The sequence below is a fragment of the Arcobacter lacus genome (assembly GCF_003063295.1).
In the GTDB taxonomy this organism is placed as follows: domain Bacteria; phylum Campylobacterota; class Campylobacteria; order Campylobacterales; family Arcobacteraceae; genus Aliarcobacter; species Aliarcobacter lacus.
Map to the genome: position 1 here is coordinate 55,344 of NZ_MUXF01000001.1, position 57,671 is coordinate 113,014.

Annotated in this window: 57 protein-coding genes (2 of these 57 cut by a window edge); 21 read left to right on the forward strand and 36 right to left on the reverse strand. The window is 26.7% G+C overall.

The genetic code is table 11. From position 1 onward, the window contains the following. Positions 1 to 394, forward strand: the 3' portion of a protein-coding gene (locus B0175_RS00385) for an energy transducer TonB (protein WP_108526770.1). The gene continues 302 nt to the left of window position 1, outside the view; the window shows 394 of its 696 coding nt (coding positions 303–696); the start codon falls outside the window, past its left edge; the stop codon is at positions 392 to 394. A 24-nt stretch (positions 395 to 418) separates the two neighbouring features. Here the strand turns inward: B0175_RS00385 and B0175_RS00390 are convergent, their stop codons facing one another. Genes B0175_RS00390 through B0175_RS00405 form a run of 4 tightly spaced genes read right to left on the reverse strand, consistent with a single transcriptional unit; the run spans position 419 to position 4,322 of the window. Next, complete coding sequence (locus B0175_RS00390) at positions 419 to 1,831, reverse strand: leucyl aminopeptidase (RefSeq protein ID WP_108526771.1); 1,413 nt, start codon at positions 1,829 to 1,831, stop codon at positions 419 to 421. Then, positions 1,821 to 2,522 carry a DedA family protein gene (locus B0175_RS00395; RefSeq protein ID WP_108526772.1) on the reverse strand — a complete coding sequence of 234 codons (702 nt, stop codon included), beginning with the start codon at positions 2,520 to 2,522 and terminating at the stop codon, positions 1,821 to 1,823. Before B0175_RS00395 ends, B0175_RS00390 begins: the two co-directional genes overlap by 11 nt. Positions 2,523 to 2,539: 17 nt before the next feature. Further along, positions 2,540 to 3,748, reverse strand: a complete 1,209-nt coding sequence (gene trpB / locus B0175_RS00400; RefSeq protein WP_108526773.1) for a tryptophan synthase subunit beta — start codon at positions 3,746 to 3,748, stop codon at positions 2,540 to 2,542. A gap of 16 nt (positions 3,749 to 3,764) precedes the next feature. Then, the gene (locus B0175_RS00405) at positions 3,765 to 4,322 is read right to left on the reverse strand and encodes an adenine phosphoribosyltransferase (RefSeq protein WP_108526774.1); all 558 of its coding nucleotides are present in this window, start codon (positions 4,320 to 4,322) and stop codon (positions 3,765 to 3,767) included. 118 nt (positions 4,323 to 4,440) lie between these two features. Here B0175_RS00405 and B0175_RS00410 point away from each other — a divergent pair, with 118 nt between their 5' ends. Beyond that, positions 4,441 to 5,241 (forward strand): DNA ligase, encoded by an 801-nt coding sequence (locus B0175_RS00410; RefSeq protein ID WP_228156044.1) that lies wholly within the window; start codon positions 4,441 to 4,443, stop codon positions 5,239 to 5,241. Positions 5,242 to 5,244: 3 nt separating this feature from the next. On the opposite strand, the gene B0175_RS00415 is transcribed toward B0175_RS00410, so the two are convergent. The 26 genes from B0175_RS00415 to ispG form a co-directional block, all read right to left on the reverse strand. Continuing rightward, positions 5,245 to 5,643, reverse strand: coding sequence for a type II secretion system protein (locus B0175_RS00415; RefSeq protein WP_012012465.1), 399 nt, complete (start codon positions 5,641 to 5,643; stop codon positions 5,245 to 5,247). Between the two features lie 61 nt (positions 5,644 to 5,704). Next, the gene (gene pglF, locus B0175_RS00420; RefSeq protein WP_108526776.1) at positions 5,705 to 7,447 is read right to left on the reverse strand and encodes a UDP-N-acetylglucosamine 4,6-dehydratase (configuration-retaining); all 1,743 of its coding nucleotides are present in this window, start codon (positions 7,445 to 7,447) and stop codon (positions 5,705 to 5,707) included. Between the two features lie 3 nt (positions 7,448 to 7,450). After that, positions 7,451 to 8,557 carry a UDP-N-acetylbacillosamine transaminase gene (gene pglE / locus B0175_RS00425; RefSeq protein WP_108526777.1) on the reverse strand — a complete coding sequence of 369 codons (1,107 nt, stop codon included), beginning with the start codon at positions 8,555 to 8,557 and terminating at the stop codon, positions 7,451 to 7,453. Next, the gene (locus tag B0175_RS00430) at positions 8,550 to 9,152 is read right to left on the reverse strand and encodes an acetyltransferase (protein ID WP_108526778.1); all 603 of its coding nucleotides are present in this window, start codon (positions 9,150 to 9,152) and stop codon (positions 8,550 to 8,552) included. Before B0175_RS00430 ends, pglE begins: the two co-directional genes overlap by 8 nt. Further along, positions 9,149 to 9,763, reverse strand: coding sequence for an undecaprenyl phosphate N,N'-diacetylbacillosamine 1-phosphate transferase (gene pglC, locus B0175_RS00435; RefSeq protein ID WP_108526779.1), 615 nt, complete (start codon positions 9,761 to 9,763; stop codon positions 9,149 to 9,151). Before pglC ends, B0175_RS00430 begins: the two co-directional genes overlap by 4 nt. Continuing rightward, positions 9,738 to 10,949 carry a glycosyltransferase family 4 protein gene (locus B0175_RS00440; protein ID WP_108526780.1) on the reverse strand — a complete coding sequence of 404 codons (1,212 nt, stop codon included), beginning with the start codon at positions 10,947 to 10,949 and terminating at the stop codon, positions 9,738 to 9,740. The genes pglC and B0175_RS00440 overlap by 26 nt, the downstream gene beginning before the upstream one ends. 1 nt (position 10,950) lies before the next feature. Continuing rightward, positions 10,951 to 12,060 (reverse strand): glycosyltransferase family 4 protein, encoded by a 1,110-nt coding sequence (locus B0175_RS00445; protein ID WP_108526781.1) that lies wholly within the window; start codon positions 12,058 to 12,060, stop codon positions 10,951 to 10,953. After that, entirely contained in the window at positions 12,060 to 12,827 is a 768-nt protein-coding gene (locus B0175_RS00450) for an AglZ/HisF2 family acetamidino modification protein (RefSeq protein WP_108526782.1), read from the reverse strand. Before B0175_RS00450 ends, B0175_RS00445 begins: the two co-directional genes overlap by 1 nt. After that, entirely contained in the window at positions 12,827 to 13,432 is a 606-nt protein-coding gene (gene hisH / locus B0175_RS00455; RefSeq protein WP_108526783.1) for an imidazole glycerol phosphate synthase subunit HisH, read from the reverse strand. The genes B0175_RS00450 and hisH overlap by 1 nt, the downstream gene beginning before the upstream one ends. A gap of 8 nt (positions 13,433 to 13,440) precedes the next feature. Next, positions 13,441 to 14,589, reverse strand: a complete 1,149-nt coding sequence (locus tag B0175_RS00460) for an N-acetyl sugar amidotransferase (RefSeq protein WP_108526784.1) — start codon at positions 14,587 to 14,589, stop codon at positions 13,441 to 13,443. Then, positions 14,579 to 15,742, reverse strand: coding sequence for a glycosyltransferase (locus B0175_RS00465; protein WP_108526785.1), 1,164 nt, complete (start codon positions 15,740 to 15,742; stop codon positions 14,579 to 14,581). The genes B0175_RS00460 and B0175_RS00465 overlap by 11 nt, the downstream gene beginning before the upstream one ends. Continuing rightward, positions 15,730 to 16,986, reverse strand: a complete 1,257-nt coding sequence (locus B0175_RS00470) for an O-antigen ligase family protein (protein WP_108526786.1) — start codon at positions 16,984 to 16,986, stop codon at positions 15,730 to 15,732. Before B0175_RS00470 ends, B0175_RS00465 begins: the two co-directional genes overlap by 13 nt. Further along, a complete protein-coding gene (locus tag B0175_RS00475; protein WP_108526787.1) occupies positions 16,976 to 17,833 on the reverse strand; it encodes a hypothetical protein in 858 nt (285 codons plus the stop codon). The genes B0175_RS00470 and B0175_RS00475 overlap by 11 nt, the downstream gene beginning before the upstream one ends. After that, complete coding sequence (locus B0175_RS00480) at positions 17,830 to 19,143, reverse strand: hypothetical protein (protein WP_108526788.1); 1,314 nt, start codon at positions 19,141 to 19,143, stop codon at positions 17,830 to 17,832. Before B0175_RS00480 ends, B0175_RS00475 begins: the two co-directional genes overlap by 4 nt. Next, on the reverse strand, positions 19,137 to 20,378 hold the full coding sequence (locus B0175_RS00485; RefSeq protein WP_210004194.1) for a lipopolysaccharide biosynthesis protein: 1,242 nt from the start codon (positions 20,376 to 20,378) through the stop codon (positions 19,137 to 19,139). The genes B0175_RS00480 and B0175_RS00485 overlap by 7 nt, the downstream gene beginning before the upstream one ends. Position 20,379: 1 nt before the next feature. Beyond that, positions 20,380 to 22,380 carry an acyltransferase family protein gene (locus tag B0175_RS00490; protein WP_210004197.1) on the reverse strand — a complete coding sequence of 667 codons (2,001 nt, stop codon included), beginning with the start codon at positions 22,378 to 22,380 and terminating at the stop codon, positions 20,380 to 20,382. A gap of 2 nt (positions 22,381 to 22,382) precedes the next feature. Beyond that, positions 22,383 to 23,471, reverse strand: coding sequence for a DegT/DnrJ/EryC1/StrS family aminotransferase (locus tag B0175_RS00495; protein WP_108526791.1), 1,089 nt, complete (start codon positions 23,469 to 23,471; stop codon positions 22,383 to 22,385). Positions 23,472 to 23,473: 2 nt separating this feature from the next. Then, positions 23,474 to 24,052, reverse strand: a complete 579-nt coding sequence (locus B0175_RS00500) for an acyltransferase (RefSeq protein ID WP_108526792.1) — start codon at positions 24,050 to 24,052, stop codon at positions 23,474 to 23,476. Positions 24,053 to 24,056: 4 nt separating this feature from the next. After that, the gene (locus tag B0175_RS00505; RefSeq protein WP_108526793.1) at positions 24,057 to 25,025 is read right to left on the reverse strand and encodes a Gfo/Idh/MocA family protein; all 969 of its coding nucleotides are present in this window, start codon (positions 25,023 to 25,025) and stop codon (positions 24,057 to 24,059) included. Between the two features lie 2 nt (positions 25,026 to 25,027). Then, the gene (gene tviB / locus B0175_RS00510; protein WP_108526794.1) at positions 25,028 to 26,272 is read right to left on the reverse strand and encodes a Vi polysaccharide biosynthesis UDP-N-acetylglucosamine C-6 dehydrogenase TviB; all 1,245 of its coding nucleotides are present in this window, start codon (positions 26,270 to 26,272) and stop codon (positions 25,028 to 25,030) included. Further along, the gene (locus B0175_RS00515; RefSeq protein ID WP_108526795.1) at positions 26,269 to 27,360 is read right to left on the reverse strand and encodes an NAD-dependent epimerase; all 1,092 of its coding nucleotides are present in this window, start codon (positions 27,358 to 27,360) and stop codon (positions 26,269 to 26,271) included. The genes tviB and B0175_RS00515 overlap by 4 nt, the downstream gene beginning before the upstream one ends. 10 nt (positions 27,361 to 27,370) lie before the next feature. Then, positions 27,371 to 28,564 (reverse strand): nucleotide sugar dehydrogenase, encoded by a 1,194-nt coding sequence (locus B0175_RS00520; protein WP_108526796.1) that lies wholly within the window; start codon positions 28,562 to 28,564, stop codon positions 27,371 to 27,373. Continuing rightward, the gene (locus B0175_RS00525; protein WP_108526797.1) at positions 28,564 to 29,145 is read right to left on the reverse strand and encodes a Wzz/FepE/Etk N-terminal domain-containing protein; all 582 of its coding nucleotides are present in this window, start codon (positions 29,143 to 29,145) and stop codon (positions 28,564 to 28,566) included. Before B0175_RS00525 ends, B0175_RS00520 begins: the two co-directional genes overlap by 1 nt. A gap of 63 nt (positions 29,146 to 29,208) precedes the next feature. Continuing rightward, positions 29,209 to 30,651: a replicative DNA helicase gene (locus B0175_RS00530; RefSeq protein ID WP_108526798.1), complete on the reverse strand. Its 1,443-nt coding sequence runs from the start codon at positions 30,649 to 30,651 to the stop codon at positions 29,209 to 29,211. Positions 30,652 to 30,713: 62 nt separating this feature from the next. Beyond that, entirely contained in the window at positions 30,714 to 32,015 is a 1,302-nt protein-coding gene (locus B0175_RS00535) for a diguanylate cyclase (RefSeq protein WP_108526799.1), read from the reverse strand. Next, positions 32,015 to 33,076, reverse strand: coding sequence for a flavodoxin-dependent (E)-4-hydroxy-3-methylbut-2-enyl-diphosphate synthase (gene ispG, locus B0175_RS00540; RefSeq protein ID WP_108526800.1), 1,062 nt, complete (start codon positions 33,074 to 33,076; stop codon positions 32,015 to 32,017). The genes B0175_RS00535 and ispG overlap by 1 nt, the downstream gene beginning before the upstream one ends. A 139-nt stretch (positions 33,077 to 33,215) precedes the next feature. Between ispG and B0175_RS00545 the strand changes: the two genes are divergently transcribed. The 15 genes from B0175_RS00545 to B0175_RS00615 all read left to right on the forward strand — a co-directional run bounded on the left by B0175_RS00545 (position 33,216) and on the right by B0175_RS00615 (position 51,057). After that, a complete protein-coding gene (locus B0175_RS00545; RefSeq protein WP_210004200.1) occupies positions 33,216 to 35,267 on the forward strand; it encodes a sensor histidine kinase in 2,052 nt (683 codons plus the stop codon). Positions 35,268 to 35,328: 61 nt separating this feature from the next. Beyond that, positions 35,329 to 36,033 (forward strand): CvpA family protein, encoded by a 705-nt coding sequence (locus B0175_RS00550; protein WP_108526802.1) that lies wholly within the window; start codon positions 35,329 to 35,331, stop codon positions 36,031 to 36,033. Between the two features lie 12 nt (positions 36,034 to 36,045). Next, positions 36,046 to 37,563 (forward strand): lysine--tRNA ligase, encoded by a 1,518-nt coding sequence (gene lysS / locus B0175_RS00555; RefSeq protein WP_108526803.1) that lies wholly within the window; start codon positions 36,046 to 36,048, stop codon positions 37,561 to 37,563. Between the two features lie 15 nt (positions 37,564 to 37,578). Continuing rightward, entirely contained in the window at positions 37,579 to 38,841 is a 1,263-nt protein-coding gene (locus B0175_RS00560; RefSeq protein WP_108526804.1) for a serine hydroxymethyltransferase, read from the forward strand. A 25-nt stretch (positions 38,842 to 38,866) separates the two neighbouring features. Continuing rightward, a complete protein-coding gene (locus B0175_RS00565) occupies positions 38,867 to 39,898 on the forward strand; it encodes an SPOR domain-containing protein (RefSeq protein WP_108526805.1) in 1,032 nt (343 codons plus the stop codon). A gap of 10 nt (positions 39,899 to 39,908) precedes the next feature. Continuing rightward, complete coding sequence (locus B0175_RS00570; RefSeq protein ID WP_108526806.1) at positions 39,909 to 41,324, forward strand: anthranilate synthase component I family protein; 1,416 nt, start codon at positions 39,909 to 39,911, stop codon at positions 41,322 to 41,324. A 9-nt stretch (positions 41,325 to 41,333) separates the two neighbouring features. Continuing rightward, positions 41,334 to 42,119 (forward strand): pyridoxine 5'-phosphate synthase, encoded by a 786-nt coding sequence (locus B0175_RS00575; RefSeq protein WP_108526807.1) that lies wholly within the window; start codon positions 41,334 to 41,336, stop codon positions 42,117 to 42,119. Then, on the forward strand, positions 42,112 to 43,047 hold the full coding sequence (pdxA, locus tag B0175_RS00580; RefSeq protein WP_108526808.1) for a 4-hydroxythreonine-4-phosphate dehydrogenase: 936 nt from the start codon (positions 42,112 to 42,114) through the stop codon (positions 43,045 to 43,047). Before B0175_RS00575 ends, pdxA begins: the two co-directional genes overlap by 8 nt. Then, positions 43,044 to 44,111 (forward strand): ATP-binding protein, encoded by a 1,068-nt coding sequence (locus B0175_RS00585; protein WP_108526809.1) that lies wholly within the window; start codon positions 43,044 to 43,046, stop codon positions 44,109 to 44,111. Before pdxA ends, B0175_RS00585 begins: the two co-directional genes overlap by 4 nt. A gap of 56 nt (positions 44,112 to 44,167) precedes the next feature. Then, positions 44,168 to 44,875 carry a UMP kinase gene (gene pyrH / locus B0175_RS00590; RefSeq protein ID WP_108526810.1) on the forward strand — a complete coding sequence of 236 codons (708 nt, stop codon included), beginning with the start codon at positions 44,168 to 44,170 and terminating at the stop codon, positions 44,873 to 44,875. 22 nt (positions 44,876 to 44,897) lie between these two features. After that, positions 44,898 to 45,116 carry a DNA-directed RNA polymerase subunit omega gene (locus B0175_RS00595; protein ID WP_108526811.1) on the forward strand — a complete coding sequence of 73 codons (219 nt, stop codon included), beginning with the start codon at positions 44,898 to 44,900 and terminating at the stop codon, positions 45,114 to 45,116. Positions 45,117 to 45,149: 33 nt separating this feature from the next. Beyond that, positions 45,150 to 47,294, forward strand: coding sequence for a RelA/SpoT family protein (locus B0175_RS00600; RefSeq protein WP_108526812.1), 2,145 nt, complete (start codon positions 45,150 to 45,152; stop codon positions 47,292 to 47,294). A gap of 18 nt (positions 47,295 to 47,312) precedes the next feature. Beyond that, on the forward strand, positions 47,313 to 48,521 hold the full coding sequence (gene tyrS / locus B0175_RS00605; RefSeq protein ID WP_108526813.1) for a tyrosine--tRNA ligase: 1,209 nt from the start codon (positions 47,313 to 47,315) through the stop codon (positions 48,519 to 48,521). Between the two features lie 12 nt (positions 48,522 to 48,533). After that, positions 48,534 to 49,613 (forward strand): nitronate monooxygenase, encoded by a 1,080-nt coding sequence (locus B0175_RS00610; RefSeq protein WP_108526814.1) that lies wholly within the window; start codon positions 48,534 to 48,536, stop codon positions 49,611 to 49,613. Between the two features lie 4 nt (positions 49,614 to 49,617). After that, positions 49,618 to 51,057, forward strand: coding sequence for an N-acetylmuramoyl-L-alanine amidase family protein (locus tag B0175_RS00615; protein WP_108526815.1), 1,440 nt, complete (start codon positions 49,618 to 49,620; stop codon positions 51,055 to 51,057). Here B0175_RS00615 and B0175_RS00620 read toward each other — a convergent pair. Genes B0175_RS00620 through B0175_RS00635 form a run of 4 tightly spaced genes read right to left on the reverse strand, consistent with a single transcriptional unit; the run spans position 51,020 to position 53,647 of the window. Beyond that, the gene (locus tag B0175_RS00620) at positions 51,020 to 51,466 is read right to left on the reverse strand and encodes an NUDIX hydrolase (RefSeq protein ID WP_108526816.1); all 447 of its coding nucleotides are present in this window, start codon (positions 51,464 to 51,466) and stop codon (positions 51,020 to 51,022) included. The genes B0175_RS00615 and B0175_RS00620 overlap by 38 nt on opposite strands. Positions 51,467 to 51,480: 14 nt before the next feature. Beyond that, on the reverse strand, positions 51,481 to 52,548 hold the full coding sequence (locus B0175_RS00625) for an LptF/LptG family permease (protein ID WP_108526817.1): 1,068 nt from the start codon (positions 52,546 to 52,548) through the stop codon (positions 51,481 to 51,483). Between the two features lie 2 nt (positions 52,549 to 52,550). After that, positions 52,551 to 53,102 carry an aminoacyl-tRNA hydrolase gene (gene pth / locus B0175_RS00630; protein WP_108526818.1) on the reverse strand — a complete coding sequence of 184 codons (552 nt, stop codon included), beginning with the start codon at positions 53,100 to 53,102 and terminating at the stop codon, positions 52,551 to 52,553. A gap of 8 nt (positions 53,103 to 53,110) precedes the next feature. Further along, entirely contained in the window at positions 53,111 to 53,647 is a 537-nt protein-coding gene (locus B0175_RS00635) for a 50S ribosomal protein L25/general stress protein Ctc (RefSeq protein ID WP_108526819.1), read from the reverse strand. A 147-nt stretch (positions 53,648 to 53,794) separates the two neighbouring features. On the opposite strand from B0175_RS00635, the gene folD reads away from it, so the two are divergent. Genes folD through rpiB form a run of 3 tightly spaced genes read left to right on the forward strand, consistent with a single transcriptional unit; the run spans position 53,795 to position 55,889 of the window. After that, positions 53,795 to 54,658, forward strand: a complete 864-nt coding sequence (gene folD / locus B0175_RS00640) for a bifunctional methylenetetrahydrofolate dehydrogenase/methenyltetrahydrofolate cyclohydrolase FolD (RefSeq protein ID WP_108526820.1) — start codon at positions 53,795 to 53,797, stop codon at positions 54,656 to 54,658. Continuing rightward, positions 54,652 to 55,434, forward strand: coding sequence for a signal peptidase I (gene lepB, locus B0175_RS00645; RefSeq protein WP_046997179.1), 783 nt, complete (start codon positions 54,652 to 54,654; stop codon positions 55,432 to 55,434). Before folD ends, lepB begins: the two co-directional genes overlap by 7 nt. Further along, positions 55,434 to 55,889 (forward strand): ribose 5-phosphate isomerase B, encoded by a 456-nt coding sequence (gene rpiB / locus B0175_RS00650; RefSeq protein ID WP_012012410.1) that lies wholly within the window; start codon positions 55,434 to 55,436, stop codon positions 55,887 to 55,889. Before lepB ends, rpiB begins: the two co-directional genes overlap by 1 nt. A gap of 9 nt (positions 55,890 to 55,898) precedes the next feature. Here the strand turns inward: rpiB and B0175_RS00655 are convergent, their stop codons facing one another. Further along, positions 55,899 to 56,312: a GNAT family N-acetyltransferase gene (locus B0175_RS00655; RefSeq protein ID WP_108526821.1), complete on the reverse strand. Its 414-nt coding sequence runs from the start codon at positions 56,310 to 56,312 to the stop codon at positions 55,899 to 55,901. Then, the gene (locus B0175_RS00660) at positions 56,309 to 57,289 is read right to left on the reverse strand and encodes a DUF2156 domain-containing protein (RefSeq protein WP_108526822.1); all 981 of its coding nucleotides are present in this window, start codon (positions 57,287 to 57,289) and stop codon (positions 56,309 to 56,311) included. Before B0175_RS00660 ends, B0175_RS00655 begins: the two co-directional genes overlap by 4 nt. A 237-nt stretch (positions 57,290 to 57,526) precedes the next feature. On the opposite strand from B0175_RS00660, the gene B0175_RS00665 reads away from it, so the two are divergent. Then, on the forward strand, positions 57,527 to 57,671 hold the beginning of the coding sequence (locus tag B0175_RS00665; RefSeq protein WP_108526823.1) for an HD domain-containing protein. It continues 1,085 nt past the right edge of the window; 145 of the gene's 1,230 nt are visible here — the first part of the coding sequence; its start codon is at positions 57,527 to 57,529; its stop codon lies off the right edge, out of view.

Below are 57,671 nucleotides of genomic sequence, written 5' to 3' on the forward strand. Positions count from 1 at the left end.
TGAAAAAATTGTAGAAAAAAAACATGAAGATGTTAAAGAAGTTGCAAATATTCAACCAACAGAACAAGTATCAGCTCCAACTATCAACCAAAATCAAATTGATAGTATAGAAGCAAAATACTTAGCAAAAGTAAGAGCTACTGTTGAAAAGAATAAAGTCTATCCAAAGGCTGCAAAAAGATTAAATCAAACAGGAAAAGTTCATGTTAATTTTGATATTTTGAAAAATGGTGAAATTAAAAATGTTAAAGTTTTAGGTAAATCTTCGTTTGAAAAACTTGATGAAGCTTCTATTGAACTTCTAATTAAAATAAGCAATTTCGATGAAATTCCAGAAGAATTGAAAAAAAGTGTTTGGAATGTTACTATTCCAATAGACTATCAAATAAATTAAAAAGGAAGATTATAATCTTCCTTTTTATAATAGCTCTTGTAAAAGTTTTATAGTTGTTCTAACACCTGCACCACTTGCTCCATAAGGATTATATCCCCAAGCTTTTTCAACATATGCAGGACCTGCTATATCAAAATGTATCCATTTATTTTTATTTTCTTCATATATAAAGTTATCTAAAAACATTCCAGCTGTTATTGCTCCACCATATCTAGTATTTGCAACATTACAAATATCTGCAATTTCTGATTTTATACATTTTTTCAAATATCTATTAAAATCAAGTGCAGTTGCATATTCTCCTGCATCTAAAGCACTAGAAACAGCTTTTCTTTTTAAAGTTTCACAATTTCCCATAACTCCAGTTGTATATTCGCCAACTCCAACAACACAAGCTCCTGTTAAAGTTGCATAATCAAATATATAATCAATATTTTTGATTTCATCTTGAGCATAACATAAACAATCAGCAAGAACAAGTCTTCCTTCAGCATCAGTATTTCTTACTTCTATTGTTTTACCATTTTTAGCTTTAAGTATATCATCTGGTTTATAGGCATTTCCACCAATCATATTTTCAACAGCACCTAAAATAGCATGAACTTCAATAGGAAGTTCAAGTTTAGCAATAGCCCAAATGGTTGCTAATACTGCACAAGCTCCTGATTTATCTGCTTTCATTGTAACCATAAAATCACTTGGTTTTAAAGATAAACCACCTGAATCATAAGTTAAACCTTTACCAACAAGTACTACTTTATGTTTAGGTTTTTTGGGTTTATATGTTAAGTGAATAAGTTTTGATTCGTGAACTGAGGCTCTTCCTACACTATGCATTGCCATCATTTTATTTTTTTCTAAAAATTTTTCACCAAAAACTTCACAAGATATAGCTACATCTTGCGCTAATTTTTCTGCCATTTGTGCCATAATTTGTGGATAAAAATCTGCTGGAGCACTATTTACCATATCTCTTGCTTTATTTACTGCTTTTGAAATTATTGTTGATTCTTTTAAAATATCTTCTAATTTAGAATTTTTATTTTCAACAATAAAACTTAATTCAATTTTTTTTGTCTCTTTTTCACTTTTGTATTCATCAAATGTATATTGACCTAAAAGTGCTCCTTCAACTAAAGCTTTGAAATTATCTTCTAAACATCTATCTAAAATTACTTTTGCACTTTTAAATTTTGTTGATTTTAATTTTTTAACTGCTGTTGCTGTTGCAATTGCTAAACTATCATATGAAGATTCTTCATATCCAACATATATTTTTTTTGATTCAGCTAATAATACACAACTTTCATCTTTTGCTTTAAACTCTAAAATTTCTAAAAGTTCTTTATCTTCTTTTAAAGTTTCAATATCTTTTACAAAAATTATTTCTGTATCAAAACTCTTTTTTTTATTTATTTCAACAATATTAATTTTCATTTCTCATCCTTTTTTCAACTTTTTGTGTTGCTTTATGAAAATAGTAAACAATACTTCCTCCAACTACTGCTGCAATAGGAATTGCCATATACCAATGCTGTTTTGCCCAATGTAATACAATCATAATTTGTTCTCCAAAATACCAAACAGGTACTATCGTAAGAGCAGCCCAACACCAAGCTGAGATTAGATTTATAAAGGCAAACTTTCTAGCATCATATCTTGTTAATCCTATTGAAATTGGAATTATTGTTCTCATTCCATACATATATCTTTGAATAAAAATAATAGGCCAACCATGTCTTTTTAATAAAAGGTGAGCAAATGCAAATTTTCTTCTTTGCCCTCTAAATTTTCTATGAACAGACTCTTTATTAAATCTTCCTATGTAAAAATATACTTGATCACCTGCAAAGCCACCAAGACCTGCAACAAATATAGCCAAATACAAATTCATCATCTCTTTATGAGCTAATAATCCTGCCATAACAAGCCCAGCTTCACCCTCAAGCATTCCCCAAACAAAAAGTATTATATATCCATGCTTTTCAAGTAAATATTTGAATTTCTCATCAATCCCTTCAACTGGAGCTTGAGATAAGCTATATATTAGAAAAGATATAAATAATACTAAAAATATTGCAAATATTTTTCCTGAGTAGGGTTGGATTTTTTTAAAGAGCTCTTTCATACAAAATATTCCTTTTTTTAATTGAAATTCAGCAAACTTTTTGCTTGAACCATATCTTTATCTCCCCTACCCGATAAACACACAATAACTGTTTTCCCTTTTATTTTATCTTTTGCTTTTTTTAAATATGCAATTGCATGAGATGATTCAAATGCGGGAATAATTCCTTCACTTCTACTTAACCACACAAATGCATCTATTGCTTCTTTATCTGTTATTGAATCATATTTCACACTTTTATTATCCTTGTGAAAAGAATGTTCTGGACCAATTCCTGGATAATCTAAACCTGCACTTATACTATGAGCTTCCAAAATTTGTCCATCTTCATCTTGAAGTAAATATGAGCATTGTCCATGAAGAACTCCAGGACTTCCTTTTTCTAAAGAACATCCATGTTTATCTGTATCAAGACCAAGTCCTCCTGCTTCTATTCCAACACAAGTTACATCCTTATCTTCTAAAAAATGAGAAAACATACCAATAGCATTTGAACCTCCACCAATACATGCAACAACATAATCAGGAAGTTTGCCCTCTTTTTCTAAAATCTGTTTTCTTGATTCATAACCAATAACAGCTTGAAAATCTCTCACCATCATAGGATATGGATGAGGACCTGCAACTGTACCAATTATGTAAAAAGTATCTCGTGCATTTGTAACCCAATATCTTATTGCATCATTCATAGCATCTTTTAAAGTTTTACTTCCACTTTCAACTGCTATTACTTTTGCACCTAAAAGTTTCATTCTAAATACATTTAACTCTTGTCTTTCAACATCTTTTGCACCCATAAAAACAGTACATTCTAAACCCATAAGTGCAGCAATTGTTGCTGTTGCAACTCCATGTTGTCCAGCTCCTGTTTCTGCAATGACTTTTGTTTTTCCCATTCTTTTTGCTAACAAACCTTGAGCAATAACATTATTTACCTTATGAGCACCTGTATGGTTTAAATCTTCTCTTTTTAAATAAACTTTTGCATCAAGTTCTTTACTTATATTTGAAGCAAAATATAATGGATTTTCTCTACCTACATAATCTTTTAATAAAGCATTTACTTCTGCCCAAAACTCTTTATCAAACCTATATTTTTTATACTCATTTTCTAATTCTTTTAAAATTGGCATTAAAGTTTCAGGAACATATTGTCCACCAAAAATACCAAACTGCCCTTTTTCATCTGGGTCAAAAACACTAGGTTTTGGGATATAATTACTCATTTTTTTTCTTCTTTTTTCAAATTTCTAATACACAATAAACTGGTGATATTTCACTTAATTTTTTTGCACCATCTAAAATAGCAATATTCATTAAAAAACATGATTCAACTAAATTTACATTCAATTTTTTTATTAAATTAGCAGCGGCATAAGCTGTACCACCACTAACAATAATATCATCAATCAATAAAACATTTACATTCTTTTCATTATTAAAAGCATCAAGATGAAGTTCAACTTCACTAAAACCATACTCTAATTCATATTTCTCACATATTGTTGTACTTGGTAATTTTCCTTTTTTTCTAACTGGAACAAAACCAATTTTCAATCTACTAGCAAGTGCCGAAGCAAAGAAAAAACCTCTTGCTTCAACTCCTGCAATATAGTCTAAATTGTATGATTTGTATCTTTCTTCTAAATGGTCCATTAAAAGATTAAATGCATTTTTATTATTCAATAAAGTAGTGATATCTTTGAAAATAATTCCAGGTTTTGGATAATCATTTATAGTTCTTATGCTATCAAGTAATGTATTTTTGCTATTTTCATCTAACACAATTTTTTCACTCAAAGTAAGTCCTTATATAATATTTGTGAAAAGCGATTTATTTTAACCAAATATTTATTAGGGTTTTATGATGTTTTTTAAGAATATTAAAAATATAATAAATTTATTTGGTGGTTTAATTATGAAACTTTTATTATATTTTTTTCTTACAATTTATGGATTTTCTTTTGAACTACAAAAAGCAAATATTTATGATGAAAAAAAAGACAATATAAATAACTGGTATATGAGTGAAAAATTAGATGGAATAAGAGCTTACTGGAATGGTAAAGAACTCTTAAGCAAAAATGGTAATAAAATTTATGCGCCAAGTTGGTTTATACAAAATCTTCCACCGTTTGAACTAGATGGTGAACTTTATACAAAAATAAATGACTTTGAAAATATTCAAAGTATAGTTTTAAATACAAAACCTTCAAAAGCTTGGGAACAAATAACTTATAATATTTTTGAAGTTCCTAATACAAAAGGTGATTTTGACACCAGACTAAAAAAATTAGAAGATTGGCTAAAAATAAATCCAAATAATTTTATTAAAATTATTCCTCAAATAGTTTGTAAAGATAAAGAGCATTTAAACAAATTTTTAAATCAAATGCTAGAAAAAAAAGCTGAAGGAGTTATGGTAAAAAATCCGTTTTTAGAGTATCAAGAAGGACGAAACTCAAATATACTCAAAGTAAAAACTTTTTTTGATGAAGAAGGAGTTGTGATTTCTCACAACTATAAAAATGGAAAATTTAAAAGTTTAGTTATAAAACAAAAAGATGGAATAACTTTCAATTTAGGAAATGGTTTTACAAATAAAGATAGAGAAAATCCACCAAAAATTGGAGATATTGTAACTTTTAAATATTATGGTTTAACAAAAAATAACAAACCAAAATTCGCTTCATTTTTAAGAGTTAGAAAAGAAGAATAAAATCTAATATAACTCTACACTTTTAGAAACTAATCCTGCATCCCTTAATTTTTTGCATATTGTTGTCTCTTTTGTAGAATCAACAACTAATTCGATGTTTTTTGTTTCATTTGAAGATGTTTTTACTTCAATAGTTAAACAAGAGTTTTTATCAGTTAATTTTAAATCTTCTACTTTCCAGTTTGAATCACTTATTTCCATAGCATCTGTTAGTTTTTCTATTTTTTGATTTAGTAGATAGTAACTTTGTATAGAATTTATAGCTGTATTTACATCTCTTTTTATAGTCGATACTAAAGCACTATCTCTAGTATCTAAAAACTTTGGAACTGCTACAGATACTATAATTCCTAAAACAACTATGGCAAAAATCAATTCAAGTAAAGAAAAAGCAGGCTTCATAACTAATCCTCAATATATTATTAATGATATTGATTATAATTTATATTATATTAAATATTTATTAGTTATTTAGCCTATGCTCAAATTCTGGAACAATCTCTTTTAATTTTGCTACTTTATCTTCACAAATTAACAACTCTTCTATTTTTTTATTTAGTTCATTTATATCAAACTTCGTAGAATTTGCAACTGTGATTGACTCATATTTTGTTTTTTGATCACTATCATTTATTAATAATTCTTCATACAACTTTTCACCAAGTCTTAATCCACAAAACTCTATATTTATATCACTTCTACCACTTAGTTCAATCATTTTCTTAGCTAAATCCACGATCTTAATTGGTTCTCCCATATCAAGAATGAATATCTCTCCACCATTTCCAATACTTGCAGCTTGAAGCACAAGTTCACAAGCTTCAGGAATAAGCATAAAATATCTTGTAATTTCTGGATGAGTTACCGTGATATTTTTACCTTGTTCAATTTGAGATTTAAATTTTGGAATAACACTTCCACTACTTCCTAAAACATTTCCAAATCTAACTGCTACAATTTCTGTATTTTTTGACTCTACATTTTGAGCATAAAGTTCACAAATTCGTTTTGTTGTTCCCATAATATTTGTTGGACGAACTGCTTTATCTGTTGATATAAGAACAAATTTTTGAGCACCATATTTTATAGATAAATCTATACAATTTTTTGTTCCAATTATATTATTTGTAATACCTTCTAAGATATTGTATTCAACTAAAGGTACGTGTTTATAAGCTGCTGCATGAATAACTATTTGTGGTTTATACTTTTCAAAAGAACTTTCTAAAGCTTTTATATCTCTCACACTTTGCATAATAGGAACTACATTTTCACCTTTTAATTCTTCTAAAATCGAATAAAGATTAAATTCACTATGATCTAAAAGTATTAGTTGTTTTGCTCCATATGTTTTACACTGTCTTGATATTTCACTTCCTATACTTCCACCTGCACCTGTAATTAAAACTATTTTATCTTTTATAAAGTTTTCTATTTGTTTTTTATCCAAATCTTTTGGATAACGTGCTAGTAAATCTTCAACTCCAATATCTTTAAGTTGTTTTGTGAATTCTTCTTTTTTTAGAATATTATTCATCGAAGGCAAAATTTTTATTTTTTCAAATTTATCTTGCATAAATTCATAAATTATTTTTATTTGTTCTTGAGAAGCTGATGGCATAGCAATAATCATCAAATCAAATTTTTGATTTTCAAATAAACTACAATATTTTTCTTTTGAATATATAGAAATACCATCAATACTTCTGTGATGTAAAATTTCATCATCATCTATAAAACAAATAAGTTTGTATTCGCTACTTAAAAACTCTCTTTGAAGTTGAAGTCCAGCTTTTCCTGCTCCATATATTACTAAGTTTTTTGTTTTTTTGTTTTTTCCAATTGAGTGATAATATTTGTACACGTAAACTAAAATATTTATTATAAATGTATAAAAAATCAAATCGATAAATAAAAGGTTGAAAGAAATATGATAAAAATAATATAGGATAGGCATATAAATTATAAAACTTATCAATGCAAGTAAAATTTTCATCAAACCTGTTTTTGTAGATGCTTTTGACCAAGAAAGTTTATAATCATCAAAAAGTAAAAATGAAAAAACAGTTCTAGTGATAATTATAGTGCTTAAAGCTATCAAAGATATATTTTTGTTAATTAAAAAAGTAACTAAGTAAAGAGAAAATGTAGATATAACAATAGTTACTATAATTCCTAAAAATCGTTTATCCCATAAATAGTTCATAAATTAATCCAATTCTTTTATAATAACATCACAAATCATTTTTACATCATCTTTTGTCATAGTTGTACTACTTGCAAGACATATTCCTTTAGCAAATAATTCTTCACTCACCCCATTTAATATAGATTTTGAATTTTCAAATAATTTTTGCATATGCATAGGTTTCCATAATGGTCTTGATTCAACATTTACTGCATCTAAAGCTTTCATGACTTTATTATAATCACTTTTTTCAAATGTCAAAGTTGTAAGCCATCTATTACCCCTACTATTTTCAAGTTCTGGCATAAAATTTATCTCTTTTATATCACCTAAAAACTCTTTATACCATTCAAAAATCTCTCTTTTTTTAGTAACTCTATCTTCTATAACTTCCATTTGTCCAACACCAATAGCAGCTAAAACATTACTCATACGATAGTTATATCCATATTCCAAATGCTCATAATGGATAAATGGTTCTTTTGCCTGTGTAGAGTAAAATTTTGCTTTTTCAATCCAATCCTTATTTGAACTCACAAGCATTCCACCACCACTTGTAGTTAAGATTTTATTCCCATTAAATGAGTAAATACCAAAATCACCAAAAGTTCCAGTATGTTTACCATTTATAGTACAACCCAAACTTTCAGCTGCATCTTCTATCAGATAAACTCCATGGAGTTTACAAATATCAGCTATTTTTTCTATATCAGCACTTTGACCATATAAATGAGTTACTATCAAAGCTTTTGGTTTCTTTTCACACTCACAAAGATATTTATTTAAAAGTTTTGGACATAAATTCCAAGTTTCTTTATGGCTATCTATAAAAACTGGATTTGCTCCTTGATATAAAATTGCATTTATAGAACCAATAAATGTAAATGTAGAAGCTAAAACATCATCTCCTTCTTTTATTCCAAGAACTCTTAGAGTTAAATGAATAGCTGCTGTTCCACTTGTAACAGCTAAAGCATTTTCTGATTTTGTATAATTTCTGATACTATCTTCAAATTTATTTACATATTCACCAATAGGTGCTATATAATTACTTTCAAATACTTTTTCTATATATTTTAATTCTGCTCCACTCATATGTGGTGCACTCAAAAAAATTCTTTTATTCATATATATTTCCTATTTCTTTGCATGGATTTCCATAAGCTTTTTTAAAATCTGCTATATTTTTGACAACAACTGAACCAGCACCTATAACAGAGTTTTTACCAATTTCTAAGCATTGAATAATACTACTTCCTATTCCTATGTGAGTAAATTTTCCAACTTTTACATCTCCAGCAAGTGCTACTTTTGGAGAGATATGTACAAAATCTCTTATAATACATTCGTGTTCAATTACACAAGAAGTATTCAAAATAACACCTTTACCAATAATTGCTTTTGCATTTACTACAACATTTGGCATAATAACTGTGCCATCTTCTATTTTAACACTATTCGAAATTATACTACTTGGATGTATTAAAACTGGTAAAAAAAAGTTATAATTTTTTACTTTATCATATAATTTTGCTCTTATTTTATTATTCCCTATTCCAAAAGCTATTGGGATATGATTATTTTCTTTTATATTTTCAAAAGTTAAAAAACCTTTTGATTTATTATCATCTATGAAAATTATCTCTTCATACCCACAAGATATGGCAATATCAGCTACAACCAAGCCATGACCACTTGCTCCATAAATATAAATTGTTCTCAATTTTTACTTCCCGTAAATTTTTCCATAGTAGCACTTGTATTTGAGCTAATATCACTTCTTTTTATAACTTTTAAAAAAGTCATCCAAATTATTTTCATATCAAGCCAAAAAGATTGATTTTCAACATACCAAACATCATAATTAAATTTTTGTTCCCATGATATAGCATTTCTTCCATTTACTTGAGCCCAACCTGTAATTCCTGGTGAGACATTATGCCTTTTTTTTTGTGTTTCATCATATAAGTCAAGATATTCTATCAAAAGTGGTCTAGGTCCTACAAAGCTCATCTCTCCTTTTAAAACATTAAAAAGTTGAGGAAGTTCATCTAAACTAGTACTTCTTATAAACTTCCCTATTCCTATAAGTCTTTGATCATCTGGAAGTAGATTTCCGTCTTTATCTTTCTCATTTGTCATAGTTCTAAACTTATAGATTCCAAATATCTTTTCATCTTTTCCTGGTCGTTTTTGTCTAAAGAGTATTGGACTTCCCATCTTCAACAATATAAGTAAACTCACTACTATATAAACAGGTGAAAAGATTATTATCAAAAATAGTGCTAAGGTTTTGTCAAATAGTATTTTAAGCATTTTTCTTCCTAATTTCATCTTCTAATAACTTTTCAAATTTATCTACTAAAATTTCAATAGAATAATTGTCTTCAACATATTTTCTTATTTTTTGTCCTATTGCATCTCTTTTTTCTTGAGATAAGTTATAAATTTCCAAAATAGTTTTTTGTAAAACTTCAACATCATCAGGAGCTATACTATAACCTGCACTTGCATCTTTTATTGGATTGTTTTTTGAATTACCTGCAAAAATAATAACTCTTCCACTAGCCATATAATCAAACAGCTTATTTAAACTTATGCCAAACTTATATATAGGGCTATCTTTTAAACTCAAAAAAACTACATCACTATTTTGTAAAATATTTGTCACTTCATTTTTTGGCACTGAATTTTCTATACTTACATTTAAAAGATTATTTTCTTTCATGAAAGCTTTTAACTTTTCTTTTTCGGCACCTTCTCCAACTATCCTAAAATATATGTTTTCATTATCTTTTAACTTTTTTGCAACATCTAGAATAATTTGAAGATTATTTGCTACTCCTATTGCACCTGTGTAGCTTATTATAAACTTGTTACTTTTTTCTTTTGGAGTATATTTTATATTCGATAAATCAACACCATTTGATATCCAAATAAACTTTTCCTTCTCAACGAATTTACCTATATAATCATAAGCATAAGGAAGATTTGAGATAATCTTATCAGCTTTTTTATACAAATATCTTTCAAGCGATCCAAGTAACATAATAAAAGGATGCCATTTTGATATCCCCATGTCTATTAAAGTTTGAGGCCAAAGATCTCTTACTTCCATAATAAAAGGAGTTTTATATCTACATGATAATTTATAAGCACTCCAAACTGCAAAAAGATGAACAGAAGATCCTAAAATAATATCTGGTTTAACTAAATTTAATTTAGGTATATATTTTAAAACCTTGTAAGTGTAAGAAATCATATTTTTCACTCTACTTATTCCATTTCCAAAATAAGCTGGAGTTTTGATCCAAATAAAATCTATACCAACTATTTTCTCACATAAATAATCTTTGTTTTTATAATCTTTCATATCTTTATACTTTGAGTAATGAAAGCTAGAAGCTACAATAGTAACCGTATGACCTCTTTTAATGAGTTCTTTTGCAAAATCATAGTGTCTAGTCCCACCACTCATGTCGGGAGTTAAAGCATGATGGTTAAATATCCAAATATTCATATCAAATTAATCTTTCATATATTTTAAATAATTTTTTTTCTTCAACATCCCAATTATATTTTTCAAGAATAGCTTTTTTACCATTTTGTCCCATTTGTTCAGCTTCTTTGGGATGAGAAACAATATATTCTATAGCTTCTGCTATCTCTTTTGGTTCAAGTGGGTTTACACATATTCCACAATTATTTCCTTCAACTATTTCTTTCCAAAGAATAATATCTGAAGATATTACAGGTAATCCAGCTACCATATATTCAAACATTTTTACAGGTAAAGCATCTAAATAATTTATTATTGGATGAAGTGTTACAAGCCCTGCCTTAGATTTTTTATATAATTCTGCAATGTCCTCTCTTCCTAAAAATCCAAGTTCATTTACTTTTTGCCATCCATCGTAGTTTTTTACTTCTTTTTCTACAGTTTTTTCACTAAAAGAACCTGCTAAATTTAACCTAATATTATTTGTATGTTCCATAGCTTTTACTACTTCTTTTATACCTCGTATTTGTGCTATTCCGCCTACATAACAAACTTCATCTTTTTTTTCATTCCAAGGAGTATCATTTGAAAGTTCTCCTAAGATTGGAAAGTTATTTATATCTATACTATTTTTATTTATCTTTAAAAATTTATCTTTTATATATGGAGTTGCTGTAATAATATAGTCAAACTTTTTACAAGCATATTTTTCATATATTTCAAAACTTTTAGAAAGCAAATTTTTGGCAGTTTTATTTAAATATGGTTTCCCTAAAAGTTGTTTTGGTAAATCTTCATGAGCATCAAATATCACTTTTTTACCCATTTTCTTAAGCTTCAATCCTATAGGTATAAGTTCTGGATCATGAAGATGATATATATCACTATTTAATTGAACTGCTTTTTGAAAAACCTTTTTTACAGTTTTTGTCATACGAGATATTCTACCACCAGTTTTTGCACCAACATCAAAAATATTTACATTGTTTTTAATTTCATCACCTTTACCATCAGCTACTACTAAACTAACTTTATAAGCTTCATTTTTTGATAAAGAACTACACATTTTTAAAAATATTCTTGTATCATATCTAGCATGTGCTGATGTTAGATGAGTTATTTTAGTTTGCATTATTTATTTCCTAATAATTCTTGAATCTTTTGATATGGAGGATAGCTAATAAGTACACCTTTAAGTGGTCCTTGATACACAAACATACTTCCACAAGCTACAGCATCTACTTTTGAATTTTCAAAAACATCTTTTATATGATTTAGATTTCCAGCTCCTCCAAGAGCTATTATTGGTACTTTTGTATTTTCTTTTATTTCTTTTAAAAGTTCAATATCATACCCTTTCATAATTCCATCATTATCACAAGAGTTTATCACTATTTCGCCAGCACCTAAAGACTCTACTTGTTTTATAAAATCAATATGATTCAACTTAGTGTTTTTTTTACCATTATTTATAAAAACTTTCTTATTCCCCCAAAAATCTTTTTTTATATCTATTGTTACTATTACTGATTGATTTCCAAATATACTAGATGCTTCTTTTATAAGATTTGGATTGATTACAGCTTGACTGCTTAGAGATATTTTTTCAACTCCTAGAGCATATATTTTTTTCATTTGTTCTATATTTTTCACTCCACCACCATAACAAAGTGGCATAAAACATTCACTTGCAATGTCTTCTATCATTTTATAATTTGGTTCTTTATTTTCTACACTTGCATCGATGTCTATAAACATCAATTCATCTACTTCTTTTTCATTAAATATCTTAATAGCATTTATAGGATCACCTATATATGTAGGTTTTTTAAATTTTTCAGTTTTATAAAGTCCACCTTTATGTAAAAGTAGACAAGGGATTACTCTTTTTTGTAGCATTACATCTCTCCAAAGTTTTTGAGTAGTTGCATACCAAATTTATGACTTTTTTCTGGATGAAACTGTACACCATAAATATTATCTTTATAGATACTACAAGTAAAAGTTTGTCCATAATTTGCTGTTGCTAAAATATTTTTTTCATTATTACAAACCACATGATATGAATGTACGAAATAAAATCTATTATCTTCCAAATTTTTAAAAATATCATTTGTATTTGTAGGATTTATTTTATTCCAACCCATATGAGGAATAGATAAACTCTTATCCTCTAAATCAAACTTGATAGTTTGTGCATCTATCCATCCAAGACCTTTTTCTTTTCCTTCTTCACTTGAGTTTGTCAAAAGTTGCATCCCAAGACAAATACCTAAAATAGGTTTTTTATTTTCTAATACCTCTTTTTCTAAAGTTTCAAAAAATGGTGCATTTTTTAAACTATTTATACCATGGTCAAAAGAACCAACACCAGGTAAGAGATATTTATCAGCATTTTTTATAGTTTCAATATCTGATGTGATGATGGATTCAACTCCCACTTTTTTAAACATATTATAAATAGATTTTAGATTTCCTATTCCATAATCAAGTATTGCTATCATTTTTTACCTTACGAATAATTTGAGATTTTTCTACCAAGTAGTTTTGATACAAAATTTTGAACTTTTTTCATTCTATTATATTTTTCTGTCATATTAGGGAAATCACTATATTTATGTGATGGCATTTGAAGAATATTTTCAAACTCTTCATTGCTAACTCCAAGCTTTTTAGCTATATACTCTTTATCTTCTTTTAACTCTTTTTCATCATACAATGGTTTATCAAGTTCTTTTAACGCTTCTTCTCTACTCATTTGCCCTGCTACAATAAGACTAGCTAAATGAGGTTTTCTTTTATCATAACCAAACTTCATAGGTAGCCAATAATTTTGGAAAAATTTAGTAAATACTGATTCTCCATGTTTTCTAGCATACTCTTTATAACCTATTTTATCTTTTAATTCTTGTAATGCTTCACTTTTTATATATGGCATAAAGTTTAGAGGTCTTATAGTCTTCATTTTTTTGATAAATGGATAATATAAATATAGTTCATAGAAACCTATTGTTTTATAATTTTTTAGTTTTTTAGTGCCAAATTTATTATGAATAGCGTGTAAATTATCTGCATCCATAGCACTCCAATGCCAAGCTTTTGGGAATATGCTCTCAGTTGCTAAATTTCCACCACTTATTACATAATTTATTCCATACTTTGTAGCAAAATGATAAAGTGAAGCAAAAAAAGCATGGTCTTGTGGTACATCTTGATTTGCTATAGCTGATTTTAAATATGCTAACTGTAAATCTCTCATCTCTTCCCAATCTATTACTATTGTATGTAAATGCCATCCACAATAATTTACAATATTTTCTATATTTTGCACAGCTAATTCACTGTTCCATCCACCATCTACATGAACAACTAAAGGTCTAATACCAGCTTCATAAAGTTTTAATGCAAGATATGAACTATCAACTCCCCCACTAAGACCTAAAATACAATCATAATGTTTATGAACATTTTCTTTTTTCATTTTTTCATATATAGCCTGAAGTTTTTTAGCACCTTCATCATTTGGAAACCATCTTTTTGATGTAAATTCATCAAACTCTCTACAGTGATTACAAACCCCTTTTTCATCAAAGTTAATTTCTGGATCAGTTGTGTCCATTACACATTTTGTACATATTTGATATTGTTTTTTATTGTTCATTATTTATTCCTACTTCATAATATTTCATAGCATTTTTTATAAAAGCATTTTTTCCAAATTTCTCTTCTACATCACCTCTAAGTTTTTCTTTATCATATTTACTAGCATTTTTATACATAGTCATCATAGCATCTTCTAGTTGTAGTTGATTTTCTACATTTATCAAAATTCCATTTTGTTTATTTACTATATCTTCAGGTCCACCACATTTTGTAGCAATAAGTGGTAATCCACATGCTAAAGCTTCTATAAGGACTACTCCAAAAGTTTCAAAATTACTTGATAATACAAAACAATTTGACTTCATCATTTCATCTCTTACTTTTTCTTGTGATATTCGACCTAAAAAATTAACTTGTTTTTGAATATCTAACTTTTTAACTAAACTTTCTAAATATTTTTTCATATATCCACTTCCAGCAATATTTAGATATATATTATGATTTAATTTTGCTATTTTTTCAAAGCTTTTAATTAATAATTCTTGATTTTTATTTTTATCAAGACTAGCAATATGCAAAAAAATAAAATTTTTAGATATCTTATTTTGAAATTTTTTTTGAAAGAAAAAATCATCTACTATATTTGGTAATAAATCTATGTTAGTTTTAGTATATTCTTTTAAAATATTATTAAAACTAGAACTAACTGCTGTAACTTTTAATGCATTTTTTGCTACATTTCCAATTGATTTAATTTTTTCATTTGATATCTTATTTTGTACAAAAGCTGAGCTATGCTCTGTAACAATATATTTTATTCCATACTTATCTTTTAAAAATTCAGCAATTACTCCTGCATATAAAAAATTATGTGCGTGAATAATATCTGGCATTCCAAACTCTTCTATATATTTACTGTATAGTTTATCAGCCATTTGTACATAATTATTTTTTAAAATTTTGAATGGTATGTATCTGTGAGGAAAATATAATTGTTTATATTTTCTTTTAATATTTATATTTCCTTTTTTTTCTTCTTTTTTATAAATATATTTACTAACTAAATATCTAGGAGTAATATATCCAACAGAAAGTACACCTATTTGATGTTTATCATTACTTAATGCATTTGCTTGATGATATTGAAAAATACCTCCTAAAGGTTGTGTTTGAGTTATAAAATGTTCAGATGAAATTATTAATATATGCATTTTTTAGCCTTGTTATAATTAAATAATCTAATGCTTAAAACCATTAATAGTACAAATGGTAAAAAAGATTGATATCCTGTAATAAAATTATTAGTTAGCATAACTACAAAACCGGTAATACAAGAAGCTAAAAGTGTGAAATAATATATCTTTAAATTGATATCAGAACCTTTTTCCATTTGTTTTTTAAAAAAAAATGGATAAAAAAGTAAACTTATAGATGCAATCACTCCAAATAAACCAAATCTACTTATCAAAGATAACCACTCACTATCCATAGTCATATCTACAAAATAAGATTTAGCAATACCATATCCAAAAATTGGTGAATTTAAAAAAGATTGATAAGCTATCTGAGCATTTTCTAATCTAACTAAAATAGAATTATTTTCACCTTCAAAAAGTAATTGAATACCAATAAAAACATAACTAAAAAGGGGGAATAACACAACTATACCTAAGCTAATAACTATCAGTAAAAATATCTTTTTAGTCCAATACCCTTTAAGGGTAAAAAAGATAAAAATTAATGAGAATACTGTACCAATCAATATAGTTCTTGACTGAGTAAAAAATAAAACTGTAAATAAAAGTAAAAATAGTACTAAATATCTTTTCCTATTTGTAAATAAAAAACTAAAAAAGTTAAATAAAATAAAATAAGCAACAATTATTGCACCATCATTTGGACCACTTCCCGTGACTGTGATTCTTCTTATACTATGTTCTATAGCTACATATATTTGACTTTCTGAAGTATAAAATAAAGAAAAGTATTTACCTACTCCAAAAGGATCAAAATATTCTAAATAACCAACAAGTATGATATAAAAAGAGCCATAATAAAATATTTTAAAAGTCATATCTAAAAGCTTTACGACAGGAACATATCCTAATAAAATGGCAAATAAAAGAATTTTACAATACCTAATAAATTCATTTATATCACCACTATTAAATGGTACATTCATAACTAAATAACCATAAAGGATAGAAATCATCACTGAAAATAAAAATAATAAAATTGGAATAATATATTTTTCTACTACTATATATTTAGTATGTAATATCAAAATAGGAATACATAATAAAATCAAAATATCGTCTATTCTTATACCTAATCTACCAATATCTATAGGTATAAAGAAAAATATTGAAAGTAAAATTATCAATATAATAATATTTATATTATTTAAACTATTTTTTAAAAATAAATGTATATTTAAATATATCTTATTTGTCATTTAATAAACTCTTAAAGTTGTCATAATAATTCTTATCTAGCTGTATTTTGAAATTATGTTCTTGTGATACCCTATATTTAATATATAGAAATAATTTATTTTTATCAATTACAGAATTATCAATCATTTGCTTGATACATTCAAAAAAAGATACTTTCAATTTTCTAGATTTTTTGTCAACTTCAAAGTGCAGTAAATCAAATCCAGCAATTCCTTCCATTACAAACCTGTCAAGATCTATTAAAACTATTTTTTTGCTCTTAGTCTGCATAATATTATTTTCAGTTAAATCTCCATGCATGGGACAAGACTTAATTTCTGTATCTTCAAAAAAAACATTTTCTATCCCGCAAATTTTATTCACCTCATAAAGATTATAAAATAATTTATCTTTTATTGAAGATAATTTAATTTTTTTTGACTTTGCATTAAAATATTCTAATATTTTTTTTACTTCATTGTTTGATAGAGTTGTATTTTCTAAATTATCCATTTCATAGTATTTGTCAACTATATCTAATTTATAATCTACCAAAGTATTAAACTCTGAATTTTTTAATATTAAATAATTATCATAATTCTTTTTTAATGATTCTTTAGAAACATCTCCAAGAGGAATCTTAATCACTTTATTCGTATAAAAAAGAATCAAACTACCAGTTGAAGAAATGGAAAATTTATGAAATCCTTTTAACCTTTTTAATAAAATAAATAATTCTCTATTTAAGTATTTTTTATCTACATACAAATTTCTTTTTGATAATAAAAAAATCAATATATAAATTATAAATGGATTTTTTAACTGGAATAATAATTTCATAATTATTTTTTTTATAGTTAGTTTCATCTTTTTAAATCCAACATAAGACTTATTATTTCATCATATATTATATTTTGGCTTTGATCAGCATTAATTACTTTCACTTTATCTACTTTATACATGTATTCTTTATAAACTTTATTCACTTCAAGCATTTTTTCAAATGAATAATCTTGTTTTCTATTGTATGCGATTTCAGGACTTACATCAAGAAAAATTGTTAATTCAGGTTTTTTCCACATTTTAACACCAAAGATTTTTTGATATATTCTTTTAATTAATGGTTTTTTATTATTCTTTTCTTTATTTTGAATTCTACCTATTTCATCATCATAAATATATCTATCTGCAAGCACTATATTTCCAAATTGAATATAGTATAAAGCAATGAGAATTCTTAATTGTCTATCAACTAAAGACAATGTTCCTAATAAAAATTTAAAAAACTTCTTTTTAACTTCTTTTTTTAGTAATCTTTGTAATCCTGGTATCCAATATTCATTATTTCCAAAATATACTTTTTTAATTCCAGTATTTTTAAAAAATTCTAAATTTTCTATATACCCAACTGTAGTACTTTTACCAGCTCCATCTACTCCAACAAAAGCAACTAAAAATCCTTTATTTCTTATTTTGTAAGATGGATATTTCAGTTTTTTTTGAATCCCTTTTATTTTGCCCAAAAGGAGTTTATATTTTTGCTTAGATGATAATTCACTATTATTTTTAACATTTTTAAGAACTTGCATCAAATATTTTTCTTTTAACTCTTGCCAACTTCGAAATTTTAAAATATCTTGAGAAATAACATTCCAATCTAAAGAAATTTCTTCTTTTAATATTCTTAAAATATAACCATTTTCAATTTTATGTATTTTTATTAACTCTTGTAATTCTATAAGATCTTCTTCTCTCTCGCTCAAAGATGCAACTCTCATAATAAACATTAAAGGAATATAATCTGCTAAATCTAGAATTTTTACCCTGTCATATTTCATTCTATAAGAAAGCTTATCTACTTCAATAGAAAAATTATACGGTTTATAAGGTTTAGGTCCAAACTGTACTTGTACATTTACATCCAGCATTACAAATTTATGTGTAACTTTATCTATTCCCATATAATAATAAGGCTTCTCTTTTTTTTGTACTTTAAAAAAATTATTATTTAGTACAATAGAATCAAAACTGTCTATATCATTTTCATCTAATAATATATCTATGTCACCTCTTCCACCATTTAAATCTTCATCTAAATGATTTAAACTTTTATAAACAATATAAGCTATTCCACTATCATTTAATTGATCAAATAAATTTTTATATATTTCTAACATTTAATACCTTTTTTAACGAATTCATATGAACGATATAGTTTAAAGACTATCACCAAGCTATTTGAGATACTCATTATAATTAGTCCAAATACTATATTATCTATAAGCAAACCCAAAAAAAGAGAGGCTATTGCTGTTAGTGTAATTAAAACACTTAAAATAAAATTCTCTATCTGCTTTTCATAGTATAAATAAGTAGTTGTAGTAAAAAGATTGCTTAAAAATTTCATATATAACAATGGTAAAAGAATTTGAGAATAAACACCAGCAACAAGCCACTCTTCTCCAAATACAAATCCAAAAAGAGGTTCTAAAAAGAACCATAATAAAATAAATGGAGGTAAAAGCATTGCATTTATTTTAATAAATTTCATCTTATAAAATTTTTGTTTATTTTTTTCTATTGAAAAAGACTGATAAAAAACTTGGAAGAATGAAGAACTTATTATTGATATTGGTGATGCAACAACCCTATTTGCAAGAGAATAAAAACCAGCAATGTTTAGCGTAAAAAAAGAACTAATAATAACTACGGGAAGTTGTGCTGTTGCTGTGCTAAAAAATGATTGTATCATAGTAATTTTAGGAAATTTTATATATCTTTTTGATAATGCCAAAACTTTTACTTTTTCAAAATTTTGAAATAAAACTCCTATCTTTACTTTTTTAATTAAAAAAGCTACAACAATCGCTTGTGCTATAAATTGACTAATTATTAAACCATCTTTACCAAAATCCTGTATACCAAAAACAATACTTGAAGTTCCATTTGTTAAACTTTGTGTAACTTTATTCATTGATAAAGTTTTATATTGTTTTTTTCTATTTAGCCAATAATTAAAAGTTTGATAACAACCAATTAAAAAAACTGAAAAAGGAATTAAGTATAGAAAATGTCCAAGAGAATTTTTGCCTAATAAACCTTGAAAAAAATCAAAAAATATAAAAATTATACAAAAAATAATAGAACTAAATATTGTATTTATTAATAAAGATAATCCAACAATATTTATAGCATTTTTTTCATATTTTGGAAGCATTATGGCTAAATCATACTGTCCATTTGTAAAAACTGCCAATAATGAAATTATAGCAATATAGAATGCAAATATTCCAAAATCTTCTGGTGTATATATACGAGTAAGTATCGGACTTATTGCAATAGGAATAATTTGTGCAATCGTAGTGCCTGTCATAAGTGTCAAAACATTTTTTACAAAATCATTATTATTCATTCTAATTTCCATCAAAAATAATATTCTGAATATATCTAGATAATAATTTTGAACCTTCTTGACTTAAATGATCATCATCAAGATACAATAATTTATTATTTATAATACCATAGCACCATTTTTCATCACAAAATAATTTTTCAGTATCAATTACATTTACATTTTGATACTTTTTGTACAACTCAAAAATTAATTTTCTATATTCTTCATTTCTATCAAAATAGTCAATATAATTAATTTTACAACTTTTTGTAAATATATTAAAAGGTCTTTTTAAGCAATGTATTGGATTAAATCCTAATTCAGGATGTTCTAAAAGATAATAGAAACTATATTTTTGTGAATTAAAATATCTCATTAATAAATTATGTGAATTTATCCATTTCGATTTGTGTTCTTCTAAGGTAGATGTTCCTTCATATTTTTTTAATATTAAATCATTGCTATTATCAATATCTCCAAATCCTTTTAAATACATATTTTTAGGACCTCTTTCTACAAAAATTACTTTATCAATATAAAATTTCTTATTTTCTAATAACTTATAAGTATTAGCAATATCTTTTTTACATTTTTCTTTAGCTTTTTCTGTTTTTCCTGAGTAAGTATCTATTAAAGGAGAACAACCATCTTGAGCTAATAGCAATACCCCCCCCCCATCTTTTTGACTCATATAATAATTAGATAACCCATCATATATGGCTAATGCATGGCTATCACCAATAATTACCATATATTTTTTAGTTATATCATCTGAAGTTGCTTTTATATAATTATTTGTTGGCTTATATCCTAAAATTTTTGTTACTAAAGATATCCCTAAATCATTTTGGGCAGGAGTTCTTATAAACTGTTTTTCAAAACTTTCATTTGATTCAAGATGACTTCTATTTGATAGTCCATTCTTTTTTGATATATAATCTCCTACAAATCCTAAAATTAAAACTACAATACATAATTTAAAAACAAAAATATAACTACTTTTTACTCTAGCATAAATTTCTATATATCTATATGTAAAATATGATAAAAGCACAGATAAAAAAATAAGTAATAGTCCAATTGAAATATCTAGTTTTACTCCAAATATATGAGTAAAACTTATCAAAACATAATGCCATAAATATAATGGAAAACTAATTAGACCTATAAATACTAAAGTATTATTTGAAAACATCGTTCTTGATTTATCATAAGATATACTAAGTATTAATAAACCACTAAAAAATACAATTAAAAAAGTTTTATATGTATTAAAAGAACTATTATTATATGAAAGAACAATAGAAATAAAAAAAAACAAGTATATTAAATATTTATATTTATTTAATATATAAAATATATTTTTATATTTATAAGAAACTATAAATACTAAACCACCAAAAGCTAATTCCCATGCACGAGATAAAGTATGATAAAATTTATCAAATTCAGTTATTAAAGGTAAAGAAAAAAGTATTAAAAATAGTATGGATAATGAAATAACTATATTTACTCTTGTTTTATATAAAAATATTAGAAGTAGTGGCCAAAATATGTAAAACTGTTCTTCAATTGCCAATGACCAAAAATGTAAAAGTGGTTTTAAAGATGCAGATTCATCCCAATATCCAACTTCTTTTATGAGTCTAAAATTTTCATAAAAAAGTGCAGATGATTTTATATGCTGTCCAAGTTGTTCAAACTCACTTGGAAACATAAATAAATACCCAATAAGTAATGTAGTAGTTAAAACTACTATTAATGCAGGAAATATTCTTCGTATACGATTTCTATAAAACTCTTTTAAAGAAAAACTGTTTGATTCTAGTTTTGTATATATTATTTGTGTTATCAAATATCCAGATAATACAAAAAATATATCAACTCCTACATATCCAAATGAAAAATATTTTGGCCATATATGAAATAGAAGAACAAGAGATATTGCTATACCTCTTAATCCATCTATTGAAGAGTTATACTTTAGACTATGGTTAACTATTGGAATAAAAGTTTTCAATTTTATAAATTCTTTACGATATATGCAATTTCTTCATCTGTTACATAAGGATTCATAGGTAAACTCATAATTTCCTCTGATACTATCTCAGAAATAGGAAAATCACCTTTTTTATATCCAAGATATTTAAAACACTCTTGAAGATGAAGTGGCATTGGATAGTGAACTGCTGTTGGAATTCCAGCTTCTTTTAATCTATTTTGAACTTCATCTCTATTTTTTACTCTTATTGAGTATTGAGCCCAAGCTGATATTGCTTTTTTATCCACAAAAGGAAGTACTAATCCTGATTTATTTTCTAAAGCTTTTGTATATTTAGAAGCTACTTCAGCTCTTTTTGCCAAGTCTTTTGGATAATATTTTAGTTTTACATTAAGCACAGCTGCTTGTATAGTATCGAGTCTTCCACCCATACCAATATATTTATGATGATATCTTTTTGATTGACCATGAAGTCGTAAACTTTTCATTTTATTTGCTATTTCTTCATCATTTGTGAAAACAGCTCCTCCATCACCATAACAACCTAATGGTTTTGCAGGGAAAAATGAAGTTGTTGAAATATCAGCAAGTGCAGAATCTGTAATGCCATCATAAGTAGAACCAAAACTTTGTGCACCATCTATAATTACTTTTAAGTTATACTTTTGGGCTATTTGGTTTACTTTATCCATATCAGCAGGTTGTCCATAAAGTGATACAGGAATGATAGCTTTTGTTTTTGAAGTGATTTTTTCTTCTATTAAATCAGGATTAATATTATAAGTTTTTTCATCAATATCTACAAATACAGGAATTGCACCTAAAAATGCTATCATTTCAGCCGTTGCTATAAAAGTAAAAGGCGTAGTTATCACTTCATCACCTGGTTTTATATCAAGTGCCATCATAGCAATAAGTAATGCATCTGTTCCATTACTACAAGATACAGCGTATTTTGCACCAGTAAATTCTTCAAGACTTTTTTCAAGTTCTTGTACTTCATTTCCCATGATAAAGTTGCAATTTCTTGCCACTTTTAAAATAGCATTTTCTATTTCATCTTTGTATAATTCATGTTGATATTGTAAGTTTGCAAAATCTATCTTCATTTTTACTCTTCTATTAAAATTAAATTATTATTTTGGATTTTATATTTACTATTATCAAAAGTATCAACTGCTTCATCATATTCATCAAATTTCAGTGTATTTCCAGCTTTTGATACCCATCCAATTTGCTTTGCAGGAACTCCAACCATAAGTGCATACGGTTTTACATCCTTATTTACAACAGCTCCTGAACCAATTAATGCAAATTCTCCAATAGTTACACCACAAACAACAGTAGCATTTGCTCCAATGCTACAGCCTTTTTTAAGAACTGTTTTTTTGAATTCTTCACGTCGAACTATAAAAGCTCTTGGATTTATAACATTTGTAAATACCATAGAAGGGCCAAGAAAAACATCATCTTCTACTTCAACACCTTCATAAATAGAAATATTATTTTGAACCTTTACACCATTTCCTATATTTACTTTTGGTCCAACTACACAATTCTGCCCAAATGAACAATTATTCCCAATATTTGAACCACTTAAAATATGCGAAAAATGCCAGATTTTCGTATTTTCACCTATAGTTACATTTTCATCAACATAGCAAGATTCATGTGCAAAAAAAGAAGCCATAACTTTAACCTAATATTTTTTTACAAAAAGGATGATAGTCTCCTACTAGTCCAATAGGATTAAGTTTTCTTATTTCAGAAACTATATTGATTGAATTTCTAGCTTCTTTTAATCCAAAACCTTCACCATTTAATATATGTTGGTAACTTTTTGTATGTAAATCAGTAAAACCATCACTAAATTCAAACTCCTCACCATCAACTGTTATACTTCTAAATGTTCTTTTTCCTGTAGCTTTTATTTCATCTGGAATATAATCATAATTCACTGATAAAAACCATCTAACATTAGCATTTTTTAGTTTCATATAACCAGCATTTGCATCTGCTTGTTTTAAATGAACAAGATTTTCTTCTATTGGACCAAATATCCAAGATAACATATCAAAAAAATGAACTCCAATATTTGAAGCTATTCCACCAGATTTTGATTCATCACCTTTCCACGATACAAAATACCATTTTCCACGGCTTGTTAAATATGTCAAATCAATATCATATATTTTATTTGGATTTTTTTCTAACTCTTTAGAAATTTTTTCTTTTAATGCAATTATAGAGTCATGAAGTCTTAACTGCAATATATTATAAACTTTTTTGCCAGTCTCTTTTTCAATTATTTCAAGCTGATCTATATTATGAGGATTTAAAACTAAAGGTTTTTCGCAAATTGCATGAGCTCCACTTTTTAATGCAAATCTTATATGACTATCATGCAAGTAATTTGGAGTAGTAATAGCCATATATTCTATTTTTTTATTTCCATCTCTATGCCATTTATCAACAAATCTGTCAAATCTTTCAAATTCTGTAAAAAAAGAAGCTTCTGGAAAATTACTATCCATAATACCAATACCATCATAAGGATCAAGTGCTGCTACAAGTTCATTACCTGTATCTTTAATAGCTTTCATATGTCTTGGTGCAATATAACCACTTGCCCCAATAAGTGCAAAATTTTTTTTATTTGGCATCTTTATAATCTCCCATCTGTTTCATCTAAAATAGATTTAATATCAAATACTACATTATTATCTGTTTTAAGTTTTAATTCTTTAAATTCATTGTGAGCTACAGCTAAAACTATCGCTTCATATTTAGCTATATTTAACTCTTTTATTAGTTTTAAATTATATTCATGTTCCACTTCTTTTGCATCTGCCCATGGATCATAAATATCTATATTACATCCAAACTCTTGTAGTTCTTCTATTACATCTATTACTCTACTATTTCTTATATCTGGACAATTTTCTTTAAAAGTAATTCCAAGTACTAGAACATTTGAACCTTCTATTTTATGACCTTTTTTTATCATTAATTTTATTACTTGATTAGCTACATAGATTCCCATATTATCATTTAGTCTTCTTCCTGCTAGTATGATTTCAGGGTTATAACCTATACTTTGAGCTTTATGAGTAAGATAGTATGGATCTACACCGATACAATGTCCTCCAACTAATCCCGGTCTAAATGGCAAAAAATTCCATTTAGTTCCAGCTGCTGCTAAAACATCATTTGTATTGATACCAAGTTTATTAAAAATAATTGCTAGTTCATTTACAAAAGCTATATTTATATCTCTTTGAGAGTTTTCTATAACTTTTGCAGCTTCTGCAACTTTTATTGTAGGTGCTAGATGAGTACCAGCTGTTATGATACTTGCATATAATTCATTTACTTTTTTACCAATTTCAGGAGTACTTCCTGAAGTTACTTTAAGTATTTTAGTAACAGTATGCTCTTTATCCCCTGGATTGATTCTTTCTGGGCTATATCCACAGAAGAAATCAACATTAAATTTTAAATTTGAGAATTTCTCAAGCACAGGAACACAGTCTTCTTCTGTTGCACCTGGATAAACTGTTGATTCATAAATAACTATATCATCTTTTTTAAGAACTTTTCCTACTGTTTCGCTAGCTTTTATTAAAGGAGTTAAGTCAGGTCTTTTGTTTTTGTCTATTGGCGTTGGAACGGTTACAATATAAATATTACACTCTTTTATATCATTTATATCTAATGAAAATTTCATACCATTTTTTATTGCTTCTTTTACTTGATTTTCTGTTAGTTCTAATGTTCTATCATATCCACTTGAAAGTTCATCTATTCTCCATTTTGATATATCAAAACCTACTACTTCATATTTACTACTAAAAGCATGAGCTAAAGGAAGCCCAACATATCCAAGACCAATTACACAAATTTTACTCATTTTATTTTATTTCCTTTCTTATCATATCCAAAAAATTCCAAATACCAATCTACAAACTTATTTATACCATCTTGTATAGCTGTAGCTGGTTTATAACCCAAATTTTGAACTAAATCACTGACATCAGCATAAGTTGCTGGAACATCTCCTGCTTGTATTGGCATCATATTTTTTTCTATAATTTTACCTAATTTATTTTCAATAGCATTTATAAAATCCATAAGTTTAACAGGATTATTATTTCCTATATTATAGATTTTGTATGGAGCCGATGAAGTCGAAGTCTCTCCTGTTTTTCCATTCCAATTTTTGTCAGATTTTGCAGGATTATCTATAACTCTTATTACACCTTCAACAATATCATCTATATAAGTAAAATCTCTTAGCATTTCACCATTATTAAACACATCTATTTTATTTCCTTCTAATGCCGCTTTTGTAAATAAAAATAGTGCCATATCAGGTCTTCCCCATGGTCCATAAACAGTAAAAAATCTCAAACCCGTTGTAGATATCCCAAAAAGATGGCTATAAGTGTGAGCCATAAGTTCATTTGATTTTTTACTAGCTGCGTAAAGACTAATAGGATGATCTACATTGTGATTTGTTGAAAAAGGAAGTTCTTCATTTAGTCCATAAACAGATGAACTACTTGCATAAGATAAATTTTTTACATTATTATGTCGACAGGCTTCTAAAATATTCATAAATCCTATAATATTACTATCCATATATGCATCAGGATTTGTTAAACTATATCTTACTCCTGCTTGAGCTGCTAAGTTACAAACCGCATCGAACTTTTCTGTTTCAAAAAGTTTCATCATAGAATTTTTATCTTCAAGATTTATTTTGATAAATTTATAATTAGGATTTGTTATAGAAGTTATTAGTTTTCCATAAGGTATATTTTTACCATCTTCTATGTTATTTATTATCCCACCTCTTTGAAGTCTTCCATACTTTACATTTTGGTCGTAGTAATCGTTTATATTATCAAGTCCTACTACTTCATCTCCTCTTTCAAGTAATTTTATAGCCAAATGACTTCCTATAAATCCCGCTGTTCCTGTAACTAATATCTTCAATTATTTCCCCTTAATCATTTCCAAAAATATCTCTAGTATAAACTTTGTCTTCTACATCTTTTAAAATATCACTTAGTCTATTTGCTACTATGACATCTGATATCTTTTTAAACTCACTTAAATCTTTTATCACTTTTGAGTTAAAGAAAGTATCTTCATCTAATACAGGCTCATATACTACTACTTCTATACCTTTTGCTTTTATTCTTTTCATTATTCCTTGTATTGCAGAACTTCTAAAATTATCACTTCCAGTTTTCATCACAAGTCTATAAATACCTACAATTTTTGGATTTTTTCTAATAATACTATCTGCTATAAAATCTTTTCTTGTAGAGTTCGATTTTACAATAGCTTCTATTAGATTACTTGGTACCTCACTATAATTTGCTAAAAGTTGTTTAGTATCTTTTGGAAGACAATATCCTCCATACCCAAAACTAGGATTGTTATAATGCGTTCCTATTCTTGGATCAAGTCCTACACCATCAATTATCTGTTTTGTATCAAGATCGTGTGTTTGTGCATAAGAGTCAAGTTCATTAAAATATGCAACTCTCATAGCAAGATAAGTATTTGAAAATAGTTTTATAGCTTCAGCTTCAGTTGAATCTGTAAATAATACTGGAATATCTTTTTTTATAGCACCTTGTTCTAATAATTTTGCAAAAGTTTCAGCTCTTTTTGATTGTTCGCCTACAATTATTCTACTTGGATACAAGTTATCATATAAAGCTTTTCCTTCTCGTAAAAATTCTGGTGAAAAGATAATATTAGAAGTTTCAAATTTTTCTCTTACTTCTTTTGTATATCCAACTGGTACAGTTGATTTGATAACCATTGTAGCATTTGGATTTATTTCAAGTACATCTTTTATAACTGCTTCAACAGATTTTGTATTAAAATAATTAGTCTTTTCATCATAGTCTGTTGGTGTTGCGATAATTATAAAATCAGCGTCATTATAAGCTTCATTTTTATCCAAAGTTGCTTTAAAATTTATATTTTCTTTTTTTAAATACTCTTCTATTTCTTTATCTTCTATTGGTGATATTTTATTATTTAGCATTTCAACTTTTTGTGGAACTATATCAAGTGCTATTACTTCATTGTGTTGAGATAGAAGTAAGCCATTTGATAAACCTACATATCCTGTTCCTGCTATTGCTATTTTATATTTTATATTTTGTTCATTTTTAGTCATTATTTTATTTCTTCTTTCTTCAAAGTTCTTATAAATTGCATAAAAAATACTAAAAATATTGATAGTATAAATCCTGTCACAAAAGCAGCAGTTATAATAAGAGATTTTTTAGGTTTATTTATAGGCTCATTTGAGATTATTATATCACCAATCTGTTTTGTCATAATAGCACTTTCATAAAAACTTATCAGTTTTTTATGTTTTTCAAGAACAAAACCTTTAACTCTTGTTAAAGTTTCACTTATAACATTTTTATCTATATTATCAAAAGTAATTTCTATAAGATTAAAAGTATTTTTAGGAATATTCGAGTTTACTTTAAATTCAAGGTTTAGAATATATGCTAAGTCAGTAACTTTTTCAATACTCATAGGAGCAAAATTTTTATCTTGTATTTGTCCTATTTCCAAATACATTTTACCCTGATAAATAGGAATAGGATTTTTTAATAAGACATAAATTAAAGCAATAAAAGTTACCATAGAGGTAAATACTAAAATAAATATTTTATGTTTCCAGAGAGTTTTAAATAACTCTCTTAAATCTATTTCATCTTCTTGTAAATATTTTTCGTTCTGCATATTTTTCCCATTGAAATTATCTTTTTATTTTACTACAAATCAACTTATAATTATTAGAAATAATTATAAGATATTCGGTATATCAATATTTGTTTCTTTTTCTATATCTGCTACATTTTCAAAAATAACTTCTATTGGAGCAGCACCATGTTCATTCTCTTTATCCAAAAATTTAGTTAAATTTTTGTGGAAATCAAGTTTTACAGTACCTATAGGTCCATTTCTTTGTTTTCCTATTATTATTTCAGCTTCTTCTATTGGTTTATTTATAAATTTTGATTTATAATCTTCACCTTTATCTTTTGCTTCTTTCTCTTTTCTTGCTTCATCTCTTTCTTTATAAACATCATCTCTATAAACAAACATGATAATATCAGCATCTTGTTCTATTGCTCCAGATTCTCTTAAGTCACTTAACATTGGTCTTTTATCGGGTCTGCTTTCAAGTCCACGATTTAGTTGAGATAAAGCAATAATAGGGATTTTAAGTTCCCTTGCTAGCATCTTAAGACCTCTTGAGATATCAGAAACTTCTTGATGTCTATCTTTTGTACCAATTCCTTGCATAAGTTGAAGATAATCGATAATTACAAGTTTTATATTATTATCTTCATTTTGAGCAAGTTTTCTCACTCTTGCTCGAAGTTGATTAATATTTACACTTCCACCATCATCAACAAAAAGTTTTTTTGTATTTAAGTTATCAAAAGCTGAACTCAAATTTGACCATTGAGCATCATCCATATCACCTTTTCTTAAGTTTTGTAATGGAATAGAAGTTTTAACAGATAACATCCTAAGCATTAGTTGCTCTGCTGGCATCTCAAGAGAGAAAAATATTACACCTTTTCCTCTTTCTACATTTTTTAGTGCCATATTTAAAACAAGTGCCGTTTTTCCCATCGCAGGACGCGCTGCAATTATTACTAAATCTCCTTCATTAAAACCTGTTGTTCTTCTATCAAGTGCATCAAAACCTGTTGTTTCACCAATTAAGTGTTTATTACCAAGTTTTTTCATCTTTTCAATATAAGATAGAGTTGAATGAGTAATTGATTGCATATCTTTTAATTCAGAAGTTGCACTATCAGTTGAGATTTTATATAACTCACCTTGAATAGTATCTAGTGCTTCATTTGCACTTACTTCATCTTCAATAGCAACTTTTTTTATAGTTGTTGCCAATGAAGCTAGTTCTCTTTTAACTGAACTATCTTTTATTTCTCTTACATAAGCTAAAGTGTTTGTAATTGGATTTGCAGATAGTATTTCAAGAAGTATAGAATCATCTACATCTTTTGAATTTACTTTATTTCTAATAAAATCTTCGTCAATTGGCATACCTTCGTCATGAAGTTTAACCATTACTTCAAAGATTTTTTTATGTGCAGGTAGATAAAAATCTTTTGGTTTTAAAATTCCTAAAATATCTTCTAACTCTTCAGGATTAAAAAAAATCGAACTTAAAACAGCTCTTTCTATATTTATACTATAAACACTATCCATTTTTACTCCCAATAATAAAAGATGGATATTTTAGCCAAAACTAAGTTAGGGATAAATAAATATCAACAAATAGTATTTCTTCCGCTATTTTTTGCTTCATATAGCTTTTTATCAACCAATGAAATAGTATTTTCAAAGTTTTTAAAATAACTATTATTTCCATTTTCTGGATAAATTTCTATCATTCCTATACTAATAGTTGTTGAGATTTTATTTTCGTCCAAGTTTAAAACAAAATCAGCAATATCTTCTCTAATTTTATTTAAAATATCTTTTGCCTTTTTTGTATTTATTGCAGGAAGAATTATCATAAATTCTTCACCACCATATCTTATGATTATATCTGAAGTTCTTAGATGTTTTTTTGCAATATGGACAAAATTTTTTAACATCTTATCACCAGCTAAATGTCCAAAAGTATCATTTATATTTTTAAAGTGGTCAAAATCACACATAGCAATAACAAAAGGTTCAAAAGTTGCAAATGAGATTTCTAATTGATTTTGATACAACTGACTTAATTTTTGTCTATTTAAAGCTCCAGTTAATGGATCTTTTGAAGCTTCTAAGTTTATCAAAGTGTTATCAATCAAGGCAAGTTCTGTACCTAAAGATAAAGATAACATTTCACACTTTTCTAAATAAATCAAAATAATATGATTATTGCCCTGCGTTTCAATAAGACAATTTTTAATCTGTTTTGCAAAAAAATGTAAATTTTCATGAAGTTTAGAAATATTTTTATATTTTGAACTATTTTTTATGATTTCTAAACCTTCTTTATTTAGCCATTTTCCAAAAGTACATAAAGAGTGATCTATCTCAGGAAAAATATTTATATCTGATGAAACAATAGATTTACATAGATTTTCCAACCACTCTAAATGCATTTTATAATAATAAACTATATTGTTTTTTGCTATTCCACTTAGATTAGATAAACTAAAACTATTTTTTTTATTTAAGTCTGTTATATACTTGTTTAAATATGTCTTAGCTATCATATCTTCAAAAATCATATGCAACTTATATAGTTGCATAAGTTCATCTCGTACATCTTTATATAGTAGTTTTTGTAAGATAATTTTTTTAAGATTTATAAGTTCATATGTTAACATGATATAAGGTATATCCAACTTTATATTGTAATCGATTAGATCCTTATAAACTAAAGTTGCATTTTTTATATCACCATTGCAAATATATCTGATAACCAAAGTAAAAAAAGATTCTATTTTTTGTGATTCTTCATCTTCTATTTTTCTAAAATTTATAATATATTTTCTCAAAAATTCATCAATTATTATCTCTTCTTCATCTTTTAAAAATTTTTGAAAATTTGATATATCTAAGATAGAATCCATTAACTTCTCTTTTTGGCCTCAAATTCAACTTCTTCAATAAATTTATTTATTAAAGCTTCGCCAGAAAGTTTTTCTATAATTTCACCTTTTTTCATCACTAATCCACTACCTTTTCCAAAAGCTATTGCAACATCTGCACTTTTAGCTTCTCCAATAGCATTTACAACACATCCCATAACTGAAACATCAAGTGGAGTTTTTATATGTGCTGTTCTTTTTTCTATTTCAGATACTGCACTTACTAAATCAGCTTCTATTCTTCCACATGTTGGACAAGAAATAATATTTAAACCCTCTTTTGCAATTCCAACATCTTTAAGTATTGCTCGCCCCACTTTTATCTCTTCTTCTAACTCACCTGTCATAGAAACTCTTAAAGTATCACCTATTCCATCAAGTAACAAAGCACCTAATGCAATAGAAGATTTTATAGTTGAATGAAATTGTGTTCCAGCTTCAGTAACTCCTAAATGGAAAGGATAATTATTCATAGGTCTTAATTTTCTATAAGCTTCAACAGTTCTTTGAACATCACTTGCTTTTAGTGAAACTTTAATATCTGTAAATCCTAAATCTTCAAGATATTTGATATTATAATCTGCACTTGCAACCATACCTTCTGGTGTTTGTCCATATTTATCTTCAAACTCTTTTTCAAGTGACCCTGAATTTACTCCAATTCTAATAGGTATATTTCGCTGTTGACAAGCACGAACAACTTCTTGAACTCTTTTTTTATCACCAATATTTCCTGGATTTATTCTTATACAATCCACAACTTCAGCAGCAATTAAAGCTAGTTTATAATGAAAATGTATATCTGCTACAAGTGGTAATTGAACTTGGGATTTTATCTCTTTTAATGCATCGGCAGCTTCCTTATTTGGAACTGCAACTCTTACTATATCAGCACCAGCAAAATGTAATCTTGTGATTTGATCAACTGTTGCTTTCACATCTGATGTTTTTGAATATGTCATTGATTGTACTGGAATTGGTGCATCACCACCAATAGGAATATTTCCTACATATATTTGTTTTGTTGGATATCTTTTTATCATAAGTGAAATTTTATCGACATAAATATTAATTTAATATGAAAACTTTTTAATAAAAAAAAAAGATGTTATTTTATATAATCGTTTAATTTCAAATATAAAAATAAGTTACTGTTTTATGCAATCAAAGAAAAATATTTATATGATAATTTTGTTATTTTTATTTGTTACATTTATGATTATAGTTGGAACGTACTATTATATAACTACCAAACAAAAAAATCTTTTAACCTCAATTTATAATACAACTAATAAGAACATCATTAAAACTACTGAAAGTTTAATTGAAGATAAACAGAATACAACTTTGGCTATTGCTTTAGCCTTAACTAAAAATGATAACTTATACAAATTTATGAAAGATGAAAAATATGAAAAATTAAATTATCAAAAAATAGTTGATGAGATTGCTCAAAACTCTAAATATAAAAATGTTTGGATACAAATAGTAGATAAAAGTGGAAATAGCATCTATCGTTCTTGGACAGATAAAAAAGGTGATAATTTACTTTTTAGAAAAGATTTAAAAAATACTTTAACAATTCAATCCATTTCAACTTCAATTAGTGTCGGTATATTTAACCTTACATTAAAAGCACGAGCACCAATCTATGACAATGAAAATAATTTTCAAGGAGCATTAGAAGTAATAACTCATTTTAATTCAATAACAAAAGATTTGAAAGATAATAATATCGAATCACTTGTAATTACTGAAAAAAAATATAAAGATACTATAAAATTCCCTTATACAAATATATTTATTGATGATTATTATGTAGCAAATAAAAATGCAAATATAGCATTTGTCAATTATGTAAGGAAAAATGGTGTTGAAAAATATATAAATATTTCAGATTTTACTATTGAAAATGGATATTTGATTTCAAATTATCCTCTTTTTGACAAAAATGGTGAAAAATTAGCTTCTATAATAAATTTTTTAGATTTTAAAAATATTGATACCCAAATAATTAAATCTTTTAAAGTTCAAATTATTATGACTTCTGTTATTACTTTGATTATTTTGTTTTTTTCATTTTTAATTTATTTTTATACAATTTATTTAAAAAAGATTAAACATCAAGAGAATAAAAAACAATCTATTTTAGATTCTCAATTAAGCATAATTGTAATTACAAATGGCAAAGAGATTATAGATGCGAATAAAAAACTTTTTGAATTTTTTAAAGATGTATCCAATTTAAAAGAGTTTAAAGAAAAATATATCTGTATTTGTAAAGCCTTTATTGATATGAAAGACGAAAATTATATTTTTGAAAAAGATTACAACGGTAAAAACTGGGCAGAATATGTTTTAGAAAATGATAAAAAGAATTTTAGAGTTGCAATGAAAAATGAAAATAGTGAAATAAGACATTTTTCTTTAAAAACATCGAAAATAGCAAGTGAAAATTTTATAATTGCAACTTTAAGTGATATAACTCAAGATTTAGTAAAAATAGAAGAAGATAAAGAAAAAGATAGATTTCTTTATCAACAATCAAAAATTGCAGCAATTGCAGATACATTAAAAAATGTAGCTCATCAGTGGAGACAGCCTTTAAGTGTAATCAGTACAATTGCAAGTGGTTTAAAACTACAAAAAGAGTTAAATAATTTAGATGATTTTATGTTTAACAACTCTTGTGATGCAATAATAAACAATACTCAAAAATTATCAAATACTATTGAAAATTTTACAAATTTCTTTCCAAAAGAAGATTTAATTACTAACTTTTCATTTGTTGAAGCTTTAAAAGATACTATAAATTTCTTTGATTCAATTTTTGAAAAAAACTCTATAAAATGTCAATTTACATATGATACAGATATGGTTGTAAATTGTAATAGAAATGATTTTTCGCAAGCTATTTTAAATATTTTAGATAATTCAGTTTATGCTTTAATTCAAAATAAAAAAGAGGAAGAAAGATTTATTTTTATTGATTTTTCAAATAAAGTTTTACAAATAAAAGATAATGCAGAAGGTATAAATGAAGAAGATCTTCAAAAAGTATTAGAACCATATTTTACAACGAAACATCAATCATTTGGAGTAGGACTTGGTCTTTATATTGTTCAAGAATTTTTTGTAAATAATCTTAAATCTAAAATTGATATAAAAAATGTAGAATTTGAATATAAAAATATAAATTATAAGGGTACAAACTTTATAATTGATTTCAATTAAACTTCTATTTTGAAAAAATTCGCTAAAATTCACGGATTATTGAAAAAAAAGGATTATTTTTATGCAAAATATTGCAATTTTTGATTTAGTTATAATTACTATCACTCTTTTATTAGGATTAAAGGGACTTTTTAGAGGAATTATTAAAGAAATCTTTGGAATTGTAGGTATAATTGGAGCAATTTTTGTTGCTTCTAGAATCTCTACTCAAACAGGAGAATTGATAGCTCCAATTTTAGTTTTAGAAAATCAAGCTACTATTAAACTTATTGGATTTGTAATTGCGTTAGTTATTGTTTGGCTTATTGCTTATAGTGCTGGTGTTGTTGTAAGTAAAATATTTTCAGCTAGCGGATTAGGAATAATTGATAGATTTTTTGGGTTTTTATTTGGAATGGCTAAGATATTTTTAATATTTTCTGTTATTGCTTATGCACTTTACCAAGTTAATTCGTTTAGAAAAGTTATCGATGAACAGTTTAAAACTTCTATTTTAATGCCTTACTTGCTTGATGTTGGTTCATACATTATAAAACTTGATACAACTGCTTTGACAAATAATATTGATAAAGCGATTGAAACAGTTACAGATACTCCTTCTACTATTCAAAATACAACTCAAGAGATAAAAGAAGAAGTTGATTCAACTTTAAACAATGTTCAAGAAGTTGTTGAAGATGGTGTAAAAGATGCAGTTGAAGAAGAAGTTAAAACAACTAAAGAAAAACTAAAAGATATTGCAAATAAAACTGAAGATAATCAATAAAGGATTTTAAAATTGTTTGAAAATATATATATACAACAAAGAATAGAAAAAGCAAATAAATTAAGAGAAGATGGAATTAATCCATATTCAAATGAGAGTTCAAGAAATTGTACAATTACTAAATTTTTAAATGTTAATAGCGATATTTTTCAATTAGAAGAAAAAAGAGATGAAAATAGAAATTATACAGTTGCTGGTAGAATCAAATTTTTTAGACTAATGGGAAAAGCAAGTTTTCTTAAAATTGAAGATGAAAGTGGAATTCTTCAAATTTATGTAGCAAGAGATAATTTACCAGAAAACTTTTACAATGAAACTTTTAAAAAAAATATTGAAGTTGGTGATATTATAGAAGTTTCTGGTTATCCATTTGTAACAGGACAAGGAGAACTTTCACTTCATGCTGATAGTTTAAAAATCCTTACAAAAGCTATCTCTCCACTTCCTGAAAAATTCCATGGAATTCAAGATAAAGAACTAAGATATAGACAAAGATATTTAGACTTAATTATGAATAGTGAAGTGAGAAAAACTTTTCATATTAGAAGTAAAGTTATAAGTTTAACTAGAAGATTTTTTGAAAACAAAGGTTTCTTAGAAGTTGAAACTCCAATGATGCATCCAATTGCAGGTGGAGCAAATGCTAAACCATTTGTTACTCATTTCAATGCTTTAGGTGTTGATAGATTTTTAAGAATTGCACCTGAACTTTATCTAAAAAGATTAATAGTTGGTGGATTTGAAGCAGTTTTTGAAATCAATAGAAACTTTAGAAATGAAGGAATGGATGCTACACATAATCCTGAATTTACTTCTATTGAATTTTATTGGGCATATAAAACTTATAAAGATTTAATTATTTTAACAAAAGAGTATTTTGATTATTTATTTGAACATTTAAACTTACCAACAGTATTACCTTATGGTGAGTTAAAAATTGATTTTAATAAATTTACAGAAATTCCACTAATTCAATCTTTATATGAAATCGGTGGTGTTCCACAAGATATAGTTGAAGACAAAGAAAAAATTCTTGCATTTTTAAAAGCAAATAATCTTGAAGCAAATGGAAATTTAAATCTTGGTCAACTTCAAGGTGAACTATTCGATGAATTTGTTGAAGCAAAACTTATAAATCCAACATTTATTACAGAATATCCAGTTGAAATTTCTCCACTTGCAAGAAGAAATGATGAAAAACCTCATTTAACTGATAGATTTGAGTTATTTATTGCTGGTAAAGAAATAGCAAATGCTTTCAGTGAGTTAAATGATCCAATAGATCAACTTCAAAGATTTGAAGGACAAATTGCTGCTAAAGAAGCTGGTGATGATGAAGCACATGAAATGGATGAAGATTTTGTAAATGCTTTATCTTATGGTATGGCTCCAACAGCTGGGCAAGGTATTGGTATTGATAGATTGGTAATGATGCTAACAAATGAACATTCGATTAGAGATGTTTTATTGTTCCCAGCAATGAAACCAATAAAACAAGAAATTGATTTATATTCAGAAGAAAAAAACTAATAAGAGGAATACAAAATGAGTTATATAACAGAAGCGAATTTAAAAGAGGCAGATGTAGAAGTATATGATATCATAGAAGAGGAGTTAAAAAGACAAACAACTCACTTAGAGATGATAGCAAGTGAGAATTTCACATCTCCAGCAGTAATGCAAGCAATGGGAAGTGTATTTACAAATAAATATGCAGAAGGTTATCCATATAAAAGATATTATGGAGGATGTGAACAAGCAGATAAAGTAGAACAATTAGCAATTGATAGAGCTTGTAAAATCTTTGGTTGTAAATTTGCAAATGTTCAACCTCATTCTGGAAGCCAAGCTAATGGTGCAGTTTATGCAGCATTAATTAAAGCTGGTGATAAAATCTTAGGTATGGATTTATCTCATGGTGGACATTTAACTCATGGTTCTAAACCATCATTCTCTGGACAAAACTATCAAGCATTCTATTATGGAGTAGAACTTGATGGAAGAATTAATTATGATAAAGTTCAAGAGATTGCAAAAATTACTCAACCAAAAATCATTGTTTGTGGTGCTAGCGCATATGCAAGAGAGATTGATTTTAAAAGATTTAGAGAAATAGCAGATTCAGTTGGAGCTATTTTATTTGCTGATATTGCACACATTGCAGGTCTTGTAGCAGCTGGTGAACATCCATCTCCATTTCCTCATGCTCATGTAGTTACAACTACAACTCATAAGACTTTAAGAGGTCCAAGAGGTGGTATGATAATGACTGATGATGAAGAGATTGCTAAAAAAATAAACTCAGCTATTTTCCCAGGACTTCAAGGTGGACCACTTGTTCATGTAATAGCTGCAAAAGCAGTAGCATTTAAAGAGATACTTGATCCAAAATGGAAAGATTATGCAAAACAAGTAAAAGCAAATGCAAGAGTGTTAGGAGAAGTTCTAACAAAAAGAGGATATGATATAGTAAGTGGTGGAACAGATAATCACTTAGTATTAGTAAGTTTTTTAAATAAACCATTTTCAGGGAAAGATGCAGATGCAGCTTTAGGAAATGCAGGGATAACTGTAAATAAAAACACAGTACCAGGAGAAACAAGAAGTCCATTTGTAACATCAGGTATTAGAATAGGATCTCCAGCATTAACTGCTAGAGGGATGAAAGAAAAAGAGTTTGAATTAATAGCAAACAAAATTTGTGATGTATTAGATGATATAAACAACACTAGTTTACAAGCTAAAATTAGCAAAGAGTTAGAAGAATTAGCTAACAATTTTGTTATTTACAACAACGCTACGTATTAAAGGCTTTAACAAATAAGGATAAATTATGCAAATAAAAGGTGAAGATTTTTTAAAGAAAGTTCAACTGCAACAAGAAAAAGAAGAGTTAGAACGAAAATTAACAGAACTTGATGAATCAAGAATATCAATTAATAGCATTAACTTAGGAAATAATCTTAATAATGCATATAGAAATGTTGAAGAAGAAACTTCTTCAATTAATTTAAACAGAAATTCTATGAATAATCAACTTGAAGATGAACCTCATGATTTTGATAATATTATGTTAGAAAATCCAACTTTTGGAAATAATGGTGAAGATAATAAGAAAAAATACCTAATTTTAGGTATTTTACTTGTTGTGTTATTTTTATTAACTATTATAATAATTCGTCTTTTAACAAGTGATTCAAAAAAAGAAGATCAATTTACATCAAATAATAACTCTTCAGAGATGAGAACACTATCTGAAAACAGTAATGCAATTGATGCAAATTATCAAAAAATAGTTGATACAGATAGAGCAAGAAAAGAGTCAAATGAAACTATGGTTCCATTACCAAATGCTACTTCAACTGATACAAAATTAAATACAATTCAAGAAGCAAACCAAGCTAATAATACTCCTTCTGTAAATGAAACGTACCAAGCTGAAGCAAAAAATTCTATTTCAAATCAAGAAATGGATGATACTATCAAAAAAATTGAAGAGAAAAAAGCAACTAAAAAAGATGAAGTTGTAGAAAAAGCTACAACAGCAAAAACTGAAACAAAAAAATCTATAAAAGATTTAGTTGAAGGAAATTCAACTTCATCATCAACTGCTCAAAACTTTTCATCAGGAGCAAATGGCTATTTTGTACAAATTGGTGCTTTTTCTAAAAGACCAAGTGAAAGTTATTTAAATAGCATTACAAAAGAAGGTTTTAAATATAAAGTTATTCAAGAAGAGGTAAAGGGAACAATGTATAATAAACTTTTAATTGGTCCTTATTCATCAAGTTCAACAGCATCATCAAGTGTTTCTACAATAAAAGAAAAACTAAATGTAACAAGTGCTTTTGTAGTTAAATATTAAAAGAGAAATTATGAATTTTTATAGCAAAGAGCTTTTTTTAGACCAATTCACTCCCGTTTCAATTTATGAAAAAGTAAAATCACTTTACAAAGATGAAATTACTTTTTTATTCGAAAGTACTATAAATTCAAGTGCAACAGAAGGAAATTATTCTTATATAATAATTGGTGATAGAGAAAGAATTTGGTATGAAAATGAAACTTGTTATTTCAAAAATGAAGAAGGTAAAATCGAGACTGTCGAGTCAAATCCTTTAAGATTTTTACAAAAATATTATAAGAATTTTGATAAACAAATCTATAAAGAACAAGCATCAAAATTAGGTATTGGATTAATTGATGGATTTATTGGTAATGTCGGTTATGATATGGCAAAAGAGTTTGAACCAAAATTAAATGCTTATATGAAAAACTTAAAAGATCAAATCAATATTCCAGATTTAGATTTAATTCGTCCAAATATTCTTTTAGCATTTTCACATAAAACATCAAAACTTGTAATTCTCACATCTGTTGAATCAAAAAAAGATGAATTAAAAACAATTGAAGATTTATTAATTGGCTCTTACAACTATTTACCAATTAAAAAAGCTACTATTTTGGATGAAGGAAAATTTAACTTTACAAAAGAAGAATTTTTTGAAAAAGTTGCTAAATCAAAAGAGATGATAAAAGCTGGTGATATCTTCCAAATTCTGATTTCAAATAGATTTATTCAAAAAGCAATTGTTGATAATCTTAGTTTTTATAGAGTTTTAAGAAGTAAAAATCCAAGTCCATATTTATACTTATTGGAATATGAAGATTTCTGTATTGCAGGAAGTTCACCAGAAGTTATGGTAAGACTTATCGATGGTCATCTTCTTTTAAGACCAATAGCTGGTACAAGAAAAAGAGGAAAAACTCTAGAAAAAGATTTACAAATGGAAAATGAGTTATCAAGTGATGTAAAAGAAAAAGCTGAACATTTAATGCTTGTTGACTTAGGAAGAAATGATGTAGGAAGAGTTGCTCGTCCTGGAACTGTAAAAGTAACTGATTTAATGAGAGTTGAAAGATATTCACATGTAATGCACATGGTTTCTGATGTTGAAGCAATAATTGATGATAAATACGATATGTTTGATTTATTTATGGCAACATTTACTGCTGGAACTATGACAGGAGCGCCAAAAATCAGAGCTATGGAATTAATTGCTTATTATGAAGGGGTAAAACGAAGTTTTTATTCTGGAAGTATCGCTTATTTTGGATTTGATGGAAATATGGATAGTGCAATTACGATTAGAACAACTATGATTACAAAAGATAGTGTGATTTTCCAAGCAGGAGCTGGAGTTGTTGCTGATTCAATACCAGAACTTGAATATTTAGAAGTTCAAAATAAATTGGCTGCAAATATTGCGACATTAAAAGATTTATCATAAAGGATTACTTTGTTACTTGGTGTAAATATTGATCATATCGCTGTTTTAAGAGAAGCTAGAAAAATAAATGATCCAAATCCATTAGACGCTTTAAGTATTTGTAAACTAAGTGGTGCAGAACAAATAACAATTCATTTAAGAGAAGATAGACGTCATATTCATGATAATGATGCAAAAGCAATTATAGAACAATCATCCCTTCCAGTAAATTTAGAATGTTCAATAAATAGTGATATTATTGATATTGTTTGTAAATTAAAACCTTCAAGAGCAACTTTAGTTCCTGAAAATAGAAATGAAGTAACAACAGAAGGTGGTCTTGATATAAAAGGAAACTTTGAAAAACTTCAAAAAGTAATAGATAAACTTCATGCAAATGAAATTGAAGTTTCACTTTTCATTGACCCAAAAGATGAAATAATTGAACTTTCAAAAGAACTTGAAGTTGAATGGATAGAGCTTCATACAGGAACATTTGCTAATATTTATGCGATGCTTTATTCAAATTTAGCTTCAACTCACCACTGCATAAAAGAGTTAGAATTAAATAAAAGTGAACTAAAAACAAAACTTTCTAAATCAATAAAACAGATAGAAACTTCTTCAAAATTTGCAAAAAAGTTAGGACTTAAAGTCGCTGCTGGTCATGGGCTAAATTATCAAAATGTTACACTTATTTCAAAAATTCCTGAGATTGAAGAGTTAAATATTGGTCAAAGTATTATCGCTCGTTCAGTATTTACAGGTTTAAAACAAGCTATTATTGATATGAAAGAGTTAATAAAAAATGATTAAAGAATTACCAAAAATAGCTATAAGTATTGGTGATTTAAATGGTATTGGAATAGAAATTGCTCTAAAATGTCATAATGAAATTTCTAAAATTTGTCAACCCATTTATTGTATAAATAATAAAATGCTAACTCAAGCTTCAAACTTATTAAAAATAAAAATTCCAGAAAATTTTGAATTATTTAAAACAAAAGGTGATTTTGAAATCAAACCTGGAATAGTTTCAAAAAAATCAGGGAAATACTCATTTAATTCTTTTATGGATGCAATAAATTTAGCTAATAAAAAAGAAGTAGATGCTATTTGTACACTTCCTATAAATAAAGAGTCTTGGAATAAAGCAGATATAAGATACAAAGGTCATACTGAAGTTTTAAGAGATTATTTTGGAAAACATGCAATTATGATGTTAGGATGTGAAAAAATGTTTGTGGCACTTTTTACTGAACACATCGCATTAAAAAAAGTTCCAAAAAAAATAAATGAAGAAGACTTAACAAAATTTTTAATTGATTTTTATAAAAATGTAAAATCTGAAAATATTGCTGTACTTGGATTAAATCCGCATGCAAGTGATAATGGTGTTTTAGGGGATGAAGAAGTTGAAATATTTAAAGCGATAAAAAAAGCAAATAAATATTTTCAAAAAGATATTTTCAAAGGTCCAATGGTTCCAGATACTGTTTTTTCACCACTTTCAAGAAAAAACTTTAAATATTTTGTTGCTATGTATCACGATCAAGGACTTGCTCCTTTAAAAGCTTTATATTTTGAAGAAAGCATTAATGTAAGTTTAAATTTACCTATTATTAGAACTTCTGTTGACCATGGAACAGCATTTAATATAGCTTATAAAAATGAAAATGTAAACACTCAAAGTTATATAAATGCAATAAAAGAAGCAATAAATTTAATACAAAATAAAAAATGAATATTTTAGAATCTTGTTATGAAATACACTTTTCTAAAATAAATTTTATTGAAAGAAAAGTAAAAATTACAAATCCAAAAACCATACTATATGGTGCTCCAAAAACTGGTAAAAGCTTCTTAATTTATGATTTTCTATCAAATTTTAAAACTGAAGAGTATTTGTATATTGATTTTTCTGATTTAAGAAATGATGAAAATCTAACATCACATGACTTAGAAGAATTTATAAAAAATAACCAAATTAAAACTCTAGTTTTAGAAAATTTTGACTTCCAATTTTTAATTCCGAAATGTGAAAACATCATAATATCAACAACTTATCCAAAAGAGATTCAAAGTTTTGAAACTATAAATCTAACAGCTTTAGATTTTGAAGAATATTTACTTCATGATAATAAATACCAAAATATCACTCAAAGCTTTAATAACTATCTTAAATTTGGTAACTTACCTGAAATTACTCATTTAGATGAATACAAAAAAATCCATAGATTACAAGAAATTATAAAATTATCTTGTAAAGATGAAACAGTTTATGAAATACTAAAAATAATAATAGAAAATATTGATGAGAAGAAGTCACTTTTTCAATTATATAATTTTCTAAAAACTAAAATAAAACTTTCAAAAGATAAGTTCTATGAAGTTTGCAAAAATTTGGAAGATAATAAAACTATATATTTTTTATCAAAATACAATCAAGAAAAATCAGCTAAAAAGATTTTTTGTTACAATTTTTCATTTTTAAAATCAGTTACTCACACAAAAAAATTTAAAAATGAATTTTCAAATATGATTTTTTTAGAATTAATTAATAAATATGAGGATATTTATTATTTTGATAACATCGATTTTTATATAAAATCGAAAAATTTAGCCATAATATCTATTCCATTTTTTAACTCATTTTTAAATGCTTCATTAATAAAAAAGATTATAAAAAATGCACTTGAATTTAATATTGAAGAAATACAGATAATTACTATTTCAAATAATGAAAAGATTCCTGATTCAAAAATCAAAATAATTGCTACTCCTTTTTATGAATGGGCATTAAGCTAAGTTTTTGTTAATACTTTTTTAGATAAAATCCAAAAATTATTGAAGGAAAAAAGTAGATGAACAAACGAGTACTTGTTAAATTTTCTGGTGAGGCATTGGCTGGTGCAGAGGGTTATGGTATTGATACAAAAATATTAGATTATATAGCTGAAGAGATAAAAAGTTTAGTTGAAAATGGTATTGAAGTTGCCATTGTTATCGGTGGAGGAAATATAATCAGAGGTGTTACTGCTGCTGCTGATGGTGTTATAAAAAGAACAAGTGCAGATTACATGGGAATGCTTGGAACTGTAATAAACGGTGTTGCTATGCAAGAAGCTTTAGAATATAAAGGTCTTAGTGCAAGATTACAAACTGCCATAAAAATGGAGCAAATTGCTGAACCATTTATTGTAAGAAAAGCAATGAGACACTTTGAAAAAGGAAGAGTTGTAATATTTGGAGCAGGAACTGGAAATCCTTATTTCACAACAGATACTGGTGCAACTTTAAGAGCAACAGAAATTGGTGCATCTATGCTTATAAAAGCTACGAAAGTAAATGGAGTTTATGATAAAGACCCAATGAAATATCCTGATGCACAAAAACTTGATACTTTATCTTATGATAGAGCATTAGAAGATCAAATTAAAGTTATGGATGATACTGCAATTGCTTTGGCAAAAGACAATAAACTTCCAATAGCTGTTACAAACATGAATGAAAAAGGTAATCTTTTACGAATTGTAAAAGGTGATTATAGTAAGTGTTCTATAGTAAAATAGATATTTAATTAAAGGAAAAATTATGATTAGATTAGAAGAAAGAATTTCAAAAGCTTTAAAACAAGTTGATAATGATAGATATGTTTTAGCAATTGCTGTAGGTCAAAGAGCAGATGAATTAAGTAAAGGTGCAAAACCACTTTTAGAGCAAAACACTCAAAAAATGAAATATACAGATATCGCAATAGATGAAATTGCTGCTGGTCTTTTAAAAATTGAAGGTTTAGTTGATAAAAAATAAATTTGCTAATTTAATATTTTTATCTGAAAATTTATGAATCAATTTTTTAAAGAAATTCAACATATAAACAGTGTTGAAGATGCTATAAACAAATTAAAAACTCTGATTGATATTTCACCAAAACTTTATGAAATAATAAATTTTATAATAGAAGCACATGAAGGTCAATTTAGAAAAAGTGGTGAACCTTATTGTGTTCATCCAATATTGGTTGCCTGTGTAACTGCTAGTTTTTCAAAAGATGAAGCAGTTATTGCAACTGCTCTACTTCATGATGTCGTAGAAGATACTGCTTATACTTTGGATTTTGTAAAAGATAAATGGGGTAGCGATATAGCTCACATGGTTGATGGTCTTACAAAAATTGTTGAGATACGTGAACATGAATTTATAACTCCAAAAGATGCAAGTAACTCAAAAATCATCTCTTCAGCTTTAACTTTTAGAAAAATGTTAATTGCATCTATTGATGATGCAAGAGTTTTAATAGTAAAACTTTGTGATAGACTTCATAATATGCTAACTCTTAGTGTTTTACCAGATCATAAACAAAGAAGAATAGCAGAAGAAACTCTAGTAGTTTATGTTCCTATTGCAAATAGATTAGGAATTTCAACTTTAAAAAATGAACTTGAAGATTTAGCATTTTTTTATATTTATCCTGATGAATACAAAAAAATTGATGATTTTTTAAAGCAACATGAACACTCTATGCAACTTAGCTTTAATAATTTTATAGCAACAACAAAAAATCTTTTAGAAAAAAATGGATTTGAAGCAGACAAAATAAAAATTTACTCAAGAATAAAACACCATTACTCAATTTATTTAAAAATGCAAAGAAAAGGTATTTCTATTGATGAAGTTTTAGACCTTTTTGCTATTAGGATTTTAGTTGAAACTCCAATAGATTGTTATAAAGTTTTAGGATTTATCCATCTTGAATTTAAACCCTTAGTTTCAAGATTTAAAGATTATATTGCAACACCAAAAGAAAATGGTTATCAAACAATTCATACAACAGTGTTTTACAACTCTAAAATTTATGAGATACAAATTCGTTCATTTGAGATGAATAGTGTTGCAGAATATGGAATTGCTGCTCATTGGCAATATAAATCTGGAGTGAAAAACTCAACAAATCTTAATTGGTTAAAATCATTAGAATTTTCAAATGAAAATATTGAAGAGTTTTACGCTGATGCAAAAGAAAATTTATTTAATGATGAAATAATAGTATATTCACCAAAAGGTGAAGTTTTTATCCTTCCTGTTGGTTCAACTGCTTATGACTTTGCTTTTGCAGTACATACAAATATTGGGAAAAAAGCTATTTCTTGTTATATAAATAAAATCAAAAAACCTTTATTAACTGTTTTAAAAAGTACAGATATTGTGCATATTGAGCTTGGAGAAGAAGTAGTTGTAAGATGTTCTTGGATGGAAATGGTAAAAACTTCAAGAGCAAAAAAACAAATAAAAATACTTTGTACTCAAAGACAAAAAGAGATAGATGAATTATCAGGAAAAAATATCATAAATACTGTTTTTTCAAGATATTATGAAAGTATTACTGATGTTTATCCAGTTGGAACTTTATATAAAGTTCCAACTGTTTTAAGCTTTTTTAAACACACAAAATTATTGCTTGAAAAAAAGATAGCAAAAGATAAAGGTTTAATGGCTAGATTTAAAATTTTAACTAGTAAAATAAAAGAGTTTAAATTTGACAATATGCTAATATACTCTAATTTCAGTATAAATTCTGTATCATTTGACCATTGTTGTCATCCAAAATTTGGAGATGATATTGTTGCATTTAGAAATGGTCATGAGGCCATTATTCATCATAAAATGTGCGATAAAGCTTACAATAGAATAAAAACAAATCAACAAATGCTCTTTTGTACTTGGACTAAAAATAGTGTTTATCAGTATAAAATGCTGATAAGTATTCCAAATACAAGAGGAGAATTGGCAAGAATTTTCACATATCTTTCTCAAAATGAATTCTATATTTTAGTAGTATCATTCGGAAGACAAAAACATACATATATTCAATACTGTGAAATAGAGTTTGAAACAAATAAATCAAATATTGATGAAGTAAGAAAAATCGTAGAAAAAAGAGTGAAAGTTATAGAATTCTTTTCAAAAAAAGATGCTTATAATAAATAATTTAAAGGTTAAAATATAATGGATAATAGAGTTTTAGAAGCATTAAATGAGATAAAAAGGGGAGTTGCTGAAATCATTGATTTTGAAGCAATAGAAAAATTAATAAAAAGATATTTTGAAACTGGTGAAAATTTTTATGTAAAAGCAGGATTCGATCCAACTGCACCAGATATTCATTTAGGACATACAGTTTTAATTCAAAAACTTGCACTTTTTCAAAAATTTGGTGGAATTGTACAATTTTTGATTGGTGATTTTACTGCAACTATTGGTGATCCAACAGGAAAAAGTGAAACTAGAAAAGTATTAAGTAGAGAACAAGTTTTAAATAATGCAGAAACTTATAAACAACAAGTATTTAAAATTTTAGATGAAAATAAAACACAAGTAGTATTTAATAGCTCTTGGTTAAATGAGTTAGGAACTGCTGGACTTATAGCTTTAGCTTCAAATTTAACAGTTGCTAGAATGTTAGAACGAGATGATTTTTCAAAAAGATATAGTTCAAATACTCCAATAGCAGTAAGTGAATTTTTATATCCATTACTTCAAGGGTATGATTCAATTGCATTAAATTCAGATGTTGAGTTAGGTGGAACAGACCAAAAATTCAACTTATTAATGGGAAGAACTTTACAAAAAGCATATAACTCTAAAAAACAACAAGCTGTTTTAATGATGCCAATTTTAGAAGGTTTAGATGGTGTTCAAAAGATGTCTAAATCTTTAGGTAACTATATTGGTGTTACAGATGAACCTTTTGATATGTTTGGAAAGATTTTATCAATTTCTGATGAACTTATGTGGAGATATTTTGAATTATTATCTTCAAAATCTTTAAAAGAGATTGAAGAATTAAAAATTAATGTAGAAAATGGTTCAAAACATCCTAAAAAAGTAAAAGAAGAACTTGCAATGGAAATTGTTGATAGATTTCATGGAGCAGGATTTGGAGAAAAAGCTAAAGATGAATTTGAAAAAGTATTTGCAAAAAAAGATATTCCAACAGAGATAGAAGAGTTTCACTTTGAAAAAGAGATTTGGATTTGTCAGGCTTTAGTTGATTCAAAATTAGTAGATTCAACTTCTCAAGCAAGACGAGATATTAAAGCAAATGCAGTTTCTATAAATCAAGAAAAAATAAGTGATGATAAATTAATTTTAGAAAAAGGTGAATACATTTTACAAAAAGGTAAAAAAAGTTTCGCTAAGATAATAATAAAGTAAGAGAGGCTAATTGTGAAAATAGGAAAATATGAAATAAGGCATCCAATTATTCAAGGTGGAATGGGTGTAGGAATTAGTTGGGATCAGTTAGCTGGAACAGTTAGTTTAGAAGGTGGATTAGGTGTAATTTCTGCTGTTGGTACTGGTTATTATAAAAACTTAAGTGAAAAAGTACATATTACGACAAAAAAAGATAAACCTAAAGATGTAATAAATTTTTATAGTAAAGATGCTTTAAAAGAAATATTTGATAACGCAAGAAAAATTTGTGGAAAACTTCCACTTGCTGCAAATATTCTATACGCAATAAATGATTATGGAAGAGTGGTAAGAGATGCCTGTGAAGCAGGAGCAAATATCATAATTACAGGGGCAGGAATTCCTACAAATATGCCTGAATTTACAAAAGATTTTCCAGATGTTGCATTAGTTCCAATTGTTTCAAGTGCAAGAGCTTTAAAGCTTATTTGCAAAAAATGGCAAAGATATAATAGAATTCCTGATGCAGTAATCGTTGAAGGACCATTAAGTGGTGGGCATCAAGGTTTTAAATATGAAGATTGTTATAAAGAAGAGTTTCAATTAGAAAACATTGTTCCTCCTGTTATCGAAGAAGCAAAAAATTGGGGGAATATCCCTATAATTGCAGCTGGTGGAGTTTGGGATAAAAAAGATATTGATAAATTTTTAGCTCTTGGTTGTGTTGGTGTTCAAATGGCAACTAGATTTATTGGTACTTTTGAATGTGATGCAGATGCAAACTTTAAAAATGTTTTATTAAATGCAAAAGAAGAAGATATTCAGCTTATGAAATCTCCTGTTGGACTTCCTGCACGAGGAGTTAGAACAAATCTACAATTCTCAATAGAAAATCATACTGCACCAAAAGTTCAATGTATTTCTAACTGTGTTGCACCTTGTAATAGAGGACATGAAGCTAAACTTGTTGGTTATTGTATAGCAGATAGATTGGGAGCAGCATACAAAGGTGATGTTGAAACTGGTTTATTTTTCTCTGGTTCAAATGGTTATAAGATTGATAAAATAATTTCTGTAAAAGAATTAATGGAAAAATTAGTTAAGGGAGAGTAAAGGTTTGAGATTTCTTTTTCTCCTAATATTTTCTTTTACTCTGCTTTTCTCAGCAACTAATGCTAGTCTTGAACAGCAGTATCGTGATGCAAAAATAGATTTTCTAAAAGCATCACTAAAAGATGATAGCGAAGAAAAAATCAAAGAACTACAAAAAATCATTGATTTAGGTAAAAAATTAAAAAAAGATACTCGTCCTGATGAAAAAAAACTTGAAGTACTAAAATCTAAACAGTTAGGTAAACCTATTACAAAAAATAGTACTAAATCAAATCAAAGTACACAAACAAAAGCTCAAAATAAAAAAGATTCACAAAATGTTTTATACGCTATAAAATCTGTTTATACAGAAAATAATACAGTTGTAATTGATTTTAATGTTGATATTAGCCAAAATGATGTTAAATATTTTAAACTAAATCCTACACCATTGTACAGGGATGTTTTTGATATAAGTGGATATTTTAAAGATGCTGTTAATACAAAATTGTCTTTAGATAATATTGATACCATTATTGTAGGACAAAATCAACCAAATGTTTTAAGAATTGTTTTTTCAAATAAAACAAGTCCAAACATAACATATACAATAAGTAAAAGACAAATTATAATAACAGTAAATGATGGAAAAACAACAAAAAAACAGGCAAAACAAGAGATAAAAAGTGAGCCTAAACAAACTTCAACTCAAAATAAAACAACTTCAAAACAAACACAAGTAAGTACAGTTACTCCTCCAAAAGTTACAACACCAAAAAATAGTATAAATAAGACTATAGTTATAGATGCTGGCCATGGTGGTGATGATGTTGGTGCAGTAGGACCAAATAAAAGATATGAAAAAGTTATAAATTTAAATGTAGCAAAATATTTAGAATCAATTTTAAAACAAAGAGGTTATAAAGTATATCTTACAAGAAGTACGGATGTTTTTATTAAAGTTATGGATAGAACAGTTTTAGCAAATGAAAAAAATGCAGACCTTTTCATCTCTATTCACACAAACTCAATGCCAAAAGAAAAAGCGAATAGCACAAGTGGTATTGAAACATTTTTCCTAAGTCCTGCTAGAAGTGAAAGAGCAAAAAAAGTTGCTGCTTTAGAAAATAAAGATGATATTAGAGAGATGAATGAATCATCAAAAAGTGCATTTTTAGAAAGTCTTAATCGTCCAAGAATAACAGCTTCACATAAATTTGCTATAGATGTTCAATCTGGTTTATTACAAGCAGCTAGAACAAAATACAAAGATGTAAATGATTCAGGAGTGAAAGAAGGACCTTTTTGGGTTTTAGTTGGAGCTCAAATGCCATCAATTTTAATAGAAGTTGGATTTATTTCTCATGCAGAAGAGAGTAGAAGACTTTATGAAAAAGACTATCAACAACTTTTAGCAAATGGTATTGCTAATGGTGTAGATTCTTACTTTTCAAAAAATCCTTAATTTCTGTTATTAACTCTTCTTGTTTCTTTTTTAATTTAGGAAGATTATCTAAAGAAAAGAATTTTACTTTTGAATTTTCCCAAGATAAATACTGTTCTTTTAATGTATCATTTGCAAAATATTTTTCCATATTTTCTATATTTTTAAAATTTATTAACCAAACACCAACATCTTTATCATCATTTAATTGTTCAAAATACTCTTCAAACAATGCCACGTCAACACTTATAGAACTCTCTTCAAAAAACTCTCTTTTTGCACATTCATATGCTGTTTCATTTTTAGTTTTAGTACCTTTTAAACAGCCCCATCTATCTTTACTTGCTACAGACTTACATAACAGTATTTTTATATCACTTTCATTTACGTAATAAGGAACAACGCCATAAGCTTTAACCAAAGATGCCATACTAATTTAGCCTTTTAAGAATTTATCTTTTTATCATAAAAATATATAGAGAAAACTATCCAAATAAACATAGTCAAAAGCATAGATATTTCAGGAATTATAGTTCCAGAACTTGTAAGTCTGAATATTAAAAAGAAAAATCCCCATACAATCAATGTTCCAAAAATTGAAAAAGATACAAATTTAGCCATATTAAAAAATCTGCTATTTAATGAAGCAAATGAATAGACTAAAATAAGAATAGGAATTACAAAAAATGGAATAACTAATTGATTATATAAAATTGTTCTTATTTTTTGAGTATTTATTCCTTGCTCTTTCAATAAAACTAATGCTGATATTGCATCCATAATAGAAAAATCTGATTTATTTTCATAAACATTATCCAAAATCTTTGGTTTAAATCCATCTAAAGTATGTAAAAATTTTTCATATCTAATATCAAGTTTTGAGCTATTAACATCTATATTTTCAGGTTTATTTATAACTTTTACATCAACAACATACCATTTGTCATTTTGAAAATATGCTTTTTCACCAATAATTGTTTCAACCAAATTTTCATCTTTAACTTTATAAATATGTATATTCTCAGCCTTTTTTTCTAATGGTAATAATTTTTGAAAATATACATAATAGTCATTATATTTTAAAAAAATATCACTTTTTGTATTTGAAAAATATTCATCATTTAATATTTTTCTTTTTTGTTCATAAGAGTAAGCCAAAGGAGTCATTTGTAAAAAAATCAAAACTACCAATAAAGATATTGAAATAGTAACTACTGGCATAAAAATATTTTTTCTTGTTGCACCAAGCGCATTAAAAGCTACAAATTCATTATTTTTAATAAATAAAACTAAAGTAATAATCCAACCAAAAACTATTGATAAAGGTAAAGCTAAAGTTAAAGTAAAAAAACTATTATATAAAATATAAAGTAACTGTAAGTTTGCAGAAGCGGGAATATTTTTAAAATTTTGTAAATAATCTATTCCTACAAAAAAAAGTTCTAATGAAATTAAAACTATTATAAAGTTAATTAAATATTTTTTTAAAATGTACTTGCTTAATATACTCATGATTACTTCAATGTGAATTTAGATTTTACTTCATCAATGTCAGCAGTTTTAAGTACTTCAATTGCATTTATAGTATGTTTTATTATATCTTCTAATTTATTTAACTCTTCTTTTGAAAAATCACTTAATACAAAATTTGCAACATCATCTTTATTTTGTGGCTTTCCAATACCAATTCTTACACGAATATAATCTTTTCCAATGTGAGAATCTAAAGATTTTAAACCATTATGTCCACCATGACCACCACCAATTTTGAACTTAACTGTTCCAAATGGTAAATCTAAATCATCATGAATTACAATAATATTTTCTAAATCAATTTTATAATACTCTTTTATACTATGAACTGCAACACCAGAATTATTCATATATGTTGTTGGTTTTGCAAAAAGGTTATAACCAGATTTAAGTAATGTTGATTGAAAGTTTGAATTATTTACGTTTGAAGTTTGTAAGTTCTTAGTCATCTCATCGACAACTAAAAAACCTACATTATGTCTTGTATATTGATATTTTTCACCAATATTTCCAAGACCAACAATTAAATACATAGTTTTAATTATTTAGCTTTAATAACACCAACAACTGGTACTCTTGGGTCTAAATAACAATCTACATTTGCAGGGAATTGAATATCTCTAATTAAAATATTGTCACCTGTATCTAAATTTGTAACATCTAAAACTATTTCATTTGGTAAATTTTCAATAGTTGATTTTACAGGAATTCTTCTTGTATGAACCATTAAAAGACCTTTATTTTTAAGACCTTTTGCAGTTCCAACAGCTTTAACTGGAATAGCATAAGAAGTTTTAACTCCAGCTTGTGCAACCATTAAATCAACGTGTAATAACTCTGAAGTTAATGGACATTTTTGATACTCTTTTACTACAACTTTTAATACATTTCCACCTAATTTAACATCAAATGCTAAAGTTTCTTTGTTTCTTAAAAATTTGATAAACTCATTTCTTTTGAATGCTGCAGCAACGTTTTCTAAACCTTTACCATAGATATTTGCAATTAAATATCCTTCTCTTCTTAAAGTTTTAGTAGCTTGTTTTGTCATACTATCTCTGATGATACCCTCTAACATAACGATTCCTTTGTTTTAATTTTAAATTGAGTCGGGATTATATTTAATTTTAACTAAATATTTGTTGAAGTTTTTATTTAACTATTGATTAATCCAAATTTAGATATTATATAAGTCTCAATTAATCAAAAATATAAGGTAAATCCAATGACATTATTAGATGGAAAAGCATTATCTGAAAAAATCAAAGAAGAAGTAAAATTAGAAGTTGAACAAATAGTAAAAGAAAAAGAGATAACTCCAGGACTTGCAGTTATTTTGGTAGGAAATGATCCAGCAAGTGCAACTTATGTGGCAAGCAAAGCAAAATCATGTGAAAATGCTGGTATTTACTCAGTAGTTCATAAAATGCCAGAAACTATTTCTCAAGAAGAACTTCTTGAAACAATAGCTATGATGAATAAAAATCCAAAACTTGATGGTATTTTAGTTCAGTTACCACTTCCAAAACAAATCGATACAACTGTTGTTTTAGAAGCTATTGATCCATTAAAAGATGTTGATGGATTTCATCCATACAATGTAGGAAGAATGGTTTCAAATCTTGATGCATTTTTACCTGCAACTCCATTTGGTGTTATGAGAATGTTCGAAGAATATGGTATAGAACTTAGTGGAAAAAATGTAGTTGTTATTGGAAGTAGCGATATTGTTGGAAAACCAATGGCTTCACTTTTAATAAACGCAAAAGCAACAGTTACAGTATGTAATAGTAGAACAAAAGATTTAAAAGCTCATACATTAGCAGCTGATATAGTTGTAATTGCTGTTGGTGTTCCGTTCCTTTTAAAAGAAGATATGGTAAAAGATGGTGCGATTGTAATTGATGTGGGAATTAATAGGTTAGAAACTGGTAAATTAGTTGGAGATGCTGATTTTGAAGGATTAAAAAACAAATGTTCTTTTTTAACTCCAGTTCCAGGTGGTGTTGGTCCAATGACAATAGCAATGCTTTTAAAAAATACAATAAAAGCTTCTAAATTAAGAGAAAAAAGAGAAAATAGATGTTAAAAAAAGTTTATAGCTGGTCATCTTCTTGGACTGGTACAATAGTAATTGTTCTTGCAATTATCTTCTTTATTGCACAAGCATTTGTAATTCCTAGTGGAAGTATGAAAAATACGCTTTTAGTTGGAGATATGCTTTTTGTAAAAAAATTTTCTTATGGAATACCAACACCAAGAATTCCTTGGTTAGAAGTTAAAGTTCTTCCAGATTTTAATGACAATGGACATTTAATAGAAGGAGAAAGACCAAAACGTGGAGATATCGTAGTATTTAGATATCCTCATAATGAGTCAATTCACTATGTAAAAAGAGCAGTTGCAACTGGTGGAGATATTGTTGCACTTAAAGATAAACACTTATATTTACATCCTAAAGAGGGAAATGAGTTTGTAAAAGCGAATTATCCTGCTGAAAATATTGTAGAAATTGATGATAAACTTTGGGTTGTTGATCCATATAAAAAAGAGCATCCAGGAATTCACACAGATCCAAGTGTTACAAACAATGGATATAACCCAAAAGAGTTATTTAATATGCATCCAATTGTTATTCCAGAAGATGAAACATTTATGATGGGTGATAATAGAGATCACTCAAATGATTCAAGATTTTGGGGAACAGTTCCATATAAATATATAGTTGGAAAACCTTGGTTTATCTATTTTTCATGGGATGATGATTATAAAATTAGATGGGATAGAGTATTCAAATCTGTTGATAGTCTAGAAAAAAATATTGATGCAAATACTCAAATTAATCATGAAGAAGGAATCTACTAATGAAATATTTCATAGGTGCAGATCATGCAGGAATTGAGATTAAAGCTTTTGTAAAAGATTTGTTTGAGCAAAGAGGACATCAAGTAGAAGATTTAGGACCATTTAATAAAGATAGAGTTGATTATCCAGATTATGCGTCAAAAGTTTGTAAAAAAGTTCTTGAAAATGAAGGAACTATGGGAATTCTGATTTGCGGTTCAGGTTTGGGAATGAGTATGGCTGCAAATAAATTTGATGGGATAAGAGCAGCACTTTGCCACAATGAATATAGTGCAAGAATGGCTAGAAAACACAATGATGCAAATGTTATTTGCTTAGGTGAAAGAGTAAGTGGCGAAGGTATGATTGAAGCTATTATAAAAGCTTGGGATAAAGCAGAATTTGAAGGTGGAAGACACGAAGGTCGAGTTGCTAAAATAAATGCTTTAGGAAAAATGGGAAGTTGTAGAGCATAATTTTATGCTCTACTTTATCATCAAATATCCATCACTATCTTCGTAATAATCTTTTAAAACTTTTTTTATTTTAAATTGATATTTTTCATATAATTTTATTGCTTTTATATTTTTTGTTTTTACCTCTAAAGAAAATTTCTTATTTTTTAATTTTTCAAAACTATATTCAAGTAATTTTGATGCAATTCCTAAACCCTGAAAATTTATATCAATAGCTAAAGAATAAAGTCTAAAATATTCTTTTCTTTCTAACCATAAAATATACCCAACAATTTTTTCATCTTTTTCAAATATATATAAACTGTTTTTTAAAATATGATATCTAAAAGCACTTTTTGTTAATGCAAATGGATCATTTTGAAAAACTTTTTTTTCTAAATCATATAAATCTTTTAGATTTTCTTTTTTTGCTTTTTTTATCATTTTTGGTAAATTACATATTTAGGAACAATTTTTTTAGGTCGATATGACATTTTTACTTTTTTAAGATTTTCAAATCCCATATCATCACCAACATTTATATATTCAACACTATATTTATCTTTTAATATTTTTGTAAATTCTCTAAAAATAAATTGAGCGCAACCTAAAACCTCAAAATCTGTTTTTTCTATAATTATGCTCGCCGTTGTTTCATTTATTTTTTCCCCAACGGTAAACCCTTTTATCTCATCATCAATATAAATTACTAAACCAATAACATCTAAGCTATCATAATTGTTTATCAATCTTTTTACTGCAAATCTTTCATAATAAATTCCATCCATAAAAGTCTCAATTTCTTCTTTTGGCATATAAGTTGTTCTATCTTTTACCCATTTATTAAAAAGTGCTAAAACTTCTTTTCCATGTTTTTCTTTATCAAAAATTTCTAATCTATGATTTGGATAAACTTTTCTAAATCTATTTATTTCATTTCTTTTTGATTTATATGAATCACCTTTTAAATCTATTAAATCCTCTACTTTATAAATATAATCTACAAGCTTTTTTTCAACAATAAAATCTTTTAACATTTCATAAACTAAAGTACCCTCTTCCAAATAATCAACAAAACCTTCAAGTAATTCTTCATGAACATACTCAATTTTTGAATAATTTCTATTGCTATTGTGTTCATTCATTATTTCAAAACATTTAATCATAGCTTCATAAGTATTCTCTTTTTTACCAATTGGGGGAAGTAACATAGTTAAAGTTCCCGAATTTAAAATAAATAAACAAAAAGTATCATTTACAATCGTATAAAATCCAGTTGCAGTTGATAACCAAATATAATTGCCAGCAAAAGTGTAATCACTTAAATCAACATTTATTAATTTTAAATATTTATTCATTTTATCTTTTGCGCCTAAATCAAAAATTTCCAAAGTATAATTATTTATTGTCAAAGTTGACATTTTCTTTTGTCCTTAAAAAAAATTTGAGAATTATACTCCTAATTTTTTCTTTTGTATCAAATTAGCAAATAATTTTTTATAAGTGCCTATTTATCAATATTATGAGATAATCAAAACAAATTTAAAAGGCATATTTATGAGTGATTGGCAAGTATATTTAATGATGTTTGTTATTGTAGGATTAATGCTACTTGGTAAAAAAATGATGTTTTTTGATGACAATAAAAAGGATAAAAATTGATAAATCCAAAGATTATAGATTATATTTTTTCAAGTGCTTCTATTCAAAGATGGAATGACTATCCAAGAATGGTAGATTTAGTAGAGCTTGATAAACAAGCTCATAAATTTATCATCGCATATTTTATAGCAAAATTTGAAA

Bases quoted from the DNA above. Each gene is read 5' to 3' on its own strand.
- B0175_RS00390 (WP_108526771.1), bottom strand. From the start codon at position 1,831: ATGAAAATTAATATTGTTGAAATAAATAAAAAAAAGAGTTTTGATACA.
- B0175_RS00395 (WP_108526772.1), bottom strand. From the start codon at position 2,522: ATGAAAGAGCTCTTTAAAAAAATCCAACCCTACTCAGGAAAAATATTT.
- trpB (WP_108526773.1), bottom strand. From the start codon at position 3,748: ATGAGTAATTATATCCCAAAACCTAGTGTTTTTGACCCAGATGAAAAA.
- B0175_RS00410 (WP_228156044.1), top strand. From the start codon at position 4,441: ATGAAACTTTTATTATATTTTTTTCTTACAATTTATGGATTTTCTTTT.
- B0175_RS00415 (WP_012012465.1), bottom strand. From the start codon at position 5,643: ATGAAGCCTGCTTTTTCTTTACTTGAATTGATTTTTGCCATAGTTGTT.
- pglF (WP_108526776.1), bottom strand. From the start codon at position 7,447: ATGAACTATTTATGGGATAAACGATTTTTAGGAATTATAGTAACTATT.
- pglE (WP_108526777.1), bottom strand. From the start codon at position 8,557: ATGAATAAAAGAATTTTTTTGAGTGCACCACATATGAGTGGAGCAGAA.
- pglC (WP_108526779.1), bottom strand. From the start codon at position 9,763: ATGAAATTAGGAAGAAAAATGCTTAAAATACTATTTGACAAAACCTTA.
- B0175_RS00440 (WP_108526780.1), bottom strand. From the start codon at position 10,949: ATGAATATTTGGATATTTAACCATCATGCTTTAACTCCCGACATGAGT.
- B0175_RS00445 (WP_108526781.1), bottom strand. From the start codon at position 12,060: ATGCAAACTAAAATAACTCATCTAACATCAGCACATGCTAGATATGAT.
- B0175_RS00450 (WP_108526782.1), bottom strand. From the start codon at position 12,827: ATGCTACAAAAAAGAGTAATCCCTTGTCTACTTTTACATAAAGGTGGA.
- hisH (WP_108526783.1), bottom strand. From the start codon at position 13,432: ATGATAGCAATACTTGATTATGGAATAGGAAATCTAAAATCTATTTAT.
- B0175_RS00460 (WP_108526784.1), bottom strand. From the start codon at position 14,589: ATGAACAATAAAAAACAATATCAAATATGTACAAAATGTGTAATGGAC.
- B0175_RS00465 (WP_108526785.1), bottom strand. From the start codon at position 15,742: ATGCATATATTAATAATTTCATCTGAACATTTTATAACTCAAACACAA.
- B0175_RS00470 (WP_108526786.1), bottom strand. From the start codon at position 16,986: ATGACAAATAAGATATATTTAAATATACATTTATTTTTAAAAAATAGT.
- B0175_RS00475 (WP_108526787.1), bottom strand. From the start codon at position 17,833: ATGAAACTAACTATAAAAAAAATAATTATGAAATTATTATTCCAGTTA.
- B0175_RS00480 (WP_108526788.1), bottom strand. From the start codon at position 19,143: ATGTTAGAAATATATAAAAATTTATTTGATCAATTAAATGATAGTGGA.
- B0175_RS00485 (WP_210004194.1), bottom strand. From the start codon at position 20,378: ATGAATAATAATGATTTTGTAAAAAATGTTTTGACACTTATGACAGGC.
- B0175_RS00495 (WP_108526791.1), bottom strand. From the start codon at position 23,471: ATGAAGATAGATTTTGCAAACTTACAATATCAACATGAATTATACAAA.
- B0175_RS00500 (WP_108526792.1), bottom strand. From the start codon at position 24,052: ATGGCTTCTTTTTTTGCACATGAATCTTGCTATGTTGATGAAAATGTA.
- B0175_RS00505 (WP_108526793.1), bottom strand. From the start codon at position 25,025: ATGCCAAATAAAAAAAATTTTGCACTTATTGGGGCAAGTGGTTATATT.
- tviB (WP_108526794.1), bottom strand. From the start codon at position 26,272: ATGAGTAAAATTTGTGTAATTGGTCTTGGATATGTTGGGCTTCCTTTA.
- B0175_RS00520 (WP_108526796.1), bottom strand. From the start codon at position 28,564: ATGACTAAAAATGAACAAAATATAAAATATAAAATAGCAATAGCAGGA.
- B0175_RS00525 (WP_108526797.1), bottom strand. From the start codon at position 29,145: ATGCAGAACGAAAAATATTTACAAGAAGATGAAATAGATTTAAGAGAG.
- B0175_RS00530 (WP_108526798.1), bottom strand. From the start codon at position 30,651: ATGGATAGTGTTTATAGTATAAATATAGAAAGAGCTGTTTTAAGTTCG.
- B0175_RS00535 (WP_108526799.1), bottom strand. From the start codon at position 32,015: ATGGATTCTATCTTAGATATATCAAATTTTCAAAAATTTTTAAAAGAT.
- ispG (WP_108526800.1), bottom strand. From the start codon at position 33,076: ATGATAAAAAGATATCCAACAAAACAAATATATGTAGGAAATATTCCT.
- B0175_RS00545 (WP_210004200.1), top strand. From the start codon at position 33,216: ATGATAATTTTGTTATTTTTATTTGTTACATTTATGATTATAGTTGGA.
- B0175_RS00550 (WP_108526802.1), top strand. From the start codon at position 35,329: ATGCAAAATATTGCAATTTTTGATTTAGTTATAATTACTATCACTCTT.
- B0175_RS00560 (WP_108526804.1), top strand. From the start codon at position 37,579: ATGAGTTATATAACAGAAGCGAATTTAAAAGAGGCAGATGTAGAAGTA.
- B0175_RS00565 (WP_108526805.1), top strand. From the start codon at position 38,867: ATGCAAATAAAAGGTGAAGATTTTTTAAAGAAAGTTCAACTGCAACAA.
- B0175_RS00570 (WP_108526806.1), top strand. From the start codon at position 39,909: ATGAATTTTTATAGCAAAGAGCTTTTTTTAGACCAATTCACTCCCGTT.
- pdxA (WP_108526808.1), top strand. From the start codon at position 42,112: ATGATTAAAGAATTACCAAAAATAGCTATAAGTATTGGTGATTTAAAT.
- B0175_RS00585 (WP_108526809.1), top strand. From the start codon at position 43,044: ATGAATATTTTAGAATCTTGTTATGAAATACACTTTTCTAAAATAAAT.
- pyrH (WP_108526810.1), top strand. From the start codon at position 44,168: ATGAACAAACGAGTACTTGTTAAATTTTCTGGTGAGGCATTGGCTGGT.
- B0175_RS00595 (WP_108526811.1), top strand. From the start codon at position 44,898: ATGATTAGATTAGAAGAAAGAATTTCAAAAGCTTTAAAACAAGTTGAT.
- B0175_RS00600 (WP_108526812.1), top strand. From the start codon at position 45,150: ATGAATCAATTTTTTAAAGAAATTCAACATATAAACAGTGTTGAAGAT.
- tyrS (WP_108526813.1), top strand. From the start codon at position 47,313: ATGGATAATAGAGTTTTAGAAGCATTAAATGAGATAAAAAGGGGAGTT.
- B0175_RS00620 (WP_108526816.1), bottom strand. From the start codon at position 51,466: ATGGCATCTTTGGTTAAAGCTTATGGCGTTGTTCCTTATTACGTAAAT.
- B0175_RS00625 (WP_108526817.1), bottom strand. From the start codon at position 52,548: ATGAGTATATTAAGCAAGTACATTTTAAAAAAATATTTAATTAACTTT.
- pth (WP_108526818.1), bottom strand. From the start codon at position 53,102: ATGTATTTAATTGTTGGTCTTGGAAATATTGGTGAAAAATATCAATAT.
- B0175_RS00635 (WP_108526819.1), bottom strand. From the start codon at position 53,647: ATGTTAGAGGGTATCATCAGAGATAGTATGACAAAACAAGCTACTAAA.
- folD (WP_108526820.1), top strand. From the start codon at position 53,795: ATGACATTATTAGATGGAAAAGCATTATCTGAAAAAATCAAAGAAGAA.
- lepB (WP_046997179.1), top strand. From the start codon at position 54,652: ATGTTAAAAAAAGTTTATAGCTGGTCATCTTCTTGGACTGGTACAATA.
- rpiB (WP_012012410.1), top strand. From the start codon at position 55,434: ATGAAATATTTCATAGGTGCAGATCATGCAGGAATTGAGATTAAAGCT.
- B0175_RS00655 (WP_108526821.1), bottom strand. From the start codon at position 56,312: ATGATAAAAAAAGCAAAAAAAGAAAATCTAAAAGATTTATATGATTTA.
- B0175_RS00660 (WP_108526822.1), bottom strand. From the start codon at position 57,289: ATGTCAACTTTGACAATAAATAATTATACTTTGGAAATTTTTGATTTA.